This is a genomic window from Clostridium sp. 1001283B150210_160208_E6 (assembly GCF_015669365.1).
GTDB classification, from domain to species: Bacteria; Bacillota; Clostridia; order Clostridiales; family Clostridiaceae; genus Clostridium; species Clostridium paraputrificum.
In genome coordinates, this window is the sequence record NZ_JADPAA010000001.1 from 346029 (window position 1) to 403699 (window position 57671).

A 57671-nucleotide genomic window follows, 5' to 3' on the forward strand; every position below is an offset into this window, starting at 1 on the left:
TGTATTACTATTTTTCTTTTCTAGCAAAATAACTCTAGTTAGTATTCTTTGTAACTTTCTTTCGTCAATTGAAACTTGATTATCTTCCATTTTATATCTCCCCTTCATTTTCAAATACCTGTGAATATTCTATATTATAAGACTCCATAATTTTCAAGATTAATTTATCCGAGTCATATGTGTTTATTGCTAGCCTTTTAAACTCATTCATCCTCTTTAGTTCATTAATAACAAGCGATTTATCTAAACGCATTTCTTCTTCTGTTAATGAGCTAATACTGTCTATATTTCTTGGCAATGTTACAAAATCATAAATTTCCGAATATACTTTATCTTTAAATAACCTTAATACCCTTCCCCTTCTTTGTATATATTCCTTAGGATTTGTTGTACTTGCTAAAATAAATGCAGTTTTTATTTTAGGAATATTAACCCCCTCATCTAAACACTTAATAGCAACTAGTGCTTGTATATCTTCACCTTCCTCATACTTACTTTTTATAATCATTCTTTCCTCGTTAGTTTCTCTTGAAGTAAATTGAGAAGCTGTCATATTAAGATCTTTTTTTAACATCCTAGTAACTGCATCAATTTGTCTAATAGTATCTAAAGATTCTTCATTATCATATATACTTGTTGCTCCACAATATACTAAAATATATTTATCATTTCTATATTCCACCATAATATCTTTCAATTCTTCTAGTTTATTGGCTGCCCCAGCAACAAGTCGTGCTCTTTCAAGCGCTAACCTTTCCCCTTTACTATTAAGCTTTGTAGTTCCATTCTTTAACTTTATTATATTTTTTCCTATATCACGTGTTAAAATTTTATACTTTTCCAGTTCATATTCTGTTAAATATACTAAAATAGGATGATAATAATATTCTGTAAGTTTTCCTTCTTTTATAGCTCGTTCAAGTGAGTATTCAATACACTTATTACCAAAATAAGAATATAAACTTTCCGTTCCCAACAAATCTCTATGTCTCTCTAAAGTTGCAGATAATGCTAGTCTATACTTAAAGTTTTCTAATAACTTTGTAGCTAACCCCTCGGATCCAAAATTATGAGCTTCATCTACAACTATCAAGGCATTACATTTTAACTTTGATAATTGCTCTTGCATAAAATCAGTTCTATAAGTTCCATTTGTTGTAATTATACAAAAGAAATTTGTAATTCCAATATTATAATCAATTACTGAATTTTTAATCTTTTCTTTGTATTTTCTATCTTTAGATTGGCTATATGCAACTATAGGATTAATATTAAAGATCTTTAAATCTTCAACCCATTGCTCTACTAAATGTGTATATGGACAAACAATAATAACGGCTAATCTTCCTTGAACATTTTTTGACAACTCTATTATTGCTGAAATGCCAGTATAAGTTTTACCTGTTCCAGTTGCCATATCAAATATTCCACAATAATTATTTGATTTCCAATTATCAATTGCTTCTAATTGATAATCATACAATTTTATACTTGAAGGAATATATGGGCAACCATATTCTCTTATAAGTTCATCTTTTGATATAATTGGACTATTTTCTATATCATAATCATAATTTATATAATCCTTTTTATATCTACTAATTATCTCTTTTTTTAAAGCTGGAAACTCCACAACCTCTAGTCCAGGTTCTTCATTAGACCATATTGAATTAAAAGCATTTATTTTGTCTTCGACTCTTACTTCATCGTCCCACGAAGTAAATACATCAAAAGCTTCATAATTAACCAACATTGCATTTGCTGTCTCATTTAACGATCCTGTAAATACTATTTTATTAGATTCATTATCTTCAACTATTCCTAACTTTTCATGATAAATACCTATTTTATTCCTTGATCTTAAAAGAGCTATCTTAATATCTAATTTATTATTAGCAATAAGATTAGCTAAATAATTAAGACGTTCTTCTTCATCCCTATTCTCTGTTACTTTTAGCTCTCTTAGTAATGCTTCCTCTATAACCTCTTCTCTCATCTTATACCCTAGCTCTATAGCTTGTACATCTTCATCCGATAGCTTAGGTGATGCTATAATCTCTAACTTTCCACCATTTTTTATAAGTTCACTTATTCCTTTTGATATTTCTGTTAATGCAGTTGATGAAAAGAAACCAACAGCTCTTTTATATATTCTTGCTTCTTTTAATACTGGCACATAAAAATCTTTTATAATATCGTCTTTAAATGAACGATACTCTCGTTTTAATTCTAAATCCTTAAACCCCATATACTCCCCCCATAAATATTAAAGATAAAAAACTATTTTTAAGAAAAATTGAATACATAATTTCCTTGTTTTATAAATCGTCTTTTATCTTTCGTAGTTAACTTTATAAATTATTTATTTCTTCTATAGCTTCATTTAAATCAGATTTTATATTAAATATACCCATGCTTATTCTTACTGTACCATTTAATGCCTCTCCACCAAGGAATTCTCCTATTAAAGGAGCACAGTGATGACCTGTTCTTACACTAATATCATATTCATCACTTAATATTTTCCCAACTTCGTCTGATATATAACCTGCTACATTAAAGGCTAATACCCCTATGTGTTTATTTCTATCTTCTGGTATATATAATTCTATTTCATCATTTTGTAGTAACTCATCTACTAAATAATCTGTTAATTCTTTCTTATGTTTATATATATTTTCTATCCCTTGCTCATTAATCCACTTAATGCCTGCATTTAAACCAGCAATTGCATAAAGATTATAACTACCAGCCTCATACCTACCTGGTATTGATTCAGGCATGTCCAATTTAGTAGACTCTGAGCCAGTCCCCCCAGTTATAACTTCATCTAGTTTAATCTTATCTCCAACTTGTATAAATCCACCAACACCAAAAGGACCATATAATGATTTATGCCCTGCAAAGATAATAAAATCTGTTTCACTCAAGTCATTTTTTAAACTTGTCTTAACAACCCCTAATGATTGAGCACAATCCACAATATTTATAGGATTATATTTTTTAGCAAGCTCATGACATTCTTGTATCGGTAAAATATATCCAGTTACATTACTTACTTGAGACATAATAATGATATCTGGTTTTTCTTTTGCATACATTACCTTAAGTCTATCGCTATCCATTTCAAAAGTTGTATTATCAAACGGAATAATATTTATTTTAAAATCATACTTTCTATTTAAATAGTGTAGTGTTCTCATTATTGCATTATGTTCAAAGGGTGTTACATAAACATTATGAATATCATTCCAATTTAGACCTCTTAAAACTTGATTTATTGCTATTGTAGCTGAGGGTGTAAAAATAACATTATCTAGTGCGGAGCCATCTACTAACTCTATTAATAATTTTCTTGTTTCATCTATTAAGTTTGCTGCTTCACATGCTAATTTGTATGAACCACGTCCTGCATTTACACAACCATTTCTTAAGCAATCATCCATAGCCTTGTATACTACTTCTGGTTTTGGAAAAGTTGTTGCAGCATTATCTAGATAAATCATACTATTCTTCCTTTCTTAAGGATGGTTTTTCCCTATCTTAATTAAATATACTTTGATATTAGTTCCATTAAAATATTTCTTTTTTCATTATCATCAATTGAGCCTGCATACTCGTCTAATGACTCTTCAATTGTATTTTTCAGTGTTTTTCCTAAAGAAGAAATTTCTATCTTATCAAAACTTTTCTCTACAACTGACTCTTCATTTGCAAGTACTATTTTTATACTTCCTAATGTTTCATTACTATCAACTAAAGCCTCATAGTTTTCAACTTTATCTTTAGATTTTATTAGTTCCGCCAAATATTCATTTATAGTATCATCTTTCCAGTCCTCTATAGCTAGACCTGTAAAAATAAGTGCTAATCCTTTTACGGCTTCACTATCATTGTTTTTTATCTTTTCTATGAACTTAATAAAATCATTAGTTGTTGTATCAAATAAATGAGTCTTTTGATATTCATTAAGACTTAAATACCATCTCGATAGGTTTCCAGTCAAACTTCCTTTATATTCACTATTGATAACTTCGTTTGTTTTTTCTATTAAATTCTTAATAACTTCGTTATCAAATTCATCTAAGTACCCCTTAATTTCCATAAATCTATCTAATACTTCATTGTAATTATCTTTTTCAAATATCTTAGATAAATCTTTAAAAATAAATTGTCTATAATTAATATCAAATTTTACTAAGCTACTTCTAAATTTCTTTATATCATTAGCTATATCTTTTTTATTTAAAATATCTACATTATGATTTTGTGCATAAATACTTAAAGAATGTAACCAGCTCCTCATTCCTTCTAATATGTCTACATATCTATTCTTAGATACTTTAGGCATATAATCTTTAAGAATACCTATTAATCCATTTAAGTAATTTTCCTTCTCTTCTGTTCCCTTTTCAACTTTTATTAGATATTCCTTAGGGTTATTATTTATATTTTCAATTAAATTTGTATCTAAAATAAGCTCTTTTTTCTTTCTACCATGTTTTAAATAAATTATTGCTTCTTCCTTATAATCTTTTAAAACAAAAGCTAAATAAATTGGTATTACACCTTTTCTCATACCTATGCCATAATTATCTGATACTAAGTCATTGTATAATAATTCAAAACTAACCTCTTTTTCATTTGATGATACTATAAAATCACGTATCTTTTTTATAACAAATTTGATATCTTTTTCATAAGATCTTTCTCCATTTAATAAGCCAATATTTTTTACGGTAGCTCTAAATATCGAACACTCTGGTGAGTTTTTACTATAATCGAATTGCTTATACGTTTCATCTAGTATTGTTGAAATAATAATATTCCTTGCTTTTCTTATAGGCCCAGTAATTTCATTTTTATTAATCAGCTCATTATTTATTATTGGAGATTTTTCATAATGCTTTTTACATATTTCAGATAACTTCTTTGAAATAATATTGAGCTTAACTTTGCAATATTTCTCATCATCTATAAGTACAGTACATAAATCGCTAGATATATCATAATTTCTCTTAACATATTCAACTATTTTTTCTATTATATCTTCATATAAAATCTGAATTTGGCTTTCAATTGCTTTATCTTGATTTAAAAAATCTTTATCATCCCTAAGATAGCTTATTGCCTTATATTCTGATATATCGCTCTTTATTTGATTAACTTCATTTGGAATTACTATAATAACTCTACTATCATTAATTTTTTCAACCCAAGCTTCAATCTTATTTATTTCATCTCTACTAAAGTACACAAAATCAATAACTATACCATCAGTTGAATATTCCTCCAGCAACTGTTCCGAACTACTATAAGCAAGTATTTCTTCCATGCTCATAAATACTCTTTTAAAATATCTAGTCATTTTATATTCATCATTGTATCTTTTAGGAAGCATATATTTTAAGGAAACTAACTCTGTTAAAGCTTTAGTATAATTAGTTTCTTTAAACTTAGCCTCTATAACATTTGTAATTTTTTCATTTATATCTACAGTTGAAAATGGCATAAAGTCAAGTGTTTCACTACTTTTTCTAAATACTAAAATATTTAAATTGATAAGATTATTAATTGCTTCTTCAAATACTTTATTATCAATAAGTAATGCCTTTTTTATAACATCTTCTTTTGGTGGTAATTGGTTAAAATCATTTAAAATACAAATAATTCCTAATGTCTTTATAATTTTTTTGTCTAATTCTGAATATACTATTTTTAAAGCCGTATCAACTTTTACCCATATTTCATATATGTTCTCATTAAATGTTTCCTTTTTAAATAATGGTTCAAAATAATCATACAGTTGATCGATTGTTACAACTTCACATTTTTCTTGCTCACTATTTACTAGATTAATTAAAGATTTTGGCTCATCTTTACTCAGGTAAGTAAATAATGTTCTTTCATTCTGTGCTACTTTTTCACTTATTATAGGTAATGCATATGTAGTATACGGACTTAGTGGGAAGCATCCCTTAACAATCTTTTCATAATATTCTTCATCTTTAATATCAAATAATACTTGCGCATATCTAAAATGTTTTTCTAATTTTGAGTCACTATTCTTTACTATTTCATTTATTATCCCCATATCCTTAGTAGTAGCATTAGATATCAACTCATAATTTTGTTGACTTGTAGTATTAAATAATATTTCTCTGAACCTACCTTCAATAGCTCTCCATGCATCTATTTTTTCTTGAGGTATTCTACTTATGTACTCATTAATTGTTTTATGTGTAATACATACTAGATGCATTTGTGGAGATTTTGACCTGCTACATAGCTCTGCAAAATCTTGTAATATTTTTACATCCATTGCATTATTCATACTTGAGCTAGCTTCTATAAATTTACTAAATTCATCAAAGACAATAATAATGCCGTCATAATTATATTGGTCCTTTAAAATATGATTTGTTTCTTCATACAATTTAACAACATCTGTATTAATCATAGGGTTAAATTCAATTCCAGATGTAATTTCCTTAAATGCTTTTTTGAAGAAATCATATGCTTTAGTATTAAAAGTATGTAACTTTTCTTTAAAATCATGGATTTCTTCTCCTAATTCATCTTTTACTAAGCTCTTAAACTTATTTATAGTATCTTCATACTTTTCCCACTTCTCAATAACTTGTATTGCCGAACCAAAATATGTATTAGGTAAAATATCATCAATTCCTTTGCTTTTTAACGCTTGATTAATTCCTATTAAAAAAGATTGACTTAAGTCTCCTGAATTAAAATTCAATACAACAGGCAAATACCTTTTATCTTCTAATACACTTTCTGCTATATTAGCACACTCTTTATCTATTTTTTCTATTCTTCCTATAAGCTCTCCTATTTCTTTATCATCTTTTCCGCCACACATAATTCCTAATAGAATAAGTAGCAAATGACTCTTACCTTTCCCGTATGGTCCTATTAGTACTGTAGATTTATCTCTATTATCAATTAGACAATTCAAGAGATACTCTTTCAATAAACTTATGGAGGTAGTAGTAGGTATATAGCTTTTTATTTTTAAAGTATTCATCAAATCATACTGTATATTTATTGAATACTGGAATCCTTCATTACCTTTTATAAATTCTGAATATTTCATGTTTACTTCTCTCCTACAATTGTGAATAATATTTTTTCAAAATATCTGTAGCTTTTTCTGTTGGATATATAGTATTTAATCCTGCCGTTCTAGTTACATAAATATATTTTTCTTCCTCTAAAAGATCAATATAGTAATTAATTAAACTTTTATTAAGATTAAAAACTTTACCTACATTGTTACTATCTTCTAGTAAGTTATTAATAGTTGTAGATTTCCCATCATTCAAGTTTTCCAATAATACATATAAAACTACTAATTTATCTAATTTTTTTCTGCTAGGTGCTGTTTTTACAATAATATCTTCTTTACCCTTAACTGATATTTTTTTTATTAGTCCTAAATCTGTAAATGGACATATCATATTATCTTCTGGATTTTTTAATTCACCTTTATCTGCATAGTATGTTTTTATAATACAATTACAATCATCATTTAATAATTTATCAGACACACTTAGTTCCGGATTAATATTCAATATTAATTGTTTAAGTGTTTCCTCCATATGCGTCTTCGTTATTTCTGTAGATTTAAACTCATTAAAATACAAATACCAGCTTGTTGCTAATTCTCTATTTGTAACCAGTTTATAATGCAATAAATATAGACTACTTAAATCCTCAAAATATGGATCATGTTCATATATTAATTTTCCAAATCCGTTAGTTAAACTTTGTTTTCTTTTCCCCTTTTCTCCTCGCTCCTCTTTTGTTAGTCCTAATGCTTGAAGCCAATATCTTATTGCTTTTACCATACCTGTTCCAACACCTATTGTGTCTACTGATTCCTGTAAATCTGATAATATATAACTATTTTCATTAATTGCATTAATCCCTTTTCTAAGCCACCCTTCTCGAATATGAAAAGTTTCATGACCTCTTAATTTTATATTTGTATTATTCACTATCTGTCACCTCTTTTAGTTATAAGAACCTTTCTCATGTAACAGCCTCCATCAAAATGATTAATACATTCACCGCATCTTACACATCTATCATCTAAAATTCTATATGTATCGTTAACTTTATTTTGTATAATTTCATTTTCATGTGCTGGTTTCTTTACTATTATTGCATTATGCTTGCATGCACTTTCGCATCCTAAGCACCCTAAACATAATTGATATTTAGTCAACTGACAATCAATACGTTGCCTAATATCTCTTAAACTTCTTGCTTTACCTAATGGAACTTTTAAAGCAGTTACTTTAAGCTCTTTACTTCCTATCTTTCCCTGCAACCTAATGATTGGATTGCCAACCTTATCTACTACATAAACCTCTCCCAATCTTGAATTTCCCATTTCTTTATTAATCCATCCAAATGGTTTGAAAAATTCATATAATTCCTCAGAAATAGGTTTATTTAATTGATAATTGAAGCTCTCATTTTCATTCGCGCAAGGTTTAAATGATACAAAAACATTTTCACTATAATCCACACCATTACCACCTTGCCTCGCCTTCCACTTCCCATCATCTATATAAACTTCAGGATCAGGTTTTCCTATTTTTACGGCAAACTTTATTAATTGATTTCTCCATGCTTTAGCTTGTTCTGGCATATATATTTGTGCTAAATATTGTGCCCATGAAGTATTATTAGGACAACACCAACATCCAACTCTTGTATATCCTAGCCTATATGCATAATTGAAGTCTATTCCAGTTGTAACCAAATATAACCATACATCAAAATCATACCAATCTATTATTGGGGAAGAAACATTCTGTTTAGCGATTTTAGGGCTATCAGACACCCTATCATACTTATTCCTACTAGCAGATTCACTTCTTCTTATCCCATAGAATGTTAATATCTTTTTCTTATCCTTAAATGTTGTATTTATTCTCTTAGTAATAGCCCCCGTTTTAAATACCGTACAACACCATCTCATTACTCTACTAGGAGGTCCAACAACTTCACACATATCATAAAAGTTTTTTTCTTTATTCCTCGCTGATAAAAATGGTGTTTTTTTATGAGCCTTTCTAAATCTATCTGCATACTCTTCTGTCATTGGAAATTCAAGAGTAGTATCACCAAAAATATGTATAATACTTGGCATACCTAATGCCCTAATAACTAAATCACTTACGACAGTACTGTCTTTTCCACCTGAAAATGATACAAAAGTTTCATCATCTTTATATGTTTTTTTTTGGCTAATTATAAAATTAGTCGCTTCTGTAACCAAAAAATTATACCTGTCTTGATTGACCTCTATAAATTTTCTTATGTATTTATCAAATATCTCGTAGTTATTTTCACTACTATATTCCTTTAACTTGCTTATCACCTCATCTGGATCCATTTTCATTAAATCCTTTTGAGAATATCTTAACTTTGTACCATCGACAATATATCTATTTCCAGATGTATTCCAAACAGATGCCTCTTTAAACTTAAATGGCTCATTAATTAATATTTCTAATAGCAATCTTTCTTCAGGAAATACAGGTCTTAAATCTGTCCCAATTAACTTTCCTTTAGAATTACATACTGGACACTTACTTTCATACATTGGTACATTACATTCTTTACACCAATATAATTGGGATTTTATTTGAGTTCTTTCACCACAAATAGAGCATTCACTGCTCTCCATTTCAACCTTACAATTATTACAGTAATACTTAATCATCTCTATATCTCCACACTTAATGTCATATAATATATTTTGTTGGTATCTTTTGTGAATTTTGCAATAACTTTATTATTGTTGTAATCTCCTTTACAAACAGAATTGCAAATACACTCTTGTACTCCTAACTTCAATTCGCTTTCCATTTTTAATTTGCTTCTATTAAAGTTATTCTCGAAATAAATCTTTCCCTCATAACCTCTACCCTTAAATATTATTTTTATATCAATGACATCACCTTTGCTATACTTCTCTATTTCAAAAAATCTTCTGATTCCAATAGGAATTACCGACTCTCCATATACGTAAAAAGATTTATCAACCCTTTTCGTAGCTTGTACATTTTCATCTATTATCCATGAAAAAAAATGTTCTTTATCCATTAAATTCATATCATCCTCTCTCCGTATATAATTATATACTAACGGCCTTAAATATTTTGTCGAATATTGTGCGTAATCGAATCATTTTGTAATTACATTTTAACAATTATACCATTTGAATATAAATATAGTATATTTTCACCAAATACCATTTCTATACATTTTATATATCCATCTCTTATGCTCCTACGAAAGTCTTTAGAGGAGTCTCCTTAGCTATACCATCATAAAATGGTGATAAAAATTTGTGTGGGACATTATATGTTAAGTTTTTTATCATTTTGTTTAATTCTTTATCATCAGAATTATAAATAAACTTTATTAATTCACCTTTATTAATGTTTGGTTTCAAATTATAGGTATCAGAAATATAATTAACAACCTTTCCTAGGTTATCCCATGCTCCAAAGTATAGTCTGAATTTTGATATAGGATACCATGCATAGGCAATCATTCTAGTTATTAATTTTCTAAATTCTATTTCCACATTACCTTCTTGAACTTCATCTAATATTGCTAGTAGCCAATACATTTTATAACTGGCAACAACTCTATCATCCTTTAAAACTCTAGAGAAAGTTATGTAATCTACTTCTCTGCTATAGGGAACCTCTACCCCCATTGCTATTTCTTTTTCTGCTATATTTCTCACAAATTCTTTATTCATATCTCACTTAACCTTTAACACTTTATTCATATCTTTAAAATTCTATATGCAGTTCCATATTCCTCCTAAATATCTTATCATTTTCCAAATTATTTCATACAAAACAAAAAGGAAGTTAGTTTCCTAACTTCCTAAACTTAAATCTTTGTTATTATATCTAATATAAATACTTTCTTTATTGAATGATATATTAATGATTATATTTACTTTTGGTTAACAATCCTGCTCCAACTAAACCTGCATCATCACCTATTTGAGCTAATCTTATATCAACATTTACTCCATCATAAACCAGCTTTTTAGTTTCTTCAATAATTCCATATAAATATTCAGGGTTATTTATTATAACTGACCCACCAAGCACAATTACATCTGGATCCACTGTTACAATTATATTGGACATTGCTTTAGCAACATTTACTTGCCATTCCTTTAATACATTACCACAAATTTTGTTTCCTTCTTTCGCTCTCTGGAATACTTCCTTTGTAGTAACATCTTCTCCTAATCTTTCACTAGCTATTCTAGCAATATTTACTCCACTACATTGCCCCTCAACTCCACCATAATTCATATTTGAATGCTTATATTTATCATCATTTATAATCATATTACCTATTTCTGATGCAACACTGTTTGCTCCACCTATAATTTCTCCTTTATAGATAAAGCCACCTCCTACACCTGTTGAAAGTGTAATATAATAAACACATTCTTTGCCTTTTCCAGCTCCAACTAAAGCTTCACTTAATGCTGCCACATTAGCATCATTATTTACTTCAACTGGCAAATTAAAGGCTCTCTCTAAATAGGATTTAATATTAAAATATTCCCAAGATGAAAGGTTTGGAGTAACTAAAATAACTCCTCTTTTAATATCTAATGGACCAGGGCATCCAAGGCCTATGGATCTTATTTTTTTATTTCCCCATCTTTCCTTAATGCCTAAAACTAGCTTATCTATATTATATTCAGGCCCCTTAATAACCTCATTATCTACCTTAAACTTTTCAATAATTTTTCCATCTTCATCTATAAGAGCTGCTCTTAAGTTTGTTCCACCTATATCAATACCTAAATAATAACTCATAACTTCCTCCTGCACATAATTTTATAAAAATAAATTATATTTATACCTTGTCTTAAACTTAGACTATTAATTAAATTCTGATGTAATTTAATCTTTCCAAAAACTCACACATAAAATATTAGTTTAACTTAATTTCTTATTATACTCATAGAATAACCAATATCAAATTTCTGGTTCTTATCTAAAGTTATCATATATGGCTTGTCCTTGAAAGCTTCTCCATCTGTAGTCATGGCAGGTAATCCATGCCAAGGTTCTAAACAAATATAAGGAGCCTTCTTTTTTGGAAAAGTCCATAATGCTAACACTGGAAATTTATCAAAACAAAATCTAATTCCCTGATTTTTTTTCTTATGTTTAAGAGAAATCAAGTGTGATTCTATTTTATCAAATATGATTGCTCCCTTATCAAAGTCCTCGTATTTCAGTGGCAATATATTAGTATTTTCTAAATAATGTATAGCTGACCCTTTATCAAATGCTTCATCATTAGGAGGATTAAAGGCTTCTCCCCTAATTTTTCTATCAAATATAATAGAATAGTCTTCAAAACTTTCATTCTCTTTTAAAGGCACTCTAAATCCCACATGACCTCCAATGCAAAAGTGAATTGGCTTATTATCTATGTTATTTACACAATATGAGGTTTTAAATCCATCTTCTATTAACTCATGCTTAATATATAGCTCAAATTCATAAGGATACACTTTAGAAATTTCCTCATTACTTTTAAGTAAAAATACTATATAGTTGCTTCCTTTATCAGCCACTGTAAAATCACTATTTCGAGCAAATCCATGCTTATTCATTGTGAAACTTTTTCCTTCTATATTAGTTACATTGTTTCTTAAAGTCCCTATAATAGGGAAAAGATGAGGAGAACGACCTATCCAGTACTTTTTGTCACCACCCCACAAATAATCTAATCCATCTCCATCTTTGTAAGATATTAGTTCACCCCCAAATGAATCTGCTATGGCAGTAAATTCATTTAGTTTTAACGTATATAACATAAACATTTCCCTCCTAGGAATCGAAAAATATTCTTTTTAAGGTTGAAAACCAAAGTTTGCCATGTTCTTCTAACCCTTTTTTCGTAAAATGAGCACTATTGGTTATACGATTATCCCCATGAAGCTCATCTGTATTAGGTCCTAATATAATATAATATCAGTACCATTACAACAATTTTTTTGAGCCTGTAGTATAACTTTTTCATTATTAGTCTGTGCCTTTGGGTGATAAGCAGCATTTGCTATTACCCATGGAATATTCATTTCAGAATCTCTACGGCTTCTATAAATCAAATCTTTTAATAATAGTTCATATTCTTCACCTGTTGTTTCAAAAGCAGCATCCGTTTCTCCTTGATGCCAAAGGACAGCTCTTGCTCCAGTTTCTTTTATAGTATTAAGTGCGTTAAGAATCCTCTCATACTTAATTGTTCCTTTACCAAATTCAGCTATCCCAGCACCTCCCCATCCTGTTGCTAAGAAACCTATTGGAGTATCTAATTCCTTAGCTAAAAGAGAACCCAAAGTAGGCCAAATAGAGCCTCCTACTCCCATATCCACCTCAGGTCCAATATCACAAGGTTACGGATCCTCACAATTAACCCACCTATTAATTTGTGGGTTCCAAGATAAAACTCTAGGATCACTACTTTTTGTTAAGGTATCTCCAAAGTTAATAGAATTTGATTGACCACTTGTAATGAAAACTTCACCCACACCAATCTTTTCGATTCTATCCTCTTCAACTATATTCTTATCCTTATCAATCGCCTTCATTTTAATTGAATACCATCCACTTGGTAATTCTAAGGTTCCACTCCCTCTACCGTAGTATAATTCTAAGGGTATCCAAGGGCTTTCAATCTTTACTCCAACTGCTTTTACCCCAATTGAAGCTACAGGTCTTGTATAAATAACCTCTATTGGTATTATAGCTTTATTTTCACTATTTCTTTGATAAACTGAAGGGCTTAATGGTTTAGTAATAATTGTACAACGAGGCTTCATTTTAATATTCCTCCTTAAAAAAGACCATATTAGGAAGTTACTTAAATCTTCTTAATATGATCTTTTCATTTAAATTTATTTATCCTTTAAATTTACAGGCTTTTTTCTGCCAAGAAAAAGTATTACAAATCCTGCAAACATACTTAATACATAAGGTAGTGTTGATACTGTATCACCTGTTTTTGGTGTATCTACAATTTCATTTGATTCATCATCAGGATCTATTGGTTTTACGTCAGGGTCTGTTGGCTTTTCGTCAGGATCTGTTGGCTTCTCATCCATCTTAACTGAAGTATGAGCAATCCTTGAACTAGGTTTTGATCCTCCTCCAGTATTAGCTCCTGCAGTGTAATACATGTGTAAGGTATTATCTTCCTCATAAAACCAAGCATCTGCTGCTCTATTTAAATCAGGCTCTTCTACAACTGAATCATATAATGTACCAATTCTCTTTGTTGTTTTGAAATCATCACTTACAGATTCAATCTCTATATCTCCTTTTGAATTATGGAATACAATATATTTTTTGTCATCCCATATCATCAACCTTGGTGATGCAATATTACCTTTATCCTTATCTATTGGTGTGATTAATGCATCTTCATTTACTTTCCAATCTAATCCATCATTAGAAGTTGCATAGTTAACTTGTCTCTTGCCACCCTTGTTTCCAGTTATCAACATTGTATATTTATTTCCAGTATTAGCTATTTCATTTTCATAAACGCTTACTTGATAAGCTTGACTACTCTTTCCATTAAAATCACTTAAATCTATAACTTTCTTTTCAAATTTAAAGTTGATACCATCTTTAGAAGTAGCCAACATTACTGATTTCCTATCATGACTATAGTACATATTAAGCTCATTAGTCACCTTATTCCATATTGGAGCTGGACCTGTTACATCTCCATTTGAATCTCCACTTAAAGCTCTAGTTATAATTGGTTCTCCATTATTATATGGAGTCCATGGTCCATCAGGGCTTGGAGCTGTAGCTAGAGCAATTCCTCCTCTTTGACTTGCATAGCTAAAATACATGTAATATTTATCAATAGGTTCTTCAAAATATTCTTCTGCTTTAATTACTGAAGGAAGCTCAATATTTGTTCCTGTTCTTCCTGTTAAGTCATCACTATCTAAAATTATTTCTCCAGTTTCAAATTCAGGTAAATCTACATCCTCAAAAATTTCTATAGTTAATACATCACTAGTTACGCTTTTATTATTATAAGTTGCAGTAACAGATAATTGTACTGTTCCTGGAGCCAAAGCAATTAAATTACCATTTTCATACTTTAGTAAATTTTCATTACTACTATTAAATTTAAGCTCTACATTTTTTAAGTCTGAAATACTATTATCCTTTAATAATACTTCAACTTGTGGTTTTACATTTTCACCAGCTACTAAACTTGGCTTATTGATTTTTAAAGAAACATATTTAATTTCTTTTTTCTCTTCATCACTTAATTCTTTTGCATGAATTATATTGGCATGAAGGCGCTTGCCTCCCTCATAAAACATGTGCCAAACACCATTATCATCCTTCATAAATACAGGTGCACCAGATCTTGTATAATCTGGGAAATCATCAGCTGAATCATACATTACTCCCCAATGAATTTCTTTATCTAGACTCTCTCCAACTTCAACTGAATATATATTACCTGTACTTCCATGGCATATTACGTAATATCTACCTTCCCATTCCATAAAATATGCCCCAGATACATTATTAGCATAATTCATATTTGGATCACTGTCTGGAGATACTAATGGTTCCTTTACAGCAGTCCATTTTATTCCATCCTTTGAATGAGCATAATAGATTTTTCTCATATTCGCTTTGTTATTTACCATAATTGTCATGATATACTTATTATCTAAGCCAGGAATTTCGTGTTCTACCACACGTGCATAGCTTGCTTCTGTCAATCCTGTACCTGTTGGTGAAAAATCATTAGCTCTTACTGCTTCCCCACCATATGTCCAATTTACTAAATCATCTGATGTAGCATATCTTGTTACTGTATTTTCTCCGTGAAAGTACATAAAGTATTTATTATAAGTAGAGTTCCACATTACATCTGGAGATGAAACATGGCTTACATTATAATAGTAGTTTCCATTTTCATCTTTCCAACTCTTAGAAACTATAGGATTGCTTTCATATTCAATCCATGGACCATCTAAAGTTGGAGCTGTAGCTAAACATATTCCTGCTGGAGCATCATGTGGAGCATAGAACATATAGTAACGATCTATTGGATTTTTTATTGGATGAACTTTTGTATCTACAATTGATGGAAAGTTAAATTCTTCTGTTGGGTTATACTTATAATCCTCCATTTTTATAATCTCATCTACTGAATAAAACTTTGGAAAAACTGGTGCTTGCAAGTTTTCAGATATTATATATAAATCAGAATTTCTTGATATACCATCAACTTTAACTTGTACATAGTATTTTCCTTTTGAAAGGGAAGCTGGCAAAGTTAAATCCACCTCACCTTTATTATTCATAATAGTTCCTGTGTTTCTTATTCCATTAACTGGTGCATTATTTGAATCTACAAGTATAGTTTCAAAAACTGTACCATCATTAATTAAATTAGTTTTAATTGATGTCTTTATAGTCTCTTCATTTCCCTCTTTATGACTGTAAGAAGAAAGCAATATCTCTGATATTTCCTTACGTTCTTCAGGTTTAATAAGGCCTGTCCCTGCTTTTACTGATTTAATATCTATGTTACAAAGATTACCTACATCTGCTCCTAGTCTTATTAAATCTCCATCTTTCATTTTTTTAGCAGATACATTCTCAAATACTTTATTATTATCAATGTATAAAGTAAAATTTCTATTTCCAGTAGTTTTATCTCGTTCTCCAACTAGAAATGTATATTCATGCCACATAGAAGTATCTATATTAACTGTAAGGTTATCTCCATTTCCATTAATTGCAGTAACCTTACCTGTATTTTTATCTCCGTAGGTTAAAAATATCTTTGCGATTCTTCCATTCTCATTATTATCAATACCCTTAGACCTTACTGATATTTCACTTCCAATGCCAGTTACATTAGCTGGAACTCTTGCTTCTACCTTAACTGTAAAAGCACCATTGTCAGGCAAATCTAGTTTTGTAGGCGAGGCAAGCCATAAGTATTTTCCTTTTTCATCCTCAGCTAAGGTTGATTTAGAAATATTTGCATACCCCTCTTCTTGATTGAACTCTACTTTACCATCACCTGCACCAATAGTTCTCCAATCGCCTAAATTTGACATATTCTTATTAATTATATTCCATACATCCTGTTGTCCAATGTTATAAGCGTAAGCATGTGTAAAATTAAAAAATATCATTATAACAAGGGAAAGTATACTTGCTCTTTTTAAAATACTTTTCTTCATATTTCTCTCCTTTACCTTTAGACTTTTTCAATATTCTTTACAAATCTTTATTCGTATTATTAACATTAGTAAAAACCTTATATAATCTTAACCTCTATATACAAAAACTTTTGTATACCTCAGCTAATTCATCTAAATATGTTTCTTTTATCTCTCCCATCTTTATAAGATACTTATAATCATAAAAGTTAGGAAGATAATCTAGCTTTAGTAAGTTTTTAGTAAAACTATGAGCTGCTATTTCACTGCATCTACTAATATTAGCCTTGCGCTTTAAACCTATAAACTTCATTGTAACAACAGAATCTAATTCTTCTGAAACTATCCTATCATTTGATAACTCAAGATAATGAAAGAATTCATGACATAGGTGAATCTTTAAAGATAAATCTTCTGATATACCACTAATATCAGCTAATTCTTTTATAGAATCTTTGTAAATTATGACTTTGCTTTTTTTGCCTTTTCCCCACTCAAATTGTGCTCTAAATTTAACTTTATAAAAATTTCCACTATTTTGTGAGTATTCAATATCTATTCCATTATCCTTATATAATTCGAAGATATCCTTGCCTTTATATTTATCAGCTACCTCATGTCCAATTTCTAAACTTCTTAATATATAATCCTTCACTCTACTCTTTTCTATCTTATGAAAAAGTAAATCCTCAGATATTTCACCAAAGGCAAGCACTTGGTCTAAATTCTCAATCCTTGTCATGATATTCCCTCATTTCAAAATTATTTATATGCTACAGCAATAATCTCATCATTATCCCCTAGGAATTCTGTTTCTAAATCAGTAATTGATAGTAGTTGTTCTAAATTTTGCATACCTGTTAAGTCAAGCATCTTTTCCTTATAGAATAGAAATACTTTAGGTATAGTTGCATTTGCATCAGAGAATGTAGTATTTTCATCAACAAACTCAAGAAAGTTACTATGGATTTGAGACTTAGGAAATTTTATATAATAAACTTTTTCCTTTTTAAACCTTACTACACCTTCACGATCTATTACACAACAGCTACTTCTTTTCTTTTTTATCAATCCAAATAGCTTACTTTCAGAAACCTTTGATTCAATTAAATGCCATCTTCCTGTACTAAAAATAGGAGACACATTATTTAAGTCACTACCTAGGGCATCAGAAGCAATTTCTAATAATTCTTCTTGGTTAAGTGACTTTGCATTTAAGTCCTTATTTCTAAATTCAGTGGCACCAGTTGCTACTGCACGTACAATATTCTTTTGATTATCAATTTCTATGTTGACATCTACTGTTTCTTCGTTAGCACCAGATTTAACAATCTTTTCAATTACATCTGCACGTATACGCTTAATATCTTCCTCTGTGGGATTAGCTATAGTACGTTCTATTTGCTCTCTTACCATTGCAAGAGCAACGCCTATAGTTGAGATATATGGTGCATTTTTTGCTAGCTTCCATTTGAAATCAAAATGTTCAGCTAATGCATTTACTATAACTGCACCACTTCCCCCTCCACCTACAAGTGTTATAAACTTTCTATCTAGCTCATATTCTTGAATTAACTCTTCAATTACTACAGCTAGTTTATTCATTGCAATGTTCATTACTTCCTTGGCAGCTTCTTCTATACTTAAGCCTACATATTCTGCTAAAGCCCCCCAAGCTAGTCTTGCACTATCAATATTACCTCTTGCATAATCTCCTTCTGGAACATAATTTAAAATATTAGCAGCTCCTGCTAGGGTTAAGGAATAATCCTTTCCAGTTCCACTTTCAACTACTGCATATTCCTTAGGATCTTCTTCTCTAGGAGAAATAAATTTGATTTTAGGTGATGTAAACTTATTTTCATCTGTAAAACATTCATATTCTATCCCTGCAATATGAGCACTTCTTGGTCCAACATCCACTATTTTCTTATCTTTAACACGTATCATACTACCACCAGCAACTGCTAATGTTCTAACATCTAAGGATCTTAAGTAAGTTTTATGTCCTCCAACTTGGGCATATTTAATCATTACCTTACCATTCTTTATTATAGATATATCAACACTTGTTCCACCTACCTCAAAGAATATTCCATCTGAAACCTTTTCATACATAAGTGCACCAGCAACTCCAGCAGCAAGTCCAGATAACATTGTTAAAATAGGTCTTTTTCTAACTTCGTTTATGCTCATTACACCGCCATCACAACGCATAATCATCAAGTTTGTTTTTATATTAGTATCTATTACAGCCTGTTCTGTCATATTTGCAGTTTGCATCATTCTAGGTATTAAACTTGCATTTACAACTGCTGTTCTTGTACGCATTTTTAATCCATATAACTCAGAAATTTCATGTCCACCTGTTGCAAATAATCCTTTTTCATTTGCTATTTCAATTACTTTCTGCTCATTTTCAGGATTATCTACACTATAAGCTTCTGAGGCAACAATTACATCGCATTTATCCTTCATTAGATTATTAATTGCTTCATTTATTGAATTATCATTAACATCTTTTGAATCAATAAATATATGTTCTGATCTTAAATATTTACCTTGAGCTAATTCAATATTTTCTAAGTTTGTTTCCTTCTTGGCACTTCTTGCATCAAAACCTGTTCCCATACCAACAATACCAACACTTGCTACATCACCTTCTAACAAAGCATTTGTTGCTTGTGTTGTTCCATGTGCTATGAATACAACATCATCAGGAGAAATATTATTCTCTTCTAATATTGCTTTTATTATTTTTACAACTCCTATAGCTACTCCTTCTTCATGGGTAGTTGGAATTTTCATTTTTGCTATTAATTCATATGTTTCATTATCTATTGCTACAGCATCTGTGAATGTTCCACCAACATCTATGCCAATTCTAACTTTACTCATAATTATTCCTCCTAATTTTATCTTGTACTATAATAGTTTATCTAAGGCTCCCACCTCTTTTGGTGGAAGCCTATATAAAATATAATTCTAATAAATTATAAATGCTGCTGCTATTAATCCAACTATTGTTGATACAAAAATCCAACCAATTGTTTTCTTAATTATTTCATTTACATCTTGTTTTACGAAATCTGCAACCCATACATTATGAGAATTAGTAGGATCACATACTGCTTGTACATTGGAATCTAAACGTAAAGCTACCATAGCAGCTATAGGATTCATTCCTCCAGCAGCAAGTAAAGCTATAATTCCACTTCCTAGTCCCCATACATTTAAAGGTCCACGATAAATTGCAAGTGGTGATAATAAACCAAATACTAAAACATACATAATTGGATTTGATGGTATTAATAGATTAATAGCAGGTTGAAGAATTGCTGCAACTTCTGGTGCCATTACTGAATTTAATAACATACCAATACCAATCATTAATGCTGCTGCACCTGCAACATCTTGAATACCTTCTACAAATGCACTTGATGCTACATGTATAGGATTTTTAGGAGTAGATAATGCCATTGCAATTATGATACCTATTAAAACAGCTGGCACTAATTGTAACTTAAAGGCAAATACTAATACTACTGGAATCACTGGACTAATTAATGCAATAGTTCTAACATTTTTTTCTGTTCCTACTGATTGTCCTCTTGTAGGCATTGCCCAAGCTTTTCTTGTTTTTCCTTGATATTTAACAAAATATACTATCATAAGAACTGACACAATTATTAATGGTATACCACATAACCATGAATACTTTGTAACTGTTTCAAGGGATAACCCTAAAACATCAATATAAACTCCTAATGTACCAACTGAGAATGTTACTCCGATTCCATTTGCAAGTAGTAAAACTATTCCACTGACTAATGGACTTAATCCTGCTGATATCATAATTGGTATAATAATAGTACCAACTAGAATTACCATACCAAGACCATTAGATGCTGCAAATATTACTGAAGATACTGCTAAGAAAGCCAATGCTATTGGTAATGGTTTATCTCCTGCAAGTTCAGCAGCTTTCTTTATAATTGTGTTTGTAATTCCAACTTTACTTAAAACTTTACCAAACCAAGATCCAAATATAAGACCAGCAATTGCTGTACCCATCCTCATAGATCCTGCTTCTAATACATTTTTTGCTATTGTGAACTTTTCTGGATCTTCTGAAAGAAACGGTATACCAGCTATAAAAGCTATTGCTATTGCCATAATTGGTAATGCTAAAATTGTTGGTATCTTTCTTCCTACCATCAAACCTACTAAACCTGCGAATACCGCTAGAATTAAAATTAATTGAATTGTATTATCCATAACTAATCCCTCCTATATTTCAATATAACTTCCTTGTTTAATTAATAAAGATTGTAATTTCTTAATATCTATATTTCTAGTATCACCACTTTTAACTGCTAATGCTGCAGCTACTCCAGCTGCTTGTCCTAATGCTGTCAATGTTGGAGTTGTTCTAATTGCTGCTTGAGCTTCAAAAGTTGCTGATACACATCTTCCTGTAACTAATAAATTCTTAAATTCATTAACCACCATAATATCATATGGAATGCTGTAATAATCATCAAAGGATTTGGCATGAATACTCATAGTTCCCTCTCCTTTAGGATTATGAATATCAATTGGATAGGCTGAATGAGCAATTACATTTTCAAATCTTCTCTTATCCAAAATATCCTCTGCAGTTAATGTATACCTACCACATATTTGTCTACTTCCTCTTACTCCAACCGAAGGCCCTGTTAATACAACTTTTGCATTTTTAAAACCTGGTATTTTTTTCACTAGAAACCTGTATAATTCCTCACATTGCTTACGTCCGATTGTTTCAGCCTCTGAAAGACTTTTTGCATCTACTCCACTATGTTCAATAATTCTTGTTGTATTAAGAATAAATTCACCCGGTACAGATGTTTCAAAAAATAGAATGTCCTCCCTAGGTATTGATAATTCACCTTTTCTTTTTGCTTCCTTAAATTCTTCATCAAAACCTACAAAGGATAATCTTTCAGCCTTATCTAATAATGTTATATCCTTATTTAATCTAGGCAATTTCTCTGCATGTGCTCTTCCATAGGCTCTTAATTCTTCACTATCTACATTGTATAACTTCATATTCATTGTCATTGGTTGCATTGCACCATCTGACTCTCTACCTAATATACATGGCACCTTAGAAAAATTAGCAATATCTGCGTCGCCTGTTGCATCAATAAATACTTTTCCTTTATATGATGTTAATCCATCCTTATTGCAAATATAAAGGGATTTTAATTCATCACCTTCAAATTCAACATCAGTAATAAAGGAATGATATAAAACCTCACATCCAGCTTCACTTACCATCTCATCTAATGTTATTTTCATCCCTTCATTGCTAAAAGGAGTCAAATAACTGATATAGTTTGTAGTATCACGAATATGACCTGGGGAATATCCCTTAGATTTTAAATTTTGCACAATTTCTTCGCCAATTCCTAAGATGACTTGTTTTTCTCCTGCATGAAAGGTCATCATTGGCCCTACTCCACATGCAGTTAAAGCACCGCCTAAATAGCCGTTCTTTTCAACAATCAAAACCTTCGCACCATTTCTGGCAGCTGAGATAGCTGAAACTGTACCTGAAATACCTCCTCCAGCTACAATTAAATCATACACCTTACTATTAGTTTTAATATTTACCATTAAGCATTCCTCCATATGAATTTATCTAGACAAAGTTAATTCTGGAATTTAAGCATAATTTTTTAATTTTTGTTAACGTTAACATTTAATCAAATTTTACCATATTGTTCAAAGCCCGTCAATGATTTTGAATATTTTTTTCAAAACCTTTCATAACTTTTGAAAATATATCACATTTTTATCCATTTTATCTATTAAAAATCAATTTCCTTGATGTAATGCGAAAATTTTTTTCAATATATATATATATTATTGATATTTGCATATATTGTTTATATTTAAAAACTTTGATATTATATATGTAGAAGATTATAGGTAAATATAGGAGGCATAACATGGCATCAGTTGTTATTTCTAAAATAATATCACTACAATCCAGCTTCACAGTAAGCGAAAACGAAATTAGTCAATTTGTAATTAATAATCCAGATTTTGTAATAACAAATACAATAACTAATTTAGCAAAAAAGATAGGTACTTCAGAGGCTAGTATTAATCGTTTTTGTAAAAAGGTTGGTTATAAAGGCTTTAATAACTTTAAAATAGCATTAGCTCAAAATAGTTATTATAGCAATATGGAAAAGGAGAATTCTTCAAATGCAGACTCTAGCATTATTGAATCTATGTCTCTTGATTATACGCAACTTATAAAAAACACTTCTGCTATGTTAAGCGAGGAATCATTAAATAATAGTGTAGAATTAATAAAAAAGGCTGAAACAATTCATGTAATTTCATTAATAAATACCTCCTTTATTGCAAATGAATTAGCCTTTAAACTATCCTTAATAGGACTAAAAGTAAAAACTCATATAGACAAATTAGATATTCATTTATGTACTTCTAATCTTTCCTCTAAGGACTTATTAATTGTAATTGTTCCAACATTACTTTGTAATGATATTTATCCAGCTTTAATTACGGCTAGGGATCGTGAGGCTAAAATAATCTCAATAACAAGTACTGACTCACCTAAGTTTAATGACATAGTTGATGTTAAGTTAATTACTCCTGATAAGATTATAGCCAATAACTCACTTGCATTATCTAATAGCTTGATGTTATTATTCACAATTGATTTGATTTATGGATTATTATTAAGGGATGATAAGACTCTAAGACAACGTAAGTTAAATAGTGATACCATTATCAACACTCACCAATCAATTGATAGATATTTAATTGACTTTTAATTCTTCAAAAGAACACCTACTTTCAAAAATTAGTGTATATTAATTCTTGGATATAAATAAAAAGGAAGTTAGTTTCCTAACTTCCTAATCTAAACTATATTTATTTACCCCTTATTTTTAATCCCTTTTTCTACGACACTTTACATAAATCAGAAGCAACACCCCAGAAACTGCAAATAACATAACATAAAATCCACCCCTCATTTTATCCCCTGTCTCTGCAATTTCATAGCTATCACCATCACTATCCAACTCATTGGTAATTGTAATCTGATTTTGATTTCTTTCACTTGTCATACGATAATTATCTGGAACCTTAATCTCCTCTACATTCCAAACTACATCTTTTGATAAATCACTCCAAGTATATGACCAGTTATTAAGATTATTTAACACCACTGTTTCCTTCAGCTGTCCATTTCCATATAAGCCTACTTCAATATAATCTGGACGCATTTTGTCTTTGTTATTATTATCTTTCCATATCTTTATAACAGATAATTCATCCATGTCCTCAGGGTATACAACTTCATTTTTTGGATATGTTGTAACTTGATAATTTACATTTCCATCTTTATCTACAAAGGGAACCTGCACATAAAATGGTACAGAAGTTACTGTATATTCATCATAATTCACTTGGCTTTGCATAACTAAATAAATACCATCACTTATATTTGAAAATACAGCATTTCCATTCTTATCTGTTATAGTGGTAGCTAAAGGCTTAATAGAATGCTCTCTAATAAAACTCTCACAAAGACGAGCACTCTCTTCTAAGGCATCAGAGGAAACTAATTTATCAATGTCTAATTCAAAATCTTTAAATGCATCTTTCATGACAATTTCACTTCTTGAATTATCAGTAAAATCTGCAACTTTATAAAGCTTAACATTAATATTTTCTAGTAGCTTTCCTTCATAAGTCTTATCTATAATTGTAATTGAACCATTCTTGGCAGCTTGAACTGGCAATGCAAATATAGTAAGGAACATAAATGCAGCAACTATTAACTTTATATATATACTATTTTGTTTCTTCATTTTATTAGTTTTCCTCCTTTTTGCTTTCTTTTTTCTTCTTCTTTAAGATGATGAATCCAGCAATGCCAATAACAACAAATCCAATGACAAGGATCATCCATAACCAGTCATTTTTATGTTTTTGATATGAAAATGTATATTCCTCAGATGAAAAATCAAAATTAGGATCATATTCTCCACGGACAAGTAATCTATGAGTATTAATGCCATATGGTGTACATGTTATCAATGTTATATATGTTTTTCCCTCTTCAATCATTAAATCACTAGTTTCTTCTGGCAAAACTACCTTCCTTTGATTTATTCTATAGGCAAAAACCTGATCCATAGTATGAATAAAAAAAACATCTCCATCTTTTAGCTCTTCTATTCCAGTAAATAATTCTTGAGAAGGTAATCCAGTGTGTGCAGAAAGCAAAGCATGTGAGCTTTCACCTGCAACAGGCAAGGATGAATTTTTAATCAATCCAACACCCTTCTTTAACACTGCATCACTTGTTCCATAGTAAATTGGAAGGTAAATATCCACACTAGGAATCTCAATATATCCAATCATTGCCCCTTCTTGTACCATGAAGAAATCCTTGAAATCACTCATGGATTTTTTAGAAATATTTTTTCCACTAAAGGGGTCTGCAGGGAATGCACCAGGTAATGAATTGTTATAATCATAAGCATTTTTCATTATTTTATCAATTTCCTCTTTATTATATTTTTCTACCTTGGTGTTATAATCACCTATTGTAGATATAGAAAATTGATTGTTAATAAAATTGGCCAAGCTTGGATAAGCCATTAAGCCTATCCCAAGAACCATAATCAAAATAATAAATCCCATGATTAAACGTCTTTTCATACTAGCACACTCCCATAAAAACTACCATATAAGCCGATGATTCCTCATCGGCTCTTATACATATTTACAATTTTATTCTATGCTTTTTTACTTTTCTTTGAGTAAACTATTAACATTACACCTGCCAATACAATTAGTGAAGCTCCACCAACCATAAAGATTGTTGTACCCATTCCACCAGTTTCTGGTAAGTTAATACCTTTGTAGTTATATACATCAAATGAAATTGTTCCATTTTCTACTGCTACATTATCAATTATTTCAACCTTACCATCTTTAAGCTCTACTGTACAATTTGCTTTGTTGTTTGGGTCAGCAGTAATTTTAATAGTAATTTCCCCATCTAATAAGGCATATTCACTGTTAGGTGCTTCTATTTCAGTAATTGTGTAAGTACCTTCCCCTAAACCTTGGAATGATGCCTTACCATCTTCACCAGTTGTTACAGTTCCAACTACATTACCTACATTATCTCTTATTTCAAATTTAGCACCAGCTAATACAGTTGTTTTATTACTACCATCTAGCTTAAGTAAATCAAGGCCATAAGTATAAGTTTCTGTTTCATCTGTAATAATACCACCTGTGGTATTTCCATCTGGAGATGTAGAGTATTCCAACTCAGCTTCATTAGTATTTGGATCATGAACTAAAGCATTTTCATTAATTTTAGCTGTATAAGTAATTGTAACAGGTTGTCCAACTAATGCAGCTGCTTTTAATGCATCATAATTAAAATCAAATGTAGTTGTAGTAGTACCATCTTGATTCACTATAATGTCAAATGTCTTAAAATATGAAGTATATTCTTCCTTCACTGCACCATCTACTATAACAGCAGTATTTCCAATCATAACATTAATTGAAGCTTCATTTAATGTTAAACCTTTTGACATTTTATCAGTTATAGTATAAATGATATCTGTATAATTAGATGGATAAGTAGGTATAGTAGATGTTATTTTATAGTTCTTTTCAGTACCAATTTGTGCTACATTATCATTTCCATCTTCAACTACCTTATCAATTGTAAATTCAGAGTCCTTAGGGAAAATACTTACATCTTCACCTTTAGTGATATTAATTAGCATTGCCTGTGAAGGCACACGACCTGAATTTCCATTAGAAGTAATTGTTGTATGATCTTCTAACACCAAGTAATATCCTTGATTTAACACTAATTTTTCATTACCTTTTAATACTGTAGGAGCTATACTCTTTGCTAAAATAAAATTAGCAAGTGCTTTTGTAAGATCTTGCATTTCTGGACTTTGTTTATAATCTTCTGTGCTATCAGTTCCAAGCAATTTGTCAGAAGATACAACTAGTACTCCATTTTTCAAAATCCCCTTATCACTTTCAAATGTATATTCACTATCTCCATTAAAGAAACTTGTAAAACTAGAATTTACTGAAAAAATAGGAATCTCTTTATCTCCTATTACTTCTGTTTCAGAATTTAAAACTTTGTATAGATTATAAGTAGCTCCTTCTCTATTAATCTGTAAAGAGCCCTTTTCAACTGTACCTGCAAATGTTAATGTTGGTGAAACTATGTTTAACATCATAGCCACAGCTACTACTAGTACACTTACCTTTTTTAATAATTTCATTTTATTTTCCTCCCTTTCTTACTTAGAACCCTATCTTTTTTCTATTTTTATTGAACTTTACCTCATATACTGTAAGCATTATAGCTCCCAAACAAGTAAGCAATAACCCAATTTTCTTATATATATCATTAGGTGTACCACCTGTTTCTGGAACCTCAATGTTTGGTGTATTTTCAACGGCAAATTCTAATTTAATACTAGATTCAGTGGATGTATGATTAATGTTTACTTTCTCCATGCTATCATTAGGAACTTTTTCATCTCCCATTAATTGATAATAACTTCCCTTACTATCAACATGAATAAATATAAACTGACTATCAACTACAAATCCCTCAGGATGTTTTGTTTCTTGTATAACATAATCACCAAAAGGTAACTCTTTTACTTTTAACAATCCAACACTGTCTTTACCTGTTTCTGAACCATCTGTTAATAATGTTTCCTTATCTCCATTTTCATCAAATACATAATAACTATTATTTAATGTAAATTTTAATGGTGTATTTAAATCACTTGATTTATAAAGTTTAAATTCTGCACCAGATAGATAATCATTATTACCTGTGCTACTCTTTTTCTGTATAGTCAAATCTACCGAGTCCACTTGATTTTTAACTATAATGCTCCCAATAATAATTCCATCATTATTTTCATAACTTACAGTAGCATTGCTTGGTACATCTACCTCTTTTGCATAATAGCTAAAATCATATTTTACTATCTTTCCATCTTCCTCTAGGATTTTTGATGAAAAATACTGTTCTCCTATTAAGGTTTGCTTCCAGTCATTCTCCTGGCTTAATGTAACAGTTTCTACCAAGGTATTATTTTTTAATTCATTTATGTCCACATTATCTACAACAGTACCTTCAGTTGGCTGAAAATCTTCATCTTTAGTTGTTTTTCTATGAATTTCAACTGATACTGGCTTCCAATATTGCTTGTCCAACTCATTTCCTTCTGTGTCAATCCACTTCTTTTGAATCTTAAGGTCTCTAAAGTTGTTATACAATACATTACTACCATTCATATCATGCTTTATTGTACATTTCTCATCTTCATAAAAACCTTCAAGCTTTGCTGACATATTAACACCACCTACTGTACTTGTTGATGGTAAAACATTAAATTTAGCATAATACACATTATCATTTTTAATGTACTGAGTGTTGGTATATTCTTCTGAAATCTTGAAAATATACTCCCCTCGCTTTGTTAAACCTGAAAGATCAAATGTAACTAATCCATTTATAGTATTTTCAGCATACTGAATTGGAATATTCTCTGCAGTTTCAGGCTTTGAAATATTTTCTATTTTAAATTTAAACACTTCATTCTCATTTGGTATTGATCCATTTACTGTTTTTCTAAATCCCAATAAAGACTTAACATTAAATGGCCACATATGTCCTTCTGCACTTGATTTAATACTATTGGCAATCATAGTACCATTATAGTCACCACTATTTATTTCAACATGAGCTTTTGGTGCTACTAGATGTCCAACATATTTGTTCATACTTCCCCCTACTGTAATTTTAGTTGCATTAGGGAAAAACCCAACAATATTAAAGGCCTCTTCAACCTCAATAGAATCAAAGTGATACGCATCTTTTATATTTCCAGATCCAATAATAGCTAATTTATCTCCTAATTTATCAGAAACTGATTTAAATATAGCTGGCATATTAAATTCTCCAGAATCTAAGATATTTATAAATGTTGTCATATTACCTACTTCATGTAAGCTTTCATAATCATAAATAATATAATCAATATCTTTAACTGAAGAAATTTCAAAGTTATATCCAAGTTTCAATCGAATTCCGTAATTATAACTTCCTGATCCACAATTTTCTAAGGTATATCCTTCTTTTTCAATAATTTCACCTGGAGGTAAGTTTTTCATTTCTTCTATATCTTTATCAGTAATTGTAATTTTCTTCATATAATGCCCTGTTACATCAATTCCTTGAAAATCTTTTAAGTCTTGCATTTGCTGAATAATTTTTTCTTTTGCCACTTCCATATCAATGTATTTGTAATTATCATTTGTATAATAATAATTGTAATAAAGTGAAGTGTTAGATTCTTGCATTGTCCAATATCTCTTGTTTGCTTCTATATTTCCATTAATGAATATTGGCATATTAGAAGTTGTAATGATTGTATTACTATTCTCAGCATTTCCGCCAATATAAGAAGGAACTGTATGTGGATACTCTACATTTGTTGTAGTGCCACCTATAGAAACCTTAACATTCCCCTCAGCTGCAACTGGTCCAACAATGTGTGTACCTTCATATGAATCAAAGGTAAAAGCATTGTACCTAGCTAAGATATTAAATATATCGTAGCTTTCTCCAAAATCACCAAAGGTATATCTATTTTGCTCCCCCTCATTTGAGTGTTCTCTGTTAGTTTCATCTCTCCAAATTTTATAACGCTCTGGATAAACACCTAATGATAAATCTGGTTCTTCTCCATCATAGTTATAAGCTTTTTCTACTACTTTGTTTGTTGTTTCTTTCAAATCATTGCCTAACTGATTGTGAGGGTTGTTATCCCCATTTTCACCAGCGCTTATTTCAACCGTTGAAATACTTTTTCCTTCTACTAACACCGAAATATTACTGGATAATACCACTACCATGCAAAGTATGGCTACTAATATTCTCTTCATCTTATTACTTTTCATGGCTCTTCTTCCTCCAATCATTTTTTTAATTTACTCATTATTTATCAAATTATAACAAACAATTACATTTTTAACTTTTATAGTTATAATATATTAACTAAAAGTCACATAACGGTCACAAAAAAGGTGGAGTGGATATTTATTTTGCTTGTTCTGTCGCAAGCTCCAAGTCACAGAAAAATAAATATCTATTCCCTTCTTACTAAAGGTAAGGAAATTATAAAATTACTATCCTTGATTTTATATTTTTCTATACATTAAAAAAAGAACTGGCATATTTCCAGTTCTAAATAATAATATTATTAGTTTATATATCATCAATTTCACAAATACTATATTGTAATATCACTTTATCTGTTTTTTCCATTTTGTAAAACTGATCCTTTAACCGTTCAATAACCATCTTTGCATCTTCATATTTACAAGCTGGAAGCATTACTAAAAACTGATTCACACTATATTTGCAAATAACATCACTAGACCTCATACAATTAAGCAGAGTTGTTTTTAAAACCTCCATCTCTTCTCTTATAACATTAAGATAGCTCCCATCTTCTTTTGATATTTGAAAATTAGGCTGTAAACTAATCAATACCAAATGAACAGAAATCCCCATCCTTTTACCACTACGTGATTCCAATATATATATTTTCCTAAACACTCCATATTCACACAAAAAAGCTCCAGAGGGAAGTTTTTGTTCTTTCAATTCTTCTTGAATAACATCTATATTACTTTCATGGTCATGCTGTATCTGTTGCAGTTTTTCATAAATCTCCTGCATTTCTTTTGACGGCCGTACTCCTATTACATCATATAAATATCTTTCCGTCTGTTTATAGTGTTCTAAAGCCAGTTTCTGTTTATTATTTGCAATCAATGCTCTCAGCATAAAACAATGAATTTCTTCATCTAATGGCTCTGTCTTAAAAGCTTTTTGACATACCTCTTCTACTTCTGAATATCTCTTTTCTTTTTCCATAAGTCTTACTAATTTTTTTACTATATCCAAATACATAGAATGATAGTATGTAGACATGGATATTACCCAATATTCCTCTGACAATTTAGGAAGAAATACCCCTTGGTATAATTCAATTGCTTTTTTTCCCATCCACAGTTGTTCTTCCACACTTTCAGCATTAATCATATTCTTACAACAATATTCAAATTTTTCTGTATCAACATTCAAAACAATTTCTGGGTTCCACTTATATGTACCCTTTCCTGTTAATATAAACTCATAATCACCCCATACTTTTTTTAAGCAATTTCTAAGTCTATACATTAAATTTTTTAAGGCTCCAATTGGATTTTCACTTTCATTTTCTGACCATAGCACGTCTATAAGTTCCTGAGCTGTTAATCTTTTGTTTCTATGACATAACATATAAGTGAGTAATCTTGTCAGCATCTCTGAACGAATACTCTCTGTATTTAACATGCCATCTTCATTTGATATTCGAAACTCCCCAAACATTCTTACATTCAGTTTAAGATATAATTCACGCTCTTTCTTTTTCATAATGGCCTACTCTCCCCATAAGCTAATACTTGCCTTTTTATACCTTATTCATATTATTAAAATTCTATATATACCTTCATATTCCTCCCAAATACCCTATTAAATCCCAAATTATTTTACAAATTATTTCATACAAAGTAAAAAGGAAGTTAGTTTTCTAACTTCCTAATCTAAAATCTTTGTTTTCACTTAATTATTTCTCTTTGAATACCTCATCACTACAATCCCATCCTCAACTGAATACTCCTGAAGTTTCAGATCTATTTTAGTGCCATTTCCAAGGAATAGCTTTCTTCCTTCTCCTAAAATAGTTGGTATTATTCCTATAATATATTCATCTATAATATCAGCTTTAATAAAGGGATCAATCATTTTGCCTCCGCCAAATAAAAATATGTTCTTCCCTTCTGCCTTTAAATCACTTATTTGTTTGCAGATATCACCTTTTATAAAATGATAGTTTTCATAATCCTCCATATCATCTGATGTTGCTATATATACATCTTTATCCTTATAGTCTTTGTGAAAATTTTGATCATAGCAATTTCTACCCATAACTACAACATCAATACCTTCTAGAAACTTAGGAAAGTCAATTTTGTTTTCTGTATTCAATGTAGGGCTACCATCTCCAACTATCCAATCAAATCCACCATCTTCATCTGCTATATATCCATCTAAACTAATTGCTAAATTTAATATTATTTTTCCATTCATATATTAACCCTCACTTTCATTTTAACTATATCATCTCCTTGATATAAAATATATAGATATTAATGCCTTTAATTTATAGCAATTTAAAATTTTATACTTTCCTAGAGGTTAAAAATGCCCAAAAATGTGATATATGCAACAATTGCATATATAATAAAAGAGGTGATGTTTATGGATTATAAGTATATTGAAACTTTGGTGAAGCTTGCAAAGGAAAAAGATATTGAAGCACAAGAAATTCTTGTTGAAGAATTCAAACCAATAATATATGGGCTTACTAAAAAGGTATTTGCTCCTGGATATGAAAGGGAGGATCTTATTAGTGAATCCTATAGAATCCTTTTTAACTGCATAGCTAAATATGATACAAGCAAACATAGATTTGTTGCTTATTCTATTAATGCTATAAAAAATAACTTTAAATATATACTTAGGAAATCTACTCAAAGGGATGACCATGAGGGATTGCTCTCTGGTGATATTTCTACAGACTTAGAATCTCTTCTTAAACCTGAGGAGTGTGCATATGAGAAAAAGGAGTCAGACATTATAGATGCTCAGCTTATTAAACATGTTTTTAAGGAGCTAAACAAAGATGAACTTGAATTAGTTAATCTTGTTGTCTTTGAGGAACATACAGTTAGAGAATATGCTGCATTTAAAAATCTTAACTACTCTACTGCTGTAAAGAAAAAGAAATCAGCATTAGATAAAATGAAAATTCCTTTTAATGAATTTATAAATAATACTTATAATGTTTAAAACCTGGAACTATTCCAGGTTTTATTTTTTTATTTTAAATTTCAATTTCATTTCCTTGATAAACTGCTCCAAAATTTATTTTAAAATTCATTTTACGAATTCCTTGTGAGCCAAAATTTTAAGTGCATATTTTTATAAACATATATTTATGTATTTATATATTTTTATATTTATATATTTAAAACAATATATAAATATTTATTTGTACATATAAAAGACCAGGAAAACTAATTTCCTGGCCTTCTTTACTTCTGATTATATTTAATTTACTAATCTAATATTTCACCATTTGATTCAATACATTTCTTATACCAATAGAAAGAGTCTTTTTTATAACGTTTCTTCGTACCTTTTCCTTCATCATCATGATCTACGTATATTACTCCATATCTTTTAGACACTTCCATAGGGCCACATGATACTATATCAATAAAGCCCCACATTGTATATCCTAATAAGTCTACACCATCTATTACAGCTTCCTTCATTTGCTCTATATGTTCTTTTAAATAATCAATTCTATATGGATCGTGAATACTTCCATCCTCTTCTAGAACATCTTTAGCACCAAGTCCATTTTCTGCAATAAAAATAGGTAATTGATATCTATCATAAACTTGATTTAATGTTATTCTTAATCCAATAGGATCCTTTTGCCATCCCCACTCACTAGATTCAAGATATGGATTTTTATTAGCCATAATTAAATTACCACTTGTTTTTTCCCATCCTTGTTCAACAGTGGATACTTGTGAGAAGTAGTATGAGAAAGAAACAAAATCAATGGTGTTTTCTTTAATAATTTCAGCATCTCCCTCTTCCATATGAATATTGATATTTTGTTCATTAAAAAATCTATCCATATAAGCAGGATATTTACCCCTTGCCATTACATCTAAATAGAACCAATTAGAATACTGGTCATCTAATATCATTTGCATAACATCTTCTGGTTTACAAGTTGCAGGATAGGTTGTAAATCTTGCAATCATCCCCCCTACCATAGAACCTGGTAATATTTCATGAGCTGCTTTTATAGTTAATGCATTAGCTAAGAATTGATGATGTAAACATTGGAATATTGCACTTTCATAATTCTCCTCTTCATCTTCTATTAGACATACTCCATTATAAGGATTAAACTTACCTGCATTAAATTCATTAAATGGTAACCAATAGTCTACTCTTCTTCCTAACCTTTCAAATAATGTCTTAGCATACTTCACGTAGAAATCTACAGTTTTTCTACTTTTCCATCCGCCATATTTTAACACTAAATTTACTGGAATATTATAGTGCAAAATTGTTGCAAAAACCTTGATTCCATACTTATGGCATTCATCAAATAAATTTATATAAAATTGTATTCCTTCTTCATTTGGAGATTCATCATCCCCATTTGGGAAAATTCTAGCCCAACTAATAGATGTTCTTAAAATCTTAATACCTAACTCATGAAATAGCTTTACATCTTCCTTATAAGTATTATAAAAATCTATTCCCCATCTAAATGGATAATGAACCGAATCTTTGTCCGTTAATGCTTTTTCAAACTTCTCTTTATTAATTCTCTTATTCTTTTTATCTGCTCTTTCTTCCTTTGTCCAAGCCGCATCAAAATATCTTAAATCTTGAGTATCAAGACCTTTACCACCTTGATTATATGCCCCTTCTGCTTGAGATGCCGCTATAGCTCCTCCCCATAGAAATTCTTCTTTAAAACCTTTTAACATTACTCTACACCTGCCTCAATTTTTGATTCTTCTTCTACTGCCTTTTTATCTAATACTTTAAAGAATGGTATATACATTGCTGTTGCTACTAGTAAACATACTAATTGTAATAACATAACTCCTACTCCACCTTGTAGGAATGAATTGATAAGTGGAGGTGTTGTCCAAGGTAATGATGCTCCTGTTGTATAACCTACAAGTCCACTACTCATTGCAAAATATGCTATAGTTCCTGTTACTAATGGATTTAATACTAGTGGTAAGAACATCATTGGATTTAGCATTAATGGCATACCAAAGCATAGAGGCTCATTAATATTAAATAGTGATGGAATTAAAGCCATCCTTCCAAGAGATTTGTATCTATTAGACCTTGCTCTAAAAGCCATAAATATACACAACCCTACAGTTGTACCTAAACCACCAATCTTTAAAAACAGAACCCAGTTAGCATACATATTAGGCAATTGAGCTCCTACTTGGAAAGCTTCTAAGTTTTGAAGGTTAATTCCTACTACTATTGGTTGAACAGCTGCATATACTGCTGCACCATGTATTCCAAAAAACCAACATAAGTTCATAAACATATATAATCCAACAAAAAACCAGAATGAATTACCTAACTTAAGCATAGGAGCTTGTACCATTTCTGTAATAAAACTATGAATATTTCCATATGGTGTAGCTACAAAAATTGCATGTACCACAACAGTGAAAGTTATAGTTATTACTCCTGCTATAATAGAAGAAAAGGAATTAGCAACCATTGGAGGGACTCCTGCTGGCATCTTTATCTCCCATCCCTTTTCTGTTACAAAAATATATATTCTACCTATTACTAAACCAACAATAAGCGCAACAAATAATGAATTAGATCCAAAGTATGTTGTTGATATTGCGGAAATTGGCTTTTCAACACCTTCTACAGTTACAGACATAGGTGTTAATATTAAAAATGAAACCAATCCTAAAAGTCCACATGCAGACTTTCCTTTCACCTTAAATTTATCTGCTAAACAAAAAGCTGCAAAAAATGCTGTAAATAAAGATATAGAATTTGTAGTTGCATTTCCAACACTATTTAAAACTTCATAAATCCCTACAGACTTTAAAAAGTTAATATACACTTTTATTGGAAAGTTAGCTATTAATGTAAATACTGAACCTATAATAATTACTGGTAATGTTCTAAAAAAACTTCCTGATATTGCTTGAAGGTATTTATTATCAGCAAACTTTGCAAACATAGGACTTAGTTTATTCTCTAAAAAGTTAGTTAATTTATCCATCATTATCTTTCTCTCCTTTATATAACCTAGAACGCTCTGTACTCTTATAATATCCTCTAAAACCTTTACACACAATTACCTTATACCTTTTATTGACTTACCAAACTTAAGATGTTATTTTTTAATAGAGGTGATAATTTATGAATGTAGCTTCAATGGAAGAATTTCTATTTAATGAAACTGAAAGTGAGCTAAACCATCTAAATAATAATTCTCTATTATCTAAAAGATATAAAAATATACCTAAAGTACGCATTGATGATAAGGATATATATTTATTTAAATTTGATACTTTACTTAAAAATAATAATGTATCTATACATAAAGAATCAAGGTTTACTCACATTCCACTACATATTCATACTGTAATAGAGCTATTATACGTATATAGTGGTGAATGTACTCAAATAATCTCAGGTAAAGAGATACATATGAAACAAGGAAGTATTTGTTTGCTAGATACTAACGTGCCACATGAAATTAAATATTTAAATTCAAATGATATTATTATAAGTATAGTAATGAGAAAGCAATACTTCTCAACAAGCTTTTTATCACGTCTTGGTAAAAACAGTATTATAAATGATTTTCTTATAAATGCATTATCAGATAATACCACTCATGATCAATATCTTTTGTTGGATAATTGCTTAGAATCGAATATTCATTCTATAATACAAAATATTTTATGTGAAAATTATGAGAAGCAGCTTTGCAGAAATGAAATTATAGACTCTTACATGGTTATTCTTTTTTGCGAAATGCTTCGTCTATATCAAGATAAAAAATATAATATTGATAGTTCTAAATCAACTAACTTGTTATTTGAAATACTTTCGTATATTGAAAACAACTATCATGATATTACTTTAGAAAAGACAGCCGCCCATTTTTCATTTCATCCTAACTATTTAAGTTCTTTTATTAAAAAGAATACTGGACGTTCATTTAAGAATTTGGTTATTATGCAAAAAATGTCTGAAGCTTGCTTTTATCTAACTAATAGTGATATGCCTATTTACGAAATTGCAAATACTATAGGTTATGACAATCTTGGCTTTTTTTATAAGAAATTTCAATCTATATATAATCTTTCTCCACAAGAATATAGAAATAATTACTCTTAACTTATGCCACCTCTTCAATTTTGTATATTTAAATATATACTTAGATAAAATAATACCGAAAGGTGGTTTTGTTTTAATGAAAAAAATTATAAGTATATCCTTAATTTCTTTATCACTATTATTTTGTGTCTCTCCTCAGTTAGTATCTGCTGTAAACATATTTGAAGAAGGTGTTTATAAAGCAACTGACTTTAACTTTTCATCTGATAATAAATATATAGTTCAAAATGTTTCTAAAGAGAACACTGCTTTTATTCAGGTTTTTGACGAAAACCAAAATTTATTACAATCAATTCATCTTTCCCAGAATTCTGATAAATATAATCTACTACCTTTGAAGCCAGATTATAGAATAGTAATAGTGGGTAAAGGTAATGTATTTATATCTTCTTAATAAGAAATGTTCATAACTCTATCATTTAAATAGGAATTAAAATTATCATATTCAATTTCAGTCAAAAGATTAGGATATGACATAACTGATAGTGAATGACCTTTATTTAATTGGCTATATGGGGGATGGATATGATTGAATTTGTTTTCTTTATATCCAACCCTTGTATAAAATGACTTTCTTCTAATAGACATCTCATCTATAGGCGGGTCAATTTCTAAGATTACTGTCTTTTTCTTTTCCTTAAGTAATTCAAGTGCTTTTTCCCCATACTTTTTATTACGCATATTAGGCTCTACGCAAAAATGCTCAATATATATGTAATTTGATGTTTCCCAATAAAGCACAATACCTACAAAGCTATCATTATCATAAATTAAATCAAAATGATATTCCTCATCCTTTAATATTTCTTTTTGAGATTCAATTTCTCTTTGTTCATGAGAAGGAAAGCTTTTTCCATATAACTTCATAGCTTCACTAAACATTTTATCATCTTTAGATAATAATCTAATAAACTTCATAGTTCACCTCCAAATCGTTTTTAAATACTAACACCATTTTATTAAATTTAGTACCTTTTTTTGGTACAAACCATAGATTATAATTACATTATATAGTGATTTGTGCCGAATCATTATTGGTTGTTTGTGAGAAAGATAAGTTCCCCCCTGGTACTTATCTTTTCTTTTTTTACTGTCTAGTAAATTATAAAATTTCAATTAGCTATAAATCAAAGGTATTATTACATTTTCATATTAAAAAATATAAAATAAAGGATATTAATTTTATAATTTCCTTACCTTAAGTAAGAAGGGAATAGATATTTATTTTTCTGTGACTTGGAGCTTGCGACGGAACACGAAAAATAAATATCTATGGACTATGCGACGGAACAAGGGAAATAAATATCCGCCACACCTTTTTTATTAAACTTCTCCATTTTGAATTCTAAGTGCAAGGTTCTTAACCTTTTCTTCAATTACTCTTGCTACCTTAATAAACTCTTCATCTGATTTGCCAGTTGGATCTTCCAATCCCCAATCTTCAATATGATTTGCAGGTAAATAAGGACATACAACATTACAGCCCATCTTTATAACTATATCTACGCTTGGTATATCTGATAATAATTTAGATTTTTGAGTTTCATTCATATCAATATCATATAAATCTTTAATTATTCTAACTGCATCTTGATTAATCTGAGGCTTCTTTTCTGTACCTGCTGAATATGAGTAAAACACATCTCCTGCAAACTTTTTACCTAAGGCCTCTGCCATTTGTGATCTACAAGAATTGTGGACACATATAAATGCTACTTTTTTCTTCATGCTTTTTTACCCTCTTTTCTCTAATTCATTCTCTATAAAATCTTTTGAAATATACATGGCCCTTATAATAGGAGCAAATCTCCTAAATTGAACAGTTCCTTCTTCATATTTTATTTGAGCCTTTTCTGTTTTATTTATAATTGAAACAACAGGTGGCAAGGCTTTTTCTAAATCTTCTTTGGTGTACATACTAACATTAATATCATTTTCTATCAAAGCTTTTGAAATATATAATCCCTTTATTCGATTTTTTAAAAGGGAATGTTGTGATGTACCTTCTGCAAATTTTAACTGCATCTTCTCGCACTTACCTATAGTAGAAGATATAAACCTTACCGTTGTATCTAGTTCATTTTGTGAATATTTATCCATCTGTATCTCCTATAACTTTTTATTAATCCATTATAACATATATATTATTGGTGTTAATAAAAAGGATAAACCCCTCCTTGGAGCCTATCCTTCCCATTTTTTAATTAGGACTTAAAGTCATATGGACTTTTTTTCTTTCCAAAGCAATACCCATTATACGCTATTCCAATCATCATTAGAACAACACTAATAACCATCATAGGATAAGCTACAATGTCTGGATACTCACCAATAAAACGCTTACCAATAGCATAGATTAAAAATATTATCATTCCCACTGGTGATGATAAAGCAAGTAGTTTTCTTTTCATAGGACACACATCTCCTTATACCTTTCTATTAAAGTACACCTTTAATATTCCTTTCACTAATGCACTGAACATCAAAGTTGAAAGTAAAACAAAAAATACTATTTCATTATAAAATCCTGATATGATTGTTCCTATTGCCAAGCCCCCTAAAATGATATTTATACCAACTCCACCTATTTGAGCACGTATATATTTACAACGTTCATCATTTTCGTAAATATATAGTTCCCTCAATTTATCTTCTTTTCTAAGGGCTCCTTGATATTTAAACACTAAATAAATTAGTAAGGCTTGAACAGCTACATATAGCCCCACATTAACGCCAGACATAAATCCTAATGCAAATTCGCTTTGTCCAGCAGTAGGGTGAAAAAGGCCAAAAGACACCATAATTATTAGTATACTGTTGTAACAAACTAACATTCTTATTCTGGTTTGCAAGTCTTTTTTAAACTTATCCATTTTATATTTCCTCCACCTCTGAAAAATCAAATATATCCTCTATGGTAGTGCCAAAGTATTTGGCAATCTTATAAGCTAAAACCAAGGATGCAGTATACTTTTCAACCTCTAAAGAGGTTATAGTTTGCCTTGTAACTCCCACAGCTAAAGCAAGTTCTTCTTGCGAAATTTTATGTTTCTTTCGCAATTCAGCAATTCTTGTTTTCAACGTAACACCTCCATATTGCAAAGTAAACTTTGCAATATAATCATAACAAATTTTACCACAATTGTATAGTATGCTTTGCATTTTAATTTATAGGTGTAGCGGATATTTATTTTGCTTGTTCCGTCGCAAGCTCCAAGTCACATAAAAATAAATATCTATTCCCTTCTTACTTAAGGTAAGGAATAAAAAAATATCCCATATTCACTTTTGAATAATAGGATATATTAATTAGAGTTTATATATTCTAAAGTTTTATAATAATAGTCATAATTACTGCTACTACTACTGCCAATATCCCAGCCCCTACTGCTAAGAAAATTTTCTGATATGGACGTTTCCCATACTCTTGATTTTTTTGAAGCTCATCCATATTCTTACCATCTATAAAAGCAAGAATTTCTTTATATGTTTGGATATCAAACTTCTTTTTGTATTTTTCAACCTTCAAGGAATAACAAATTGCAACTATTGCAATTACTCCCCAAATTCCCATTCCAATCTTCCCTAAAAAGTACCTAAGTGGAATAGGTAATAAAATAGTTGCTAATAACAACACAGCAAAGATTTTACTTAGGTGGTTAAATTCCTCAATATCTTCTGATTTAATTTTTTCCTTCATTTTTTCAAGGTCTCCTTTAATTAATATGTCAAGAGAGACATTAAAAAGAGAGCTTAGCAATAATAAGCTTTTCACATCAGGGTAGTTCTTATTGTTTTCCCAATTTGAAATAGTTTGACGAGACACAAATATCTTTTCAGCTAGTTCATCCTGTGAAAGCTCCATCTCTGTTCTATATTTTTTTATTTGTTTTCCAATCTTCATACAATGCCCTCCTGCACTATCAGTCTATAACCTGAAATGAATTTTTACTATCAAAAGTCTTTGATATTGGCTATTTTCCTCATGTCAAAAGTATTTGACATCCTAAAAATGCTCATTTATATAGCTTAATTTATAAATTAAACTCTCTAATGTACTTAATATTTTTTATAATAATATCTGACTGCCACCAGTTTTTACTTATAGCCCATTCTTCAGGATAATCATTCCACTCCCATGTAACTCCCCAAGAACCATCCTCATTTTGAGTCTTTAAAATAAATTCGTATTCAAAGTCACATATCTCCTTGTTTTCTAAATAAAACTCACTTGATTTACTATTTATGAACAATGATGGTTTACATATATAATCAGTGCTCCATATTTTAGTGTCGTACGTTATAACTTGCTTAATTTGTTTTTGTAATAATTTTTTAAATTCTTTCATATCCAATAAATTAAAAATAGAGCACTCTTTTATATAATGGTATAACTCTACAAAACAAGCACTTTCATGCATAGATTCTAGAGGAAAATTCTTTTTAAAATAATTATAAGCTTCTTTTGATAACTCGCATGCTAATTTATATATATCAGTATCTTTTTCTGCATATTTCAATATAAAACCTATTAAGCTCGCCGTAGGATTATATGTTAATTCTTGCTTTTGACTATAAGACCACCAAGGTGCATGAGGATAATTGTCATTTGTCACTACTGTATTTAAGCCATGCCACCTATGTCCATCAAATTCATCCTTAGAAGATAAATAATCTAAAATTCCTTTTATTATTGGATGGTTTTTATCATCTAAATTAATTTCTTTAATTATTTGAGTTGCTACCCATGTTTGCAATGGTGTTGAGTTAATATTCCAACAATCAGGTTCTAGTGCATTGGCAAATCCACCATCGTCATTTTGGTATGTCTTTAAAACACTAATTACATCTTCCTTACTTCCATTTTCAAATAAATAGTTCCATCTTGCCATATCAAGTGGTCTTGAATTCTTTAATATAAACTTTTTTGAAGCTGTATAATAATCCATCGCTTTCCTCCAATTAAATTAGTAGTGAAATTCCTACTTAACTGTTAGTTTTGTACTTTTTATTATACCATATTCTGTAATACTAACTATTATAAATGTTCTTGCCATTCCTACAACATCATTATAAAAATTAATACCCATAAATAATATTATTTATGGGTATTCTAGTTATATATATAGATTATTTTATCTTTTTAATTCAATTATGTTTTGTACTAAGGCCTTACATCTTCCACATTGAGTACCTACCCCTGTAACTTCTCCAACCTTTTCAACTGTATCAGCACCATTTTTCACTGCTTCTACTACTGATTCTAATGAAGTTCCTTTACAGCCACAAACAGATGCTAAAATCTTTTCTATTTCTTTAACGCAACCACCACAAGCAGTACCTGCTCCTGTCATCTCTTTTATTTCTTCTACAGTACGTGCACCTGCAATCATTGCCTTTCTAATATCTATATAGCTTACGTTCTTACAATGACATACTACTTTATTTCCAGCCATCTTTATCCTCCAGTATATTTCTTTATAGTTATCTAATAAGTTTTTTATCATTATAAGGTAAATTTTATTTCTTTTCAATATATTCTCTAATATATAATACATTCTGTATTTGTAGTTATTTGTTTTCATCATCCTTACTATTTATTTTCTCATCTATTCTATAATATAAGCGCTAACAATTTCACCATAGTATGCTGTATGAAAATCTCTATTTGCTCCATGGAATGAACCATCTACATCTTGTGGATAACAGGCTTTTAAATTTTCTTCTGTAATCTCATTCTTATCTTGCTTTTGTTTGTATATAACCTTGCATTCAAGTGTTAATGGAAGCTCTTTTATCCCTGGAACTGAAATGCTTTTAGGCTCTTCAAGGGATAAGTTAAGTTCACCAATTTTATCATTTGTACGACCTGATTTCGTTCCACATACACCTAATATTTTTCTATCAAATTCACCCATTGGAATATTTACAGTGAATTCAGGATTCTTTTCAAGTTGATCTTTTGTAAAACGGTTCTCTCTTACAAAAATTGTGAAAATAGGTTTTCCCCACTCAATTCCAATAGTTCCCCAAGAGACAGTCATAGAATTAACCTTATCCCCTACCTTTGTGGTTACCAAAACTCCTTTTTTAACAGCTTTCATAATTTCAGCAGCATAATCAAATACTTCTATTTCTTTTTTCATATCATTATTCTCCTTTAAATAAACATTATACTATTTCTATATTTATTATATACTTTATATATTTTATGAAAAGTACGCACTTTTTTGTTAGTTACTAATTAAAACGAGCTAGTTAAAGGTATTTTTCATAACCTTAACTAGCTGTTTTTTTGAATATAATTACTTATACCACTGTATTAAATTTAATTTCATAATCTTTCTATTCCTCTTTTAAATAACCTATTATAGCTAGCATAACTCCACTTACAAGAAAATATGTTGGCACAAAATAGCATGCTATTATCAAAAAGAAATTATCAATTTTTACATCCTTGACAATGGTACTTATGAAAATACCTATTAATGTTATGAATAACCCAAAAAGTATGCTTTTTACCCCACTTTTCTTTTTTACTTCTTTTATCATCCTTAAATTAATAATAATACTAAAAACTATCGCCAGTGCTAAATAACCAATATTGGTTCCATCTAAAATCACTCCCACATAACCTTCCCCTTTCACCATTTTGTTTGTAACTTTATGTATATGTACTGAATTATTGTATTAATCAAATATATAATAATAATCCTCTAATGTTTTACCAGTAACCACTTTCAATGCATCCTCTGAATCTTCCCTTGCCCATATTTCAATGCATTTTTCTATACCTTCTAACCCAACTTCTTTTATTATCTCATCCACTACTTTATAGCAAGAACCATAATAATTATTAATCTGTAACTTTGTAGTACCATACTCTTCAGAAGTTAAATCAACTTTATAAAGCCCTTCTTCATCAATTTTCTCAGTACCTATATTTACAGCTACCCAAGTACCTAATCCCTCTGCAAACCAAGCTGGCATATCTCCAAATCCAAGTCCACCAAATTGAGCTAACTTTTCCATATTAATTACGTGAGCATATTCATGTAATATTACATTTGTACAATACTCTTTATCATATGAACTTTCATTAAATGGCGTAACCACAAGCATATTTGCACCATTAACCTCTGCCACACTGTCTGCGCTACTATCATATCTAATTACAATATGGATCTCACTAGGAGTACTACAATTAAATATTTTTTCTATCTTATGAGAATTTTCATTTAAGATTTCTTCTATAAGTTCCATAGTTTTTATATTTTCCTTAGTATCGTTATAATGATATATTTTATTTACTTTTTTCTCTACTATTTCATAAGATGATAATTTACTAATTTCATATTGTTTTTCGTTATTATAATGTCTTCCTTTTTTCTCCTGATCGCTTAAATCAGCTTCTTCCATTATAATATTTAACCTTTCTTCTACTGACATTACAGCATTTTCAGCACCATAGGTTCTAATATTTACCTTACTATATGTATCTATTACAACTATTAGAAGAATGGATAATACAATGAAATAAAATCCCCTTAACTTCTTTTTCTTATAGAATGAATAAATACTTAAAGGTATTAAAACTAAAATTACTGCTGATACAGTATTAAAAGTCTCTGTGATCCCTGATAAACCTATAAAAACAACTGTTCCAAGTAAAAAAAGAATCGTCCCTAAAATTATTGCTACATACTTAATAATTTTCACCCATAAATTTCCCCTTTATAAACCCATCATTATTAGAATCCCATATTTAGAATAATCACACCCTAGCACTTAATAATATTAGTTAACACATTTATATTGTAATATTTTTCCATACAAACAACAATAAAACTCTTTATTTACACATTCAATTTTCTTTAAAGATAAATTACAATATCAAGTGCAACACTAATTAAGCAAAAAAATAGCCCATCCGGGCACGTTCATGTTAAAGTAATAATTGACTATAAAACCACTTTCAATTCCTAACTTGATTATTGCACACAAAAAATCTATATAATGATTATCAAATTTATCATTGAAATCCTGTATTGCTAGTTCTATATCTTTATCTCTAATTAATTTACCATTAAGTATTAAAAGAGCTTCTTTTAATCTTTCACTTTCTGCTTTATTCTTTAAGTTCATAAATGCTCTGTCATAATCACCAGTTGTACTTATCTCATTATAGAAAGTTTCTATATATGTTCTTAAAGGATCATTTAAATAAGGATATACATTTTAATCCAAAAATTAAATTTCCTATAACAAAAGCAATTACCGATATTACCCCTAGAAATAACAAGTAAATTTCCGTTGATAAAAACGGAATCTTTTTTCTCATCTCACTCCTTTCAATTAGCTTTTTTATTTAAATAATATATATTTGTTATTGTTACCAAAGCTAATATAACTGATATTATTGAAGCTAACCAAAAGTCAAGTTTCCAATAAAAAATTATGATACCAATAACATATACCGGCCAAAATTTTTTTAACCTCTTATATTTTTCCAAATCTGAAAGTTTATAATAAAACGAAAGTTTCATCTATACCTCCTAAATTATCTTGGTCTAATTGGATCAAACCAACCATCATCATTTGGTCCACATAATATACGAACATTTAGTGAAGATTCGTAAAAAGTTATCCCCTTATTAATACATTTTTTATAATAATCACTCCTAAATATAAAACATCTATTAAATGTTATAAATGGATATTTTTATGATAAAACCCTCTTTTTTTTATGTCAATCTTCTTATAATATTAGTTTAAAATCTTACACTTTTTTTGTTAAATTTAGCACCTTTTTTTCATAAAATCATTTTTTTATAATAAAAATATCAAATGAATAATGACGTTGTGCCTAAAAGTTATTATTCAATATTAACTTTCATATTTAAGAAAACAAAAATAAAAAAAGATAAGTTCCCCCCTTGGTACTTATCTTTTTTTGTGTTTAGATAATATTCCACTTCCATCTTCTACTTTATTGTTACTTTATAATATCCTAGTATTGCAATATAAAAAATATTGAAAATCCATCTTTTAAGCGAAGCTCTATAGTCATATGTTCTGAAAAATTTAAGTGTTTATTTTTACGTGATTCTGTATTAATATTTGAGTAATCCATAGTAATTATCCTCCGTGTATGTTTTGGTTTGGCGATTAAATCATAACACAGAATAATCCACTATGGATTTTTTTATTAGTTCAATTTCATTTTACAATTAGTCATCAAAAAATAAAAAACCGTACCCCTATATAATATAAGTGCACGGCTAGTAAGTTAATTAAGCTTTTTTAGTTTATACCCATTCTTGCCGTTACGCTTTACTTCATACAATGTTTCATCGGCAATAGTATATAATTTATTAAAGTTCATATTAAGTTTTGTCATAACGCAACCTAAACTAAGAGATATCCTTTGATTAATACCATTATGCTCTATTTCCTTATCCATTAACTTACACACTTTCTTTAGCGTTTCTTCAATATTGCCTATATTATTTTCCTCAATATCTTTTATAAAAACAATAAATTCATCTCCTCCTAAACGAGAAACAATATCCTTATCTGAAAAAGACTCTTTTAATATTTTGCTAAAATGCACCAATAAATCATCTCCTATCTTATGTCCTAAGCGATCATTTATCTGTTTAAAATAGTCTATATCTATGATAATAAACGCGCAATATAATGAGACATCTTTTTCCTTTAAATATTCCATAACTAATTTCTCACAGGCTTCTCTATTGTAAACTCCCGTTAATGAATCTATCTGTGTTTTTTCAAATAATCTTTGCTTATCTTCCTTTATTTTATTCAACCTCATTTTGAATATTATATAAATTAATATAAAAATTATAATCATGACTATACTAATTATAGTTAAACATAAAACTAAATTAGTATAGAAAAAATCTTTTATACTACTAGAATGCTTAATATTTAATATATTTTTCTGAGCAATATTTTCTATATCCTTATCGGATAAACTATACACAGCTTTATTAAGAATATCTCTTGCATAACTATCCATTTTGTTTGATATTCCAACTGATACTTTAATTTCCTCTCCAGTATAAATAACTTTTATATTGTTATAGTGTCCCACTGCACTATAATTAGATATAGAATAACTATTACCATAAGTTGATGTTACTATACCTTCATCAACAGCCCTTAAACATTCTTCAATATTACTATAATATTTAATTTCACATTCATCAGTTAAATTAATAGGATCATGACCTATTGGCAAAGCAATTATCTCTTTATCTTCATTCTTGTTTTTTTCATTATTTACTACTTTTAATACCTGAAAATCTAAATATACTTTTGTTAGCATAAAATCACATTTATCTGCAATTGAATAATCATTTACCGCCCCTATAATTATATCAATTTCACCATTTTTCATCATTTCATAGGCTTTATCATAGGTTTTAGCTCTAACATAATCAAATTTCATACCAGTTCTTTCAGATATTAAATTCATAGCATCAACAAAAATCCCCTTTGGTTGATTAGTACTTTCATCATAATATTGAATTGGCATTAAACCATCAACATATGCTGCCCTTATTGGATTCATATTTTTTATATAATTTACCTCATCTTTAGTCATTACTAAATTATTATTATAATTATTCACAAAGTATTTATTATAAAGGATTTGATCAAAATAGGGATTATCGTCTTTGATTTTATAAATAGCTCTATTTAACCCCTCTATAACTTCTGAATTTCCCTTGGTGGTAGCAAAGTAATATGGATTTCCTCCAAATTTAGCAATAACATTTTCGTTACTATCTACAGTTAAGTCTCCCCCTATAATAGCATCTACTTCTCCATCCTTCATTTTTTCTAACAGAAACTCCCTTTCATTACCACCTGAATATGAGATAAGGTTAATATCCTTAATCTTATTTTCTTCACAGAATTTCTTAAAATCATTTAGACCATTCACATTTTTTTCAAGATATCCCACTTTCATTCCATCTAATATATTGTATTTTGATTCATCAAAGCTATTATCGCCTAAAACTGCCAAAGTGGTATATGTCATACCTGAATCATATTTAGGAAAGTCAAAAATCTGCATAGTCACTTCATTTTTTAACATTCCAGCCAAAATATCAATCTCACCATTTTGTAAATCTTCCAAAAGTTCTTCAATGTTCTTTTCTACAAATTCATATTTCCAACCTGTATATATGGATATTTCTCTTAAATATTCATAGGCATATCCTGTGTAACCCCCATCTTTTTTTTCCGTAAAACCACTCACATTTGGAAATCCTACTCTAATTACTTTATTTTCCTCAGCACTTACAGTCTTTGGATAAATAATTGTACACATAATGACTATTAACATTGCAATAAAAACTTTACTTTTTCTTAGTGTTATCAATATACTATATATCATTTCTTATTCTCCCTTCCTTTATATATACTAAAACACTAAGAGACTGCTTATAAACCGTACTCTAAAATTGTATAAAATTATATAGTTTAAACTTATATCTTCTTTTTTCACAGATTTTATAATAATATACTGTTTTTTTTATTTCAATAATTTTTTCTCTATAAACTCTCCTTATATATTCATTTATTTCTACTTATAATAAAACAATTTGCCTCTTTCATTATTTGAGTACTTTTTATACTAAATCTAAGAAAAGAAAAACAAAAGGCTTATATTTATAAATTAAACCTTTTGTTTTAAATCATAGTTCTTATTTTATCTTATTTTTTTCAATTACAGCAAAATAGTTTCCTTCACTATCTGCGAAATTAAAAGTTTTACCTGTAGGCATATCTATTATTTCTCCTACAGTTACATTATTATTAGTTAGCTTTTTATATAACTTTTTTATATCTTCAGTAAAAAATAATAATGATGGGGTTCCTAAATTAATCGCTGAAGTCATTTTTTCAATTACTTCTTTATTATGTAGTACAATAGTTGTTTCTGAATCCTTTTGAGGTGCTACTTCAATCCACCTCATCCCTTCACCATTATCTTCTTCTGATATAACAGTAAACCCTACTTTCTCAGTCCAAAACTTTACTGCTTCATCTTGATTATATACATAAACCATAACTTGACCTAATATGTTGATCATAAAAACACTTCCTATTTTTTATTAATAAAGTTTATTATTAACAAAATTATATATCCTATTCAAATTTACAGAAATGCTTTTATACAACAATTATTTATACACAATATTATGGAACAATTCTTTTTCTATCCATAGTAATCAATGTTGCTTCTCTTACATTTTCTAAAACTAAAAATTTAACTGTTATCCTTATCTAACTGCTAATCCTTCATGACTTGGCATCACATACTTAAATATTTCTAAATAACTTTCATATACACTTCATAACTAGTTCTTTCTAATAATCTTTAAAATATGCATCATAAGATATACCTTCTCAGATTGATTAGAAGTATAATCATATTCTTCCTCAATTGCAGAAGCTATATCATCTATACATTTAACTATCTTTTTATCCATTATTGTTAAATTATCATACATCTTCTCAACAAAATCATTATCATCTTCTTCATCTTGACTAATTCTTTGAATAAAAAATTTTAAATGAGTAACTAATCTTGAATAATTTAATGTTTCAGTCCCTATTTTTATATTATAAGTTTTTTCTATGATATTTATCACCTTTTTAACAGTATCTATCATCTTTATCGCATCATTATCAGGGGCTCCATTAGTAGCATCAATTATATGAATAGCTATATATCCTGCTTCTCCATCTGACAATTTAACATTTGTTTTCTTTTTTATATGTTTTATAGCCCATTTACCCACTTCAAACTCTTTTTTATATAAGGCTTGTGTCTCATTCAATATCAAATTAGGCATTATCATTCCACTTTTTGCTCTTTCTACTGCAAAACTAATATGATCTGTTAATGCAATCATCATGGAAGCATCCATCTTTTTCTTCAACTTTTTTTCTGCATAACAAAAAATTTCTTCTGAAATCTCAAAATATTCAATTGGTGTTCTTTCCAAAAATGAATAGAACCTTTTCTTTTTTTCATTTTGAATAAAAAAGCTTTGTGTAACTTTACTCTCATTTACTAAATCACCTGGTTTTTTAGCAAAGCCAACTCCTGCTCCAGTTACTATTCCTTCTCTCTTATCTTCTGTTATTATAGATACCACATTATTATTAAAAACTTTTAATACTCTCATCATATGATTTTCCCCCTTGATACTATCAATACTATGTACAATTTGTAATGCTAAAACAACTTAATGTATTAATAAAGTAATACATACACCAAACTACTTAACTTCCTTTTTCCCTCCCCTTAAATTTTATACTATCTATATTCCTACCTAGTTCAATTAAATCGTAATTAAAAGGTATGTAATTTATGTAGCATACTGGTATGTCATTTGTCTTATTACAAAACTGTGTAGATATAATTAAATCAATATCATTTGTTCCTACATATTCATCAGCATAATGTATTGGAATATTATCTACTAATGTTAGGGAATCTTTAAACCTATCTTCTATCCACCTTTTTAATATATTAGTTATATTAAAATCATTATTACTAGTTAATACTGCTCTTACTTTATATTTAAGTACCTTTCTATTGTAATCATTTTCATTGATATTAATGCCTGCATAATTAACTAAAATCTTCGAAAGTATTTTTTTCTGTCTCCCTATAAGCATCTTTCACTCCTTTAATATATTACGCACCAATTAATTTAATAGTATTATTTATTTTACTTTAATATTAGTATATTACCTATATATTACCATAAATAACTTAAAAAATATAAATAATTATAAAAAGCACTAAAAGGAAAAGAATATCGGGCATATAAAAAAACACCTCAAAATATCCTTTTCCACTTTTATATTATAAAATGTTTATACATACTTACATTTACATAGCAATGTGTATATATAGTTTGCTAATGGTCCTACTATAATGACACTTAATATTGTTCCAATATTAATAGTTGCTCCTAGCGATAATGCAATTAAAACTCCAATTAAATCCGTTCCTACCTTAGATATCCCTATTCCTATATTAAACCTTTCATGAAATGCCATCATACAATCATCTAGTGAGTTAGGAATTAGATTGGCATACAAATATATTCCTAAACCTATAGATAAAATTGCTATTCCAAATACCATACAGTATATTCTTACTATTTCATTAGAAGAAGTAAGGACGTTTCTAATAAAATATAACCAACCGTCTGTACATACTCCTAATAAAATAGCTGTTATTATAGTAAGAGGTTTAAACTTTCCCTTTCTTAACAGACCTCCTATGAATACAAATACGAATGATAACAGTATTGAAAATGTCCCAACTGATAGACCAAATGTTTGATATAATCCAACATTTACTGAATCCCAAGCTCCCGCACCATAATCAGCCTGTATAGTAAGTGCTACCCCTAAAGTAAGAATACAAATTCCTAATAAAAATAGAATTATACGAACCTTAATTCTGTCTTTCATATTTTACTCATAAAACTTTTTATTCCAATATGGCTTATTGATCTCTAATAGATCATCAAATAATGCCTTTCCTACGCGATAAGAAGGAACTGTTTTATTTAATAGAATTGCTTGCATTGCTTTCTCTTTAGAACCTTCTAAACAAGCTTCTACAGCTAACTTTTCATATCCCTTTTGAGCTTCCATTAATGATTTATGGAATTGTGGAATATAGCCTACTGATACTGGTTCAATACCATGAGCTCCCACATAACAAGGCACTTCTACTACAGCATCATGATTGAAGTTTCCAATTGCTCCATTATTCATTACATTAATTATATATCTCTCACGCTTATCATTAATAATTGAACTTGCTATATCTACAATATAATTTCCATGTACACCTGAAACTAAGTAAGAGTCTTTTGCACTTCCTGCTTCAATAACACGTTTACACTCATCATAAACAGTAACTTCCCTTGTAGATAATACATAATCAGCTCTAGTAAAATTATGGTCAAACTGTTCTAACATTTCATCATGGAAATAGTAATATTGTAAATAGCATAATGGAAGATAGTCAGGATATGCTCTAAATCCTTTGATTACATTATTGAAAGTTTTAGTCCAGTAATCATCTGTCTTTCCATTATCACCACTCTCATAGAACTCTGTTAATTTTCCATCTAAAACATCTTTACGAATTTCAGGTAGCAAATCTTTTCCTTCCTTATTGTAAATATTAGTATACCAACCAAAGTGATTTAATCCAAAGTACTTAAATGTCAATTCACTATGAGGAATCTTTAAGTATTCTGCAATTGTCTCCTCTTGAGAAATAGGCATATCACAAATACATAACATTTTTGCTTCTGGATAAGTTCTGTATACAGCTTCTGATACCATAGCTTCTGGATTTGAATAGTTTAAAATCCATGCATTAGGACATACCTCTAAAGCTGTTTTAACTATATCTAAAATAGCTGGTATAGTTCTTAATGCAAATGAGAATCCTCCTAAGCCGCATGTTTCTTGTCCTATTAAGCCATGCTTGTAACATGTATGCTCATCAAGAGAACGTTGTTCATTTCTTCCTGGACGAATTTGTACAAATACATAATTAGCCCCTTCTAATGCTTCACGTAAATTGGTTGTCCAACTTGTTTTAATTTGTGGACAATGTTCTTCCATATATATACGATTAAATTCTCCCATATGATATACACGTCCCTCGTCTATATCATGTAAACATAATTCACCTAACTTTAATTCTTCTGCTCTTTGCGCTAATACTGCTAATATACCTGGTGTATGTGTTGATCCTGCTCCAATAATTACAAATTTATTTTTCATTTATACTACCTTCTTTCTGACTCTTATTACTATTGCCCTATTAAGTAATTAAATTCCTTCATTACTTTTCTTACATCTGTACCAATAATAATTTGGATAGATGTATCACTTAAACGTACTATACCCTTAGCACCAGTCTTCTTTATATTTGCCTCATTTACTAAAGATCCATCTTTTATTTCTAGACGTAAACGTGTTACACAACATTCTGCTGTTTCAACATTTTCTTTACCGCCTATATTTTGTAAAATTTTCTTTGCCATATATGCATAGTTACTATGAGTTAATTTTATATTCTTTTCTTCATCACTTATTTCTTCTGTGAATTCTAAATCATCATCTTCACGTCCTGGAGTTTTTAAATCCTTCTTAAGAATAATAAATTTAAATGAGAAGTAATATATGAAGAAAAATGTAATACCAACCGGAATAATCATCCAAACATTGTGACCTAATTTATAGTTCAATACAAAGTCAATTACACAGAAATTAATTGACATACCTAATTTAACATCTAAAAGATATAATATGGCACCAGCAGCTCCTGTTAACACTGCATGTAAAACATATAATTGAGGCGCAATAAACATAAATGAAAATTCAATTGGTTCTGTAATACCTGCAACAAAAGTTGTTAAAGCTCCAGACATCATTAATGACTTTGTTTTCTCACGATACTTTTCTTTAGCCGTTTTATACATTGCTAAACATGCTCCTGGTAATCCGAACATCATTGGAACGAAGAACATAGCTAGGAATAAACCGGCAGTAGGGTCTCCTGCAAGGAATCTTGGAATTTCACCAGTTATAACCTCTCCTGAAGCAGTAGTAAATGAACCCAATTCATAATAAATGAATGAATTTAAAACGTGATGTAATCCAACTGGTATTAATAAACGGTTAAAGAAACCAAATACTAATACTCCTAATGCTCCTGCTCCACCAATCCATAATGCAAATGAGTTTAAGCCTGCTTGGCAAGGTACCCAAATGTAACTAAATATAATTCCAAAAGGAACAGCAGCTATTGGTGCTAGAGTTACTACAAACTTATCACCTGTAAAAAATGAGAACATATCTGGAGTCTTCCACTCTCTACTATAATTGTAGATAATAGCAGTAAACACACCAACAACTATACCAGCAAAAACTCCCATACTAATATCAGGATTCATAAATGCTAGTGTTTGTTTAAAAACTGCTAATGAAATTATTGACCCTAAAATCGGACAAGTTTTGTCTTTTACCTTTGTATAGGCAACAACTGCTCCAATTGCAAATAGCATGTCCAGCATACCAAATACAACCCATGAAGCTGATTCTAGCACAGGTAAATTTAGCATATCTGGTGCACTAAGACGTGCTAGTAAACCTGCTACTGGAGTGGCTGCAATTGGTATTAACATTGCACGCCCAAGCTTAGATAACTGTTTTGTTATAGCTCCAAAAATCTCTTTCATAAATAATTCCCCTTCCATAATTAAAGATCTTTATACGTAGAAAGTATAAAATTTTCTTTTATATAGTCACCCAATTCTTTTTGAATAATTGCATTTAGCTCATAAATTCTTGGCAAATTAAATCCTGAACCTTCCATGATATGAATGTCCATATATGCTGGATGCCACATAAACTCAATAACTTCCAAGTCTTTATTTTCAGTTAAAACTTCTTTTACCTCTGAAACAATTGATTTTGTAACATCAGAAGACTTCTTTATTTTTTCTTCATTCCTCTTCCATGGATCTAGTAATATATCATTGCATCTTACTCCCTCTTTTCTATATACATCAGGATCTTGATACGAATTTCTTACTGGCAATCCATACTCTTTTGCTAATCTAATAATTATTTTTGTGTTATTTTTAAATGTATGAATATGATGATGTGAATCTAAGTGAGTAGGTTTAATACCTGCTTGTATCACTTTTTCAATTTGTGCTTTCCACTCTAAATAAACTTCTTCATCATCAACACTTGTTTCAATATTTTCATAAAAAGATAATTTCTTAAAATATCCAAATTCATCAACTAAAGTCTTATGTGAGTTAAGCACTGGCTTACCACAAGTTAATGTACAATGAACACCAATTCCTAGTCCTGGATTTTTCTTTGCTAATTCTACTGCATGTTCGAATCCAGGCATACCAGCCATAATGGTAGTTGACGTTAAGATTCCATATTTGTGACTATCGATAATTCCATAATTAATAGCATTTGAATATCCAAAATCATCTGCATTATTTATTAGTTTTGTGCTCATGTTTCCCTCTCACCTCCTTTCAATAAAAAAAACCTAAAGTACAATAGCGAAATTTTATCTACTATCATAATCTTTAGGTTTTGCCTGCCTTACCAGTTACAATCCTTTTATTCTTTTTTGCATACATCTTAAAAAAATAATATTCTTAATATATTTTGGGGTATAAAAAAAACCTAAAGCATAATAGTAAGATTTTACTCACTATCATAATCTTTAGGTTTTGCCTGCTTTACCAGTTACAAGCCTTCAATATTATTTTTTAATTATAGTATACTTTAGGATATATTTTGGTATAAAAAAAACCTAAAGCATAATAATAAGATTTACTCACTATTATGGTCTCTAGGTTTTGCCTGCTTTACCAGTTACAATCCATCTATACCATCATTATACTATACTTGTGCTTTATGTCAATAGCTTTTTTAAATATTTTACTAATAAATAGCCTTAGGTAAGTTATATCAATACCTAAGGCTATAAACTACATTGATTTTTACTCTGTGTAAGTTCAGTTAACTAGATTAAAGATTTAGAGCTTCACTTATGATATGGTTCGATATTCATTATTCTAAAGTTAATTACAAATTAATTTTCTGCCCCACATAAATTCTATTCTTATCCTCTATTCCATTCCTCTCAATCAACCTATCAACACTTACTCCATACTTCCTACTTATCCCCCAAAGAGTATCCCCCTCCTGTACCACATGATACTTAGAAGAGCTTGTCCCACCTTGATTTCCTCCACCGCTCAAATCAATTCCATAAAACTTACATACTCCCTTAAATATAGCTTCAGCAACCTTTTCACTATCATACCCATTCATATCCCTATTAGAATCAACAAAAGCGCATTCAACAATGATAGCTGGCATAGTTGTATTATTAATAACATAAAGATCTCTTCTATCCTTAACTCCTCTATTCCTAAGTCCAAGCTTACAAACTTCTTCTAAAATATCCTTACTTAATCTTTCTGATAAAGCATTCTGTTGCCCTCCCTTAATACATAAACACTCGCTTCCATATCCACCAGAACATGCATTATGATGAATAGACAAAAATACATCCACCTTTCCATAGTTAGCTGTTCTACATCTTTTACTTAATGAGTCCCTATGATTACTAGCTGAAGAAGGTAAACACTCCACCACCTTAATTTCCTTTGCCCTAAACTTTTTTATAAGAGATTTACCAACTAATAAATTAAGCTCATCTTCCCTTCTTATGCCTACAGCGCCTACATCACATCTTAAGTTATGACCAATATCAATTCCAATACATTTTAAATTCATAAAAAACACCTCCAAATGTGATATATGCAAGGTCTGAGGAGGTGATATTTATTTATAATATTTAAGACCTGGACTATAGCCAGGTCTATTTTCACAATAATTTCTTTAATTTTAATCCTTCACTAACAATATTTTTCTTCTCAATATAATTATAGCCATCCCATTGCTTATGTGTGAGACAAGGTAATTTAACTTCTAATACTTCATCACTATCATTAATATTAACCTTTGTTGTTTCTTCAATATACTCATCAGTTATCCTATCAATTTTCTCACAAATAGATTTCAGATTGCAGCTCTCAATTTAATTTTATCTTCCTTGATAAATCCCTCCAAAATTTATTTTGAAATAAAATATATGCATTTTCAGAATTCATCCCATAAGAATCCTTTCAAACCCGCATTTTTTACTATAACTTCTTAAGTTCTTTTCTTGTTAAGTTCGTATCTTCTTATCTTCTTATCTTCTTATCTTCTTATCTTCTTATCTTCTTAAGTTGTTAAAAACATAAGAAGTTAACAACTTATCTTTTTGCATATAGAATTTATAGAAAAACAATTTGGAGGTTTAAGATGGCAAGAAGAAAAAAAGAATTTGTAATGTCTAAAGACGATTTATGTTACGAAGAACCAATAGATGAAATCTGTTTTACAGATTATGTACCACCATCTAAAGATGCTGTTGCTAGCTTTTGCTTTACTGATGAA

General features: G+C 29.5%; 52 protein-coding genes (2 of these 52 cut by a window edge). 5 read left to right on the top strand and 47 right to left on the bottom strand.

All coding sequences use genetic code 11. The annotated features are described in order from the left end of the window. The 17 genes from I4V16_RS01805 to I4V16_RS01885 form a co-directional block, all read right to left on the bottom strand. Positions 1 to 90 carry the 5' portion of a hypothetical protein gene (locus tag I4V16_RS01805; protein ID WP_195631716.1) on the bottom strand. The gene continues 72 nt to the left of window position 1, outside the view, so the window shows 90 of its 162 coding nt (coding positions 1-90); it begins with the start codon at positions 88 to 90; its stop codon lies off the left edge, out of view. A gap of 1 nt (position 91) precedes the next feature. After that, the gene (locus I4V16_RS01810) at positions 92 to 2248 is read right to left on the bottom strand and encodes a DEAD/DEAH box helicase family protein (protein ID WP_195966418.1); all 2157 of its coding nucleotides are present in this window, start codon (positions 2246 to 2248) and stop codon (positions 92 to 94) included. 103 nt (positions 2249 to 2351) lie between these two features. Then, positions 2352 to 3506, bottom strand: coding sequence for an aminotransferase class V-fold PLP-dependent enzyme (locus tag I4V16_RS01815; RefSeq protein WP_195966420.1), 1155 nt, complete (start codon positions 3504 to 3506; stop codon positions 2352 to 2354). A gap of 41 nt (positions 3507 to 3547) precedes the next feature. Next, positions 3548 to 7114 carry a hypothetical protein gene (locus I4V16_RS01820; RefSeq protein WP_195966422.1) on the bottom strand — a complete coding sequence of 1189 codons (3567 nt, stop codon included), beginning with the start codon at positions 7112 to 7114 and terminating at the stop codon, positions 3548 to 3550. 13 nt (positions 7115 to 7127) lie between these two features. Next, positions 7128 to 8018: a DUF4007 family protein gene (locus I4V16_RS01825; RefSeq protein WP_195966424.1), complete on the bottom strand. Its 891-nt coding sequence runs from the start codon at positions 8016 to 8018 to the stop codon at positions 7128 to 7130. Continuing rightward, entirely contained in the window at positions 8018 to 9757 is a 1740-nt protein-coding gene (locus I4V16_RS01830; protein WP_195966426.1) for a phosphoadenosine phosphosulfate reductase family protein, read from the bottom strand. The genes I4V16_RS01825 and I4V16_RS01830 overlap by 1 nt, the downstream gene beginning before the upstream one ends. A 2-nt stretch (positions 9758 to 9759) precedes the next feature. Next, positions 9760 to 10149, bottom strand: coding sequence for a hypothetical protein (locus tag I4V16_RS01835; RefSeq protein WP_195966428.1), 390 nt, complete (start codon positions 10147 to 10149; stop codon positions 9760 to 9762). 169 nt (positions 10150 to 10318) lie between these two features. Beyond that, positions 10319 to 10807, bottom strand: a complete 489-nt coding sequence (locus tag I4V16_RS01840; RefSeq protein ID WP_195966430.1) for a hypothetical protein — start codon at positions 10805 to 10807, stop codon at positions 10319 to 10321. Between the two features lie 190 nt (positions 10808 to 10997). After that, positions 10998 to 11897 carry an ROK family protein gene (locus I4V16_RS01845; RefSeq protein ID WP_195966432.1) on the bottom strand — a complete coding sequence of 300 codons (900 nt, stop codon included), beginning with the start codon at positions 11895 to 11897 and terminating at the stop codon, positions 10998 to 11000. Between the two features lie 128 nt (positions 11898 to 12025). Continuing rightward, complete coding sequence (locus I4V16_RS01850) at positions 12026 to 12910, bottom strand: aldose 1-epimerase family protein (protein ID WP_195966434.1); 885 nt, start codon at positions 12908 to 12910, stop codon at positions 12026 to 12028. Between the two features lie 141 nt (positions 12911 to 13051). After that, complete coding sequence (locus I4V16_RS01855) at positions 13052 to 13465, bottom strand: sialate O-acetylesterase (RefSeq protein WP_195966436.1); 414 nt, start codon at positions 13463 to 13465, stop codon at positions 13052 to 13054. 27 nt (positions 13466 to 13492) lie between these two features. Then, positions 13493 to 13918, bottom strand: a complete 426-nt coding sequence (locus I4V16_RS01860; protein ID WP_195966438.1) for a hypothetical protein — start codon at positions 13916 to 13918, stop codon at positions 13493 to 13495. A 75-nt stretch (positions 13919 to 13993) separates the two neighbouring features. Further along, positions 13994 to 17335, bottom strand: coding sequence for a hypothetical protein (locus tag I4V16_RS01865; protein WP_195966440.1), 3342 nt, complete (start codon positions 17333 to 17335; stop codon positions 13994 to 13996). A gap of 94 nt (positions 17336 to 17429) precedes the next feature. Beyond that, positions 17430 to 18056: a hypothetical protein gene (locus I4V16_RS01870; protein ID WP_195966442.1), complete on the bottom strand. Its 627-nt coding sequence runs from the start codon at positions 18054 to 18056 to the stop codon at positions 17430 to 17432. Positions 18057 to 18076: 20 nt separating this feature from the next. Continuing rightward, on the bottom strand, positions 18077 to 20212 hold the full coding sequence (locus I4V16_RS01875) for a hydantoinase/oxoprolinase family protein (protein WP_207745400.1): 2136 nt from the start codon (positions 20210 to 20212) through the stop codon (positions 18077 to 18079). Positions 20213 to 20299: 87 nt separating this feature from the next. Further along, a complete protein-coding gene (locus tag I4V16_RS01880; RefSeq protein WP_195966444.1) occupies positions 20300 to 21592 on the bottom strand; it encodes a citrate transporter in 1293 nt (430 codons plus the stop codon). 12 nt (positions 21593 to 21604) lie between these two features. Continuing rightward, positions 21605 to 22975, bottom strand: coding sequence for an FAD-dependent oxidoreductase (locus tag I4V16_RS01885; RefSeq protein ID WP_195966446.1), 1371 nt, complete (start codon positions 22973 to 22975; stop codon positions 21605 to 21607). A 335-nt stretch (positions 22976 to 23310) separates the two neighbouring features. Between I4V16_RS01885 and I4V16_RS01890 the strand changes: the two genes are divergently transcribed. Continuing rightward, complete coding sequence (locus I4V16_RS01890; protein WP_195966448.1) at positions 23311 to 24168, top strand: MurR/RpiR family transcriptional regulator; 858 nt, start codon at positions 23311 to 23313, stop codon at positions 24166 to 24168. A 117-nt stretch (positions 24169 to 24285) separates the two neighbouring features. Here the strand turns inward: I4V16_RS01890 and I4V16_RS01895 are convergent, their stop codons facing one another. From I4V16_RS01895 to I4V16_RS01920, 6 genes are all read right to left on the bottom strand, one after another. Then, complete coding sequence (locus I4V16_RS01895) at positions 24286 to 25212, bottom strand: Cna B-type domain-containing protein (protein ID WP_195966450.1); 927 nt, start codon at positions 25210 to 25212, stop codon at positions 24286 to 24288. A 4-nt stretch (positions 25213 to 25216) separates the two neighbouring features. Then, complete coding sequence (locus I4V16_RS01900; RefSeq protein WP_195966452.1) at positions 25217 to 26068, bottom strand: class C sortase; 852 nt, start codon at positions 26066 to 26068, stop codon at positions 25217 to 25219. A gap of 77 nt (positions 26069 to 26145) precedes the next feature. Further along, positions 26146 to 27681, bottom strand: coding sequence for a SpaH/EbpB family LPXTG-anchored major pilin (locus tag I4V16_RS01905; protein WP_195966453.1), 1536 nt, complete (start codon positions 27679 to 27681; stop codon positions 26146 to 26148). 22 nt (positions 27682 to 27703) lie between these two features. After that, complete coding sequence (locus I4V16_RS01910) at positions 27704 to 30382, bottom strand: collagen-binding domain-containing protein (protein ID WP_195966454.1); 2679 nt, start codon at positions 30380 to 30382, stop codon at positions 27704 to 27706. A 307-nt stretch (positions 30383 to 30689) separates the two neighbouring features. After that, complete coding sequence (locus I4V16_RS01915) at positions 30690 to 31907, bottom strand: BTAD domain-containing putative transcriptional regulator (protein WP_195966455.1); 1218 nt, start codon at positions 31905 to 31907, stop codon at positions 30690 to 30692. Between the two features lie 189 nt (positions 31908 to 32096). Further along, a complete protein-coding gene (locus I4V16_RS01920) occupies positions 32097 to 32624 on the bottom strand; it encodes a dihydrofolate reductase family protein (protein WP_195963355.1) in 528 nt (175 codons plus the stop codon). A 171-nt stretch (positions 32625 to 32795) separates the two neighbouring features. Here I4V16_RS01920 and I4V16_RS01925 point away from each other — a divergent pair, with 171 nt between their 5' ends. Further along, positions 32796 to 33386 (top strand): sigma-70 family RNA polymerase sigma factor, encoded by a 591-nt coding sequence (locus I4V16_RS01925; RefSeq protein ID WP_195963356.1) that lies wholly within the window; start codon positions 32796 to 32798, stop codon positions 33384 to 33386. Between the two features lie 269 nt (positions 33387 to 33655). Here I4V16_RS01925 and I4V16_RS01930 read toward each other — a convergent pair whose 3' ends face one another. Beyond that, positions 33656 to 35119, bottom strand: coding sequence for a family 1 glycosylhydrolase (locus I4V16_RS01930; protein WP_111937647.1), 1464 nt, complete (start codon positions 35117 to 35119; stop codon positions 33656 to 33658). Continuing rightward, complete coding sequence (locus tag I4V16_RS01935; RefSeq protein ID WP_099327655.1) at positions 35119 to 36411, bottom strand: PTS transporter subunit EIIC; 1293 nt, start codon at positions 36409 to 36411, stop codon at positions 35119 to 35121. The genes I4V16_RS01930 and I4V16_RS01935 overlap by 1 nt, the downstream gene beginning before the upstream one ends. A gap of 137 nt (positions 36412 to 36548) precedes the next feature. Between I4V16_RS01935 and I4V16_RS01940 the strand changes: the two genes are divergently transcribed. Both I4V16_RS01940 and I4V16_RS01945 read left to right on the top strand, forming a co-directional pair. Then, positions 36549 to 37535, top strand: coding sequence for an AraC family transcriptional regulator (locus I4V16_RS01940; protein ID WP_099327656.1), 987 nt, complete (start codon positions 36549 to 36551; stop codon positions 37533 to 37535). Positions 37536 to 37611: 76 nt separating this feature from the next. Further along, a complete protein-coding gene (locus tag I4V16_RS01945; protein WP_099327657.1) occupies positions 37612 to 37929 on the top strand; it encodes a hypothetical protein in 318 nt (105 codons plus the stop codon). Here the strand turns inward: I4V16_RS01945 and I4V16_RS01950 are convergent. From I4V16_RS01950 to I4V16_RS02060, 22 genes are all read right to left on the bottom strand, one after another. Continuing rightward, complete coding sequence (locus I4V16_RS01950) at positions 37926 to 38453, bottom strand: GNAT family N-acetyltransferase (protein ID WP_111937648.1); 528 nt, start codon at positions 38451 to 38453, stop codon at positions 37926 to 37928. The two genes, I4V16_RS01945 and I4V16_RS01950, sit on opposite strands and share 4 nt — an antisense overlap. A gap of 405 nt (positions 38454 to 38858) precedes the next feature. Then, on the bottom strand, positions 38859 to 39263 hold the full coding sequence (locus I4V16_RS01955; protein ID WP_049178224.1) for an arsenate reductase ArsC: 405 nt from the start codon (positions 39261 to 39263) through the stop codon (positions 38859 to 38861). Between the two features lie 6 nt (positions 39264 to 39269). Beyond that, a complete protein-coding gene (locus I4V16_RS01960) occupies positions 39270 to 39635 on the bottom strand; it encodes a hypothetical protein (RefSeq protein WP_111937649.1) in 366 nt (121 codons plus the stop codon). Between the two features lie 104 nt (positions 39636 to 39739). Then, positions 39740 to 39946, bottom strand: coding sequence for a hypothetical protein (locus I4V16_RS01965; RefSeq protein ID WP_111937650.1), 207 nt, complete (start codon positions 39944 to 39946; stop codon positions 39740 to 39742). A gap of 15 nt (positions 39947 to 39961) precedes the next feature. Continuing rightward, positions 39962 to 40408, bottom strand: coding sequence for a hypothetical protein (locus I4V16_RS01970; RefSeq protein ID WP_111937651.1), 447 nt, complete (start codon positions 40406 to 40408; stop codon positions 39962 to 39964). Position 40409: 1 nt separating this feature from the next. Then, positions 40410 to 40616, bottom strand: coding sequence for a helix-turn-helix transcriptional regulator (locus I4V16_RS01975; protein WP_027098027.1), 207 nt, complete (start codon positions 40614 to 40616; stop codon positions 40410 to 40412). A 244-nt stretch (positions 40617 to 40860) separates the two neighbouring features. Then, on the bottom strand, positions 40861 to 41439 hold the full coding sequence (locus tag I4V16_RS01980) for a helix-turn-helix transcriptional regulator (RefSeq protein ID WP_111937652.1): 579 nt from the start codon (positions 41437 to 41439) through the stop codon (positions 40861 to 40863). 130 nt (positions 41440 to 41569) lie between these two features. After that, positions 41570 to 42484 carry a hypothetical protein gene (locus I4V16_RS01985; protein WP_195966456.1) on the bottom strand — a complete coding sequence of 305 codons (915 nt, stop codon included), beginning with the start codon at positions 42482 to 42484 and terminating at the stop codon, positions 41570 to 41572. 186 nt (positions 42485 to 42670) lie between these two features. After that, positions 42671 to 42991, bottom strand: coding sequence for a (2Fe-2S)-binding protein (locus tag I4V16_RS01990; protein WP_195966457.1), 321 nt, complete (start codon positions 42989 to 42991; stop codon positions 42671 to 42673). A gap of 153 nt (positions 42992 to 43144) precedes the next feature. Next, positions 43145 to 43681, bottom strand: a complete 537-nt coding sequence (locus tag I4V16_RS01995; RefSeq protein ID WP_049178215.1) for a flavin reductase family protein — start codon at positions 43679 to 43681, stop codon at positions 43145 to 43147. A 199-nt stretch (positions 43682 to 43880) separates the two neighbouring features. After that, positions 43881 to 44165 carry a hypothetical protein gene (locus I4V16_RS02000; protein WP_195541957.1) on the bottom strand — a complete coding sequence of 95 codons (285 nt, stop codon included), beginning with the start codon at positions 44163 to 44165 and terminating at the stop codon, positions 43881 to 43883. Positions 44166 to 44225: 60 nt separating this feature from the next. Then, on the bottom strand, positions 44226 to 45254 hold the full coding sequence (locus I4V16_RS02005; RefSeq protein WP_195966458.1) for a hypothetical protein: 1029 nt from the start codon (positions 45252 to 45254) through the stop codon (positions 44226 to 44228). Positions 45255 to 45440: 186 nt separating this feature from the next. Then, positions 45441 to 45680 (bottom strand): hypothetical protein, encoded by a 240-nt coding sequence (locus I4V16_RS02010; RefSeq protein ID WP_195966459.1) that lies wholly within the window; start codon positions 45678 to 45680, stop codon positions 45441 to 45443. Between the two features lie 1144 nt (positions 45681 to 46824). Continuing rightward, complete coding sequence (locus tag I4V16_RS02020) at positions 46825 to 48966, bottom strand: GGDEF domain-containing protein (protein ID WP_195966460.1); 2142 nt, start codon at positions 48964 to 48966, stop codon at positions 46825 to 46827. A 310-nt stretch (positions 48967 to 49276) separates the two neighbouring features. Next, a complete protein-coding gene (locus I4V16_RS02025) occupies positions 49277 to 49666 on the bottom strand; it encodes a VOC family protein (protein ID WP_195966461.1) in 390 nt (129 codons plus the stop codon). A gap of 267 nt (positions 49667 to 49933) precedes the next feature. Continuing rightward, positions 49934 to 50770, bottom strand: a complete 837-nt coding sequence (locus I4V16_RS02030) for a PRD domain-containing protein (protein WP_195966462.1) — start codon at positions 50768 to 50770, stop codon at positions 49934 to 49936. Positions 50771 to 50864: 94 nt separating this feature from the next. Next, positions 50865 to 51263, bottom strand: a complete 399-nt coding sequence (locus tag I4V16_RS02035) for a hypothetical protein (protein WP_195966463.1) — start codon at positions 51261 to 51263, stop codon at positions 50865 to 50867. Positions 51264 to 51464: 201 nt separating this feature from the next. Further along, complete coding sequence (locus tag I4V16_RS02040) at positions 51465 to 52070, bottom strand: YitT family protein (protein WP_195617367.1); 606 nt, start codon at positions 52068 to 52070, stop codon at positions 51465 to 51467. 3 nt (positions 52071 to 52073) lie between these two features. Then, positions 52074 to 53405 carry a 6-phospho-alpha-glucosidase gene (locus I4V16_RS02045; protein WP_195541963.1) on the bottom strand — a complete coding sequence of 444 codons (1332 nt, stop codon included), beginning with the start codon at positions 53403 to 53405 and terminating at the stop codon, positions 52074 to 52076. Between the two features lie 29 nt (positions 53406 to 53434). After that, positions 53435 to 54865 (bottom strand): PTS transporter subunit EIIC, encoded by a 1431-nt coding sequence (locus tag I4V16_RS02050; protein WP_195966464.1) that lies wholly within the window; start codon positions 54863 to 54865, stop codon positions 53435 to 53437. Between the two features lie 20 nt (positions 54866 to 54885). After that, positions 54886 to 55668: a carbohydrate deacetylase gene (locus I4V16_RS02055; protein WP_195541965.1), complete on the bottom strand. Its 783-nt coding sequence runs from the start codon at positions 55666 to 55668 to the stop codon at positions 54886 to 54888. A 578-nt stretch (positions 55669 to 56246) separates the two neighbouring features. Beyond that, complete coding sequence (locus tag I4V16_RS02060; RefSeq protein ID WP_195966465.1) at positions 56247 to 56963, bottom strand: N-acetylmuramoyl-L-alanine amidase; 717 nt, start codon at positions 56961 to 56963, stop codon at positions 56247 to 56249. A gap of 573 nt (positions 56964 to 57536) precedes the next feature. Between I4V16_RS02060 and I4V16_RS02065 the strand changes: the two genes are divergently transcribed. Continuing rightward, positions 57537 to 57671: the start of a hypothetical protein gene (locus I4V16_RS02065; RefSeq protein ID WP_111937656.1), read on the top strand. Its footprint extends 297 nt past the window's final position; only the first 135 of its 432 coding nucleotides appear in the window; the start codon lies at positions 57537 to 57539; its stop codon lies off the right edge, out of view.

Bases quoted from the DNA above. Each gene is read 5' to 3' on its own strand.
- I4V16_RS01810 (WP_195966418.1), bottom strand. From the start codon at position 2,248: ATGGGGTTTAAGGATTTAGAATTAAAACGAGAGTATCGTTCATTTAAA.
- I4V16_RS01815 (WP_195966420.1), bottom strand. From the start codon at position 3,506: ATGATTTATCTAGATAATGCTGCAACAACTTTTCCAAAACCAGAAGTA.
- I4V16_RS01820 (WP_195966422.1), bottom strand. From the start codon at position 7,114: ATGAAATATTCAGAATTTATAAAAGGTAATGAAGGATTCCAGTATTCA.
- I4V16_RS01830 (WP_195966426.1), bottom strand. From the start codon at position 9,757: ATGATTAAGTATTACTGTAATAATTGTAAGGTTGAAATGGAGAGCAGT.
- I4V16_RS01835 (WP_195966428.1), bottom strand. From the start codon at position 10,149: ATGAATTTAATGGATAAAGAACATTTTTTTTCATGGATAATAGATGAA.
- I4V16_RS01840 (WP_195966430.1), bottom strand. From the start codon at position 10,807: ATGAATAAAGAATTTGTGAGAAATATAGCAGAAAAAGAAATAGCAATG.
- I4V16_RS01845 (WP_195966432.1), bottom strand. From the start codon at position 11,897: ATGAGTTATTATTTAGGTATTGATATAGGTGGAACAAACTTAAGAGCA.
- I4V16_RS01850 (WP_195966434.1), bottom strand. From the start codon at position 12,910: ATGTTATATACGTTAAAACTAAATGAATTTACTGCCATAGCAGATTCA.
- I4V16_RS01855 (WP_195966436.1), bottom strand. From the start codon at position 13,465: ATGGGAGTAGGAGGCTCTATTTGGCCTACTTTGGGTTCTCTTTTAGCT.
- I4V16_RS01860 (WP_195966438.1), bottom strand. From the start codon at position 13,918: ATGAAGCCTCGTTGTACAATTATTACTAAACCATTAAGCCCTTCAGTT.
- I4V16_RS01865 (WP_195966440.1), bottom strand. From the start codon at position 17,335: ATGAAGAAAAGTATTTTAAAAAGAGCAAGTATACTTTCCCTTGTTATA.
- I4V16_RS01870 (WP_195966442.1), bottom strand. From the start codon at position 18,056: ATGACAAGGATTGAGAATTTAGACCAAGTGCTTGCCTTTGGTGAAATA.
- I4V16_RS01875 (WP_207745400.1), bottom strand. From the start codon at position 20,212: ATGAGTAAAGTTAGAATTGGCATAGATGTTGGTGGAACATTCACAGAT.
- I4V16_RS01880 (WP_195966444.1), bottom strand. From the start codon at position 21,592: ATGGATAATACAATTCAATTAATTTTAATTCTAGCGGTATTCGCAGGT.
- I4V16_RS01885 (WP_195966446.1), bottom strand. From the start codon at position 22,975: ATGGTAAATATTAAAACTAATAGTAAGGTGTATGATTTAATTGTAGCT.
- I4V16_RS01890 (WP_195966448.1), top strand. From the start codon at position 23,311: ATGGCATCAGTTGTTATTTCTAAAATAATATCACTACAATCCAGCTTC.
- I4V16_RS01895 (WP_195966450.1), bottom strand. From the start codon at position 25,212: ATGAAGAAACAAAATAGTATATATATAAAGTTAATAGTTGCTGCATTT.
- I4V16_RS01900 (WP_195966452.1), bottom strand. From the start codon at position 26,068: ATGAAAAGACGTTTAATCATGGGATTTATTATTTTGATTATGGTTCTT.
- I4V16_RS01905 (WP_195966453.1), bottom strand. From the start codon at position 27,681: ATGAAATTATTAAAAAAGGTAAGTGTACTAGTAGTAGCTGTGGCTATG.
- I4V16_RS01910 (WP_195966454.1), bottom strand. From the start codon at position 30,382: ATGAAAAGTAATAAGATGAAGAGAATATTAGTAGCCATACTTTGCATG.
- I4V16_RS01915 (WP_195966455.1), bottom strand. From the start codon at position 31,907: ATGAAAAAGAAAGAGCGTGAATTATATCTTAAACTGAATGTAAGAATG.
- I4V16_RS01920 (WP_195963355.1), bottom strand. From the start codon at position 32,624: ATGAATGGAAAAATAATATTAAATTTAGCAATTAGTTTAGATGGATAT.
- I4V16_RS01925 (WP_195963356.1), top strand. From the start codon at position 32,796: ATGGATTATAAGTATATTGAAACTTTGGTGAAGCTTGCAAAGGAAAAA.
- I4V16_RS01930 (WP_111937647.1), bottom strand. From the start codon at position 35,119: ATGTTAAAAGGTTTTAAAGAAGAATTTCTATGGGGAGGAGCTATAGCG.
- I4V16_RS01935 (WP_099327655.1), bottom strand. From the start codon at position 36,411: ATGATGGATAAATTAACTAACTTTTTAGAGAATAAACTAAGTCCTATG.
- I4V16_RS01940 (WP_099327656.1), top strand. From the start codon at position 36,549: ATGAATGTAGCTTCAATGGAAGAATTTCTATTTAATGAAACTGAAAGT.
- I4V16_RS01945 (WP_099327657.1), top strand. From the start codon at position 37,612: ATGAAAAAAATTATAAGTATATCCTTAATTTCTTTATCACTATTATTT.
- I4V16_RS01950 (WP_111937648.1), bottom strand. From the start codon at position 38,453: ATGAAGTTTATTAGATTATTATCTAAAGATGATAAAATGTTTAGTGAA.
- I4V16_RS01955 (WP_049178224.1), bottom strand. From the start codon at position 39,263: ATGAAGAAAAAAGTAGCATTTATATGTGTCCACAATTCTTGTAGATCA.
- I4V16_RS01960 (WP_111937649.1), bottom strand. From the start codon at position 39,635: ATGGATAAATATTCACAAAATGAACTAGATACAACGGTAAGGTTTATA.
- I4V16_RS01965 (WP_111937650.1), bottom strand. From the start codon at position 39,946: ATGAAAAGAAAACTACTTGCTTTATCATCACCAGTGGGAATGATAATA.
- I4V16_RS01970 (WP_111937651.1), bottom strand. From the start codon at position 40,408: ATGGATAAGTTTAAAAAAGACTTGCAAACCAGAATAAGAATGTTAGTT.
- I4V16_RS01980 (WP_111937652.1), bottom strand. From the start codon at position 41,439: ATGAAGATTGGAAAACAAATAAAAAAATATAGAACAGAGATGGAGCTT.
- I4V16_RS01985 (WP_195966456.1), bottom strand. From the start codon at position 42,484: ATGGATTATTATACAGCTTCAAAAAAGTTTATATTAAAGAATTCAAGA.
- I4V16_RS01990 (WP_195966457.1), bottom strand. From the start codon at position 42,991: ATGGCTGGAAATAAAGTAGTATGTCATTGTAAGAACGTAAGCTATATA.
- I4V16_RS01995 (WP_049178215.1), bottom strand. From the start codon at position 43,681: ATGAAAAAAGAAATAGAAGTATTTGATTATGCTGCTGAAATTATGAAA.
- I4V16_RS02010 (WP_195966459.1), bottom strand. From the start codon at position 45,680: ATGAACTTAAAGAATAAAGCAGAAAGTGAAAGATTAAAAGAAGCTCTT.
- I4V16_RS02020 (WP_195966460.1), bottom strand. From the start codon at position 48,966: ATGATATATAGTATATTGATAACACTAAGAAAAAGTAAAGTTTTTATT.
- I4V16_RS02025 (WP_195966461.1), bottom strand. From the start codon at position 49,666: ATGATCAACATATTAGGTCAAGTTATGGTTTATGTATATAATCAAGAT.
- I4V16_RS02030 (WP_195966462.1), bottom strand. From the start codon at position 50,770: ATGATGAGAGTATTAAAAGTTTTTAATAATAATGTGGTATCTATAATA.
- I4V16_RS02035 (WP_195966463.1), bottom strand. From the start codon at position 51,263: ATGCTTATAGGGAGACAGAAAAAAATACTTTCGAAGATTTTAGTTAAT.
- I4V16_RS02040 (WP_195617367.1), bottom strand. From the start codon at position 52,070: ATGAAAGACAGAATTAAGGTTCGTATAATTCTATTTTTATTAGGAATT.
- I4V16_RS02045 (WP_195541963.1), bottom strand. From the start codon at position 53,405: ATGAAAAATAAATTTGTAATTATTGGAGCAGGATCAACACATACACCA.
- I4V16_RS02050 (WP_195966464.1), bottom strand. From the start codon at position 54,865: ATGAAAGAGATTTTTGGAGCTATAACAAAACAGTTATCTAAGCTTGGG.
- I4V16_RS02055 (WP_195541965.1), bottom strand. From the start codon at position 55,668: ATGAGCACAAAACTAATAAATAATGCAGATGATTTTGGATATTCAAAT.
- I4V16_RS02060 (WP_195966465.1), bottom strand. From the start codon at position 56,963: ATGAATTTAAAATGTATTGGAATTGATATTGGTCATAACTTAAGATGT.